Genomic DNA, 50125 nt, shown 5'->3' with positions numbered 1-50125 from the left:
CAAGCGACGAAACGACAGCTCACCACTCCCGCAGAATCACCGACCCCATGCCCGACCAGCGAAATCGACGGCCTCAAGATCGGTACGACAACAGCTACTAAGGCTCACGCAAGACACTGCTGCCCACCGGCGATTCACCGGTGGGCAGCAGTTGTTCAGCCTCGAAGCTCTGGATCCGGTACTCACGGAACGTCACAGATCACCGGATCTGACACAGCTTCTGAGCTTGTCCTACCTTTCAAGCGGGTCGGATCTGATCATTCGTAGGATCGGGGAAGCCCAGGGGTTCCGGGTATGGCTGTGAGCTTGTCGCCGCTTGATGGCTCAAAGAACTTGGCCGCCCGGAGCTCCGCGACGACTCGACCGCTAATTGGGATACGCGACTTGATCGCTTTGTAGGACAACGCCGGCGAGGTCGTCTGCTGGGACCCATGTGAGTCGACGAGCTGGCGGAGGTGGCCGTGCCCCAGATATGGGCCGGAGTGGACATCGGCAAGGAACATCACCACTGCGTGGTGATCGACGCCCAGGGCAAGCGTCTCCTGTCGCGCCGGGTCCTGAACGACGAGCCGGTTCTGCTGGAGCTCATCGGCGACGTACTCGCGCTCTCCGAGGACGTCCTGTGGGCGGTGGACATCAACCACGGCGGCGCGGCCCTGCTGATCGGGTTGCTCCTGGGCCGCGGTCAGCCGATGGCCTACCTCACCGGCCTGGCGGTGCACCAGGCATCCGCCGGCTACCGCGGCCAGGGCAAAACCGATGCGAAGGACGCCTTCGTCATCGCCGACCAGGCCCGGATGCGCAACGACCTCGGCCTGCTGCGGCCGGGCGATGAGATCGCCGTCGACCTGCGCACCCTGACCGGGCGCCGCACCGACCTCGTCTGCGACCGCACCCGGCAGATCAACCGGCTTCGCGCTCAACTCCTCGAATTCTTCCCGGCGTTGGAACGGATTCTTGCGCTGACGAACAGGGGCCCGGTCCTGCTGCTGACCGGTTATCAGACCCCGGCCGCGTTTCGCCGCAGCGGCGCCAAGCGCATCGAGACGTGGCTGAGGAACCGCAAGGTCAAGAACGCCGCGGCGATCGCCGCCGCAGCTTTTGAAGCTGCCGTTGGCCAGCAGACGTCCCTGCCGGGCGAGAAGCTGGCCGCCGTCATGGTGGCCCGTCTCGCGAAGGGGGTCATTGCCTTCGACGAGGAGATCGCCGAGCTCGACGCACTCATCGAGGCGCGGTTCCGCGAGCATCCCCATGCCGAGGTAATCCGCAGCCTGCCCGGGATGGGTGCCCTGCTTGGCGCCGAGTTCATCGCAGCGACCGGCGGCGCAATGGACGCGTTCGGCTCACCGGACCGCTTGGCCGGCTTCGCCGGCCTGGCTCCCGTGCCACGAGATTCCGGGCGCGTCAGCGGCAATATGCGCCGGCCTCGCCGCTACCACCGCGGCCTTCTACGGGCCTTCTACCTCTCCTCCATGGCCAGCCTCAGGACGTGCCCCGCGTCGCGGACGTACTACCAACGCAAGCGCGACGAGGGGAAGGGCCACAAGCAAGCAGTGCTCTCCCTCGCACGCCGCCGGGCCAACGTCCTGTGGGCCATGCTCCGCGACGGAGCGTGCTACCAGCCCGCACCATCAGTCACGCTGGCGGCTTGACATCCCCATTGGGAAGTTCTTTATGGTCTGAGCCGCCTGGAAGCGTGTGGCAAGGCCAATCCAGCCCCTGAGTAGGGTTGTGGCCATGGCCAAGGGAATGGGGCGGCGGCCCAAGGTGGATCTGGACAGCGGTGTCGAGGACGCGACGATGCTCATCCTGGAATGGCTCGGCGAGCAGGGTGTAGGTGCCATGATCCGGGTCGACGCTGAGCGCATGCGTGACGGTCAGCCAGCGTGGACATTCGCAGCCTCTGGTGGGCCCCTGGATGGTGGAATGAGGGCCGATGGGGCCTCGGCCGCCGAGTGCATGGGCAGGGCATTGCTTAGATTGCGAGAAGCCGGGCTGGTCGTTCCCTTCTGAGAGGGCGGTACGTGGGTTGATGTCCGTTTCGCGGTTGTGGGAGGGGTAAGCGTGCTGGCTGCAGTGTCGCCGGGCGGCTACGGCCGTGGCTGGGTGAACAAGCCCTGTTCGGTCTCGACGAGGATTCCGCGCTCGGTCAGCCGCTTGAGTTTTAGGCGGGTGTTGTTGATGTTGTTGGGCGCGATCTCCAGGTCCAGCGCCTCGCACACCTGCCGCGCCCGCAGCGGCGTGTCGGCCGCGGCGAACACCGCCATGATCTGCTGGTAGGCCGGATGGTCCGGCAGCTTCGGGGCCGGCGGCGCGGGCGGCTGCGGATCGGGGAGCTCCAGCAGTGTCTTGCGGGTGATCCGGACGTCCTCGGCGGCCCGGCCGAGCTCGTCCAGCCGGGACGTCAGCTGCGCGATCTGCTCCCTCGTCGCCTCGGCCTGTGCGGCGATCTCCCGTTCCCGATCCTCCAGCCGTACCAGCACCGCCCCGAGGGTCAGCTCCACGCCGGTCATGCGCTGCACCAGGCCACAGCGGTGGCCCCGGTCAGCCGGCGCAGTATCACCGCGGTCATCGCCCAGTACACCCGCGACTCCGAACTGCGCGGCAGGTGCTCGTAGTCGCGCACCAGCCTGCGGTGCAGCATCAAGATTCCGTAGGCGCGCTCCACGATCCACCGTTTGGGGATCGGCACGAACCCGGTCTGAGCCGGGTTGCGCTCGACGACCTCCACTGGCATTAACGGTCTGAACTGGCCCCACTTTTCCGGCTCCAGGTGGCCCCATGCCGTCGTGCTAGGAGTCTGCGTTCCGGCTTGACGCGGCCCCGGCTTCCGGTCACGCGTGGCTCCAGCCGGCAATGGTCGGCGATCTCCTTCACCCCTCGTCACGAGTCACGCCACGTCAGGTCGTTGACCCACCGTGGCGGTACTCCTCCGAAGGCATCGAGTCCCATTCGGTATTGGCGCCGTCGCGCGTCACCATGAACAACGGACGCGATCTCAGGACCTGCCCGACGTGTTGCCCGCGCATAACGACCCCGGGATCATCCGGTCCGGCGTATCCCTCGGGCATGTAGCGAAAGTGCCCGTCCACTGCCTCGGCATGCGCGATTTCGTCGCTCTCCAGTTCCAGTAGATCCCTTCCGACCAGCGAGATTCCGTCGTGCCCGACCTGAGGACCGTGGACGGCGTCGGCTGCGATGCAGAACAACCCCACAGCCTGGCTCACGTAGGCCGTGACGGCAGGCGGAGAAGGGGCCACCCCACGACGGACCTCGATCTTCCAAGTCGGCGAGAAGATCGCGTGGTCCCGTGGGCACTCGCTGACCTTTGTCTGGCCGAGAACCTGAGCCGCCTCGACCACTTCGTCGACGGTCATGCCGAACCGGAGCGGTCCGACGCCCACCGTGGGTGCATAGGACCACTCATCCCGATCGGCGACTCCGGAATCGGCTTCGGTCTTGAACGTCATAGTCGCCCCTTGGAGACACCTGAGATCTTGCCACCGCCCATCATGTCAATCGCTGACCAGCAGCCTGCCGGGTGCCGCCGGGCGTGAGCTCCGCCCAGCCTGCCAGGGACCGCAGTGAGCTCCAGGCGGCTAGCCTCGCTGCTGCTTGGCCCTGGTCTGGGCAAGTCGGTAGGACTCGGTGCCGGTCTCGATGATCGTGCCGTTGAAGGTCAGCCGATCGACGATCGCCGCGCACAGCCGAGGGTCGGTGAAGGTCTTGGTCCAGCCTCCGAACGACTCGTTCGAAGCGATCGCAACACTGTTCTTCTCCTCCCTCTCCGTCAGAACCTGGAACAGCATCTCGGCGCCGCGGCGGTCCAGTTCGAGATAGCCCAGCTCATCAATACAAAGGAGGTCGACGCGCCCGTAGCGGGCGATCGTCTTGGTCAGCTGTTTCTCGTCGGCAGCCTCGACGAGCTCGTTGACCAGGCGGGCGGCGAGCGCGTAGCGGACCCGGAAGCCGGCCATCGCCGCAGCGGATGCGAGTCCGATCAGCAGGTGGGTCTTGCCGGTGCCGGAGTCGCCGATGAGACAGAGCGGCTCGCCCTTCTTGACCCACTCGCAGGTGGCGAGGTTGTTGACCAGAGCCGGTGTGACGTTGGGGTTGGCCGTGTAGTCGAAATCGGACAGCCACTTCGAGCGAGGAAAGCCGGCCGCGCGGATGCGACGCTCGGAGCGTCGGCGGTCGCGGTCCTCGCACTCGGCCATCAGCAGTTCGGCGAGGAAGCCGCGGTAGGACAGGTGCTCGCGTTCGGCACGGGTCACGGTGTCAGCGAACTGGGCCCGCATGGTCGGCAACCTGAGGACGCGGCAGGCGGTGTCGATGGCGGCGTCGGAGGCGGGCTCGGTCAGGGTGTGGTGCGGGACGGTCATCGGGGGTCCCTTCCGGGTCGATGGTGCAGGAGCTGGTCCCAGCGCTCAAGCGCTGGCAGGGGACGCTGGTCGGGTGGCAGGCGGGCGGTGCGGCGTTCGGTCAGGCTCGGCAGCGGCAGCTCGGGCGGTGCGACGGGTTCGGGTAGCGGGACGGTGACGGTGACGGTCGGGGAACGGCCCTCGGTCTCGGCGGCCTTGCGCGCTTCGAGAGCGACGACATCCGCGGTGCAGGCCCCGACCGCGAGCGTGGCCCGGATGCCGGCGACAACGTCGCGGTGCTGCAGGTGCCGGTGCAGCAGCAGGACGTGGACCAGGGCTTTCGTGCCGTCGGTCTCGCCGAGGGTGTGCTTGGCAGCAGACCAGAACGCCTCGTGGGCGGGAGTGAAGGTGCCGGCGCGACGGGCCTGATCGAGAGCCTCGGAGCCCGCGAGGGCTCCTGGCTTGGCCAGCAGGACTTCCAGGAAGTGGTCCAGCACCACCCGTTCGGCACCCTTCGTGGTCAGGCGCGGGTGGCGGGCGATCTCGGTGCGGCCGTGGAAGACGACGACCTCATTCGAGCGGAGCAGGACGTGGACAGTGCGGCCGATGAAGCGGACCGGGACCGAGTAGCGGCAGACGCGGACGGCGACCATGCCGTAGCGGTCGACGCGCGGATTGAAGGCCAGCCCGGTCTCGAACGTCTCACCGGGGAGGGGCAGCAGGAGCGGGGCCTCGTGGGTGAAGTCCTGGCCGATGGTGCGGATCCGCATGCCGATCCGCCGTGATTCCTCGGCCTGTTCGAACGCGGCGAAGGCGTCGTTGAGCTCGTCGAGGGAGTCGACCCGCGGGACTGGGGTGAGGTAGTTGCGCCGCCAGTAGCCGACCTGGCCCTCGACGCCGCCCTTCTCGTGGGCGCCGCGAAGTCCTGGCTCGCAGTAGAAGGGGGTGATCGAGTAGTGCTGGCGGAAGTCGTGCCAGCGGGGATGCTCCTCTCGCGACCGGCTCTTGCGGATCACCCGGGACACTGCGGGCGAGAGGTTGTCGTAGCGTATCTGACCTGCGGGCATGCCGCCCAGGGTGCGGAACGCATGGACGTGGCCGTCGAGGAAGGCCTCCTGCCCGCACGAGGTCGTGATCCGGTGGACGGCCTTGCCGGAGTAGGCGAGACGGAACGCGAACAGGTAGCACTTGGTGCGCTCGCCGGCCAGGTCGACCCAGGCCTCGCCGAAGTCGACCTCCGCGTCCATCCCGGGCTGGTTGTGCCGGATCACGAACCCCGCGGCCGGTGTCGCCCCGGCGGCCTCGGCGATTTCCTGCCGGCGCCGGTGGACGTAGTCCCACACGGTCGAGTAGGCGATCTCCGCCCCAAGCTCCTGCTGAAGCCTGGCCAGGATGCGCTGCACGGTGTGCCGCTGCTTCGGCGGAGCCTCCAGGTCATCGAGCAGCCACTGGTCCATCGTCTTCTTGAACGGCTCCAGTCTCGGCGAATGCCTTTGCGGGGTCCGCCGTGGCGGCGGCACCGCCGAGCACAGGGCCTCGCGCACCAGCCGCCGGTGGACGCCGTACTTCCGCGCGAGCGCGCGGACCGACAACCCTTCCTGCCACGAGTCCCGGCGGATCAGCAGGAATAGCTCTTCCTTCGAGGACACCACCCGGCATCGCCCCCTCACGGAGACCTACGCCGAGCGTCCCAGCCCCAGGTAGGAGGTGGGGCCAACTCAAGCCGGAACAACCCCCGAACGCTCCCACGCGCCCCGCCGGTGGAGCCAACTCGGACCGGAAAAGTGGGGCCGATTCAAGCCGTTAATGCCAGGTGTCGGGGTGCTCGGCTCCCTGGATCCGCTCAGTGTCTGTGAGGACTTGCTCCTGAATGGTGATTGCCTCAGCTGTGCGTCCGGCCTGCCAGTAGGAGGCGGCGAGGTTGGCACGGGTGGTGAGGGTGTCGGGGTGCTCGGCTCCCTGGATCCGCTCAGTGTCTGTGAGGACTTGCTCCTGAATGGTGATTGCCTCAGCTGTGCGCCCGGCCTGCCCGTAAGAGGCGGCGAGGCTGGCACGGGCGGTGAGGGTGTCGGGGTGCTCGGGCTGGTGGGTCTGTGTTTCTGCCACCAGGCATTCCCATTGCTGTACCGCGTTGTTGACCAGTCCCATGTCTGCTGCCGCGGCGGCGTTCCAATACAGCAGAGGGTGGCGTCCGCTCTCCCAGAGCAGGTCTCGGGTGTGGCGGGCGAGGGTTTCCGTGTTGTCGCGAAGAGCGGTGCGCAGGCCGGGCTGGGTGTGGTCGGCGTTGGGCCAGAGGGCGGTGAGGGCGTCGGCGGCGGCCAGTTGGGTTGTACGCAGGTCGGTGTCGGGGGTGTCTTCCCGGGCGGCGCGTGCGGTGAGGGCGTGCAGCCGCACGGCGTGGGGTTCTTGATGGGCGTCGTCGGTGAGCAGTCCGTAGCGGTCCAGCAGGCGCAGGACGTCATCGACCAGGGCGGCGGCCTGGTCGGGTGGTGTGCCGGGTGGTGCGAGGTGGGTGAGGACGGCGGGTGTGTGCCACAGGGCATGGGGCTGGCCGGCCGGGTCCAGGCACGCGGCCAGGCGCAGCGCGGGCTGTGCCATGGCGAGGGGGTGCTGGTGCTGGGCGGCTTCCAGGGCGAGCAGCAGGCTGAGGGAGACTTCCCGGCCGTACTCCTCGGCGTCCGCCCATGCAGGCAGGACCGCGTCCAGGCGCAGTTGCCGGTAGCGGTCGAGGTAGGCGGTGGTGGTGATGTTCTGCTGGGTGATGTAGGCGGCGGCGAAGGCCAGGGCCAGGGGCATCCGGTCGAGTTCCGCGACGACTTGGTCCGTGCGGTCGTCGAGCAGGTGGGGTTTGGCGGAGGCGGCCAGGTGGTCGCGCAGGAAGGTGTTGGCCTCGGCGGGGGTGTAGCGGTCGATCTCCAGGACGGCCCGCTTGCCGCCGCGCAGCACCGCGTCGTTGCGGCGGGTGGTGGCCAGTACCCGCCCCCGGCGGCCGTCGGGCGGCCACCAGGACGTCATCGCTTCGGGGACGATGTCGTCCAGCACGATCAGCCAGGATCTGTCCGTGGTGCGCAACCAGGCCAGCAGGGCGCGGGCGTCCTGCTCGGTGTCCTGCTCGCCGGTGCCCAGGTTCAGGCGGCGTGCGACACGGGCGTACAGGTCGAGGGGGGTGCGGGTGTCGGCGGAGCTGGCCCAGATCACCAGGTCGGTGCCGTCGGCCTGGGCCTGGCGGGCGTAGGCGGCAGCGAGTTGGGTCTTGCCCATGCCGCCGCCGCCGCGCAGGACCTGGGTGAGCACGACCGTGCCGCTGCTGGCCCGCGCCCGGTCGATCGCCTCCCGCACTGCGGTCCGGGGCTGGAAGGCGGTCGGCTGGGCGGGGATGTCACCGATGACCTGCGGCCATCTCAAGGGCGTCGGCGCGGGTGCGTGGTAGTGCTGGTTGAGCTGTCCGATGCGGTGGGCGGCGATCGAGTGCTCCTGCGCCACGATGGCCGTGGCCGCGGTGACATGAGCAGTGGGCGTGGCGCCGGGCTCGGTCAGCTCTGATCCGACCCCGGCACCGGAGGGTTTGCGATGCTCACATCACCCATGCGCACGGCCGCCACGGAATGGTTCTCGGCCCTGATGTCAGCGTTGCCGCCGATGACGATGCCGTTGCCTGCCGCGGAAAGCCCGCCGGCCTGCTGTGCCTGAGCGACCAACTCGCGCAGCACATCAGCGGTGTGCGCGCGCTCGCTCCCCTCCAGGTCCTCCAGCAGATCCTGGAAACGTGTCTGCCACGAGGCCGCCGCCTGCCGGACCGGCTCAAGCATGTCCGAGCCGGCGGACTCCAGCTCTGCCTCCGTACGATCCAGCCGCTCCAGAGCGGTCGTCTGCGCGCTCGGCCGGGTACCGTCACGGCCGAAGATCCGCGCCACCCGCTCCCGAACACCCTGCCACGCATCGGTCCCCGCCGCCTGCGCCACCGCAGTCCCGGCCGCCGACGCCAAGACGATCAACGCCTGATCCAGCACAACGCCCCCATACCCGGGACGGATTGTCCTGTCCGCCACGGGCCAGCAGCGTAACGCCCCACCCCCGCCCCGCCCAGACGTTATGCCCCGAACAGTCACTATCTGACACAACCGTGCAGGACCGAGCCCGCACGCGGGGGTGGGGGAGAGGTGGGGGCACCCGGGCTGTGCGCCGCGTCAGCTGTCGGCGGCGGAGCAGGAGTTGCGTGATATGTCCAGGTCGGCGGCATCTGACGCAGCGTAGAGGAAGTCCAGGAGCTTGCCATGCGCCTCGCTGCTCGCTTCTTGCTGATCTGACCCGTGTTGCGGTGTTTCTGCTCCATGGTCAACCGCGTGCAGCCAGTCCAGGACTGCGCCGAAGTACGTCACCAAGGCGCCAGTCGCCGCTTGCGCAGCGTCCCCCATCTGGTGGGGACCTTCCACGTAGACGACGTGCTGAAGGCGGTCGAGGGAGCGGTTGAGAGCACGTGCTTCGTTCCAGAGGCGGCGGGCTGTTTGGCGCCGCTCTTCGCGTTCCTCGGGAGGGTCGCTTGCTTCGATGCCCCCGAGCTTGATGCTCGCTTCGCTCAGCGTGCCATATACGAGGTGCCAGCCTTCAGCAAAGGCCAAGTAGGCGCTCTTGCGTGATTCGCGAAGAGCACGAGCTCGTTCAGCATCAATCTGAAGGCGGGCTTGCCCGAGCTGAGCCTCAGACTGGATCTTGGCCTGTTGCTGGGCCTTCCTCCCCGTGATCCACGCGGATGCCGTAGCCCCGACCGCCCCGACCGCCCCGACCGCCGCGCCGATGACGCCACCGAGAAGTCCTGCGAGTCCTGCGTCCATGGTGAGATTCTGGTGGTCAAGCGTTGCGTGTTGCCAGTGCGGCGAGATGGCAACCACCACGAACACGGTGTGTTTTGCAGGGGAGTTGGGAGCGGCTGACGGGTGCTTCGAGCGCCCCTGGTTCCCAGGCGTTCGACTACGCCGCCGGAAACGGACGCGCGAAGGGCCTCGCCGCATCTCACCTGCGACGGGGCCCTTTTGACGCTTACGCCGCCACTAGCAGCGCAGGCAGCGCGGCGCCGAGGCAGACCAGCAGAGCGGCGTAGTGGCGTTCGTCCAGATGCTCAGCAGTTGCGAGTACAACCAGGACGATGACAATGATCACTCCGTAGTTCGTTGACCAACGCCTACGGGGAATCCGAGGTGTTTCACATCGGGACATGCCGACCAGCCTCCAAGTGCAGCGCACGTCAGTGGACTTCATGCAGCAGGTCGGCCAACCGTTTTGCTACTCAGGCCGTACGGCCTGTCGTCGGAACTACAACTACACCACGCACCCGCATTGGTCGTTCAAACCGATGGAATTGCCCTCTCAGGTTTTAAAGCGCAACAGAAGGTAGTGAAGTGGTCAATATCGAGCACCGCAAGAGCCCCGCTTACCTCGTGCGTCGTTTGCGCATCCCGAGTCCATAGGCGGAGGTGTTCTTTTTGCCCACCTCCATAACCAATGCCAATCGTCGCAAGGTCAGATCGCTGCACGCTGCTGGCCAGTCGCGGAATGCCATAGCCCGCGCCATCAAGCGCAGCCCGTCGACCGTGTCGAAGATCGCGACCGCCCTCGGCCCCAGCTTCGAGCGGGGCGCATGGCGGTGCCGGTCGCGGCGAGGGAAGCCCGATCGGGCGCAGCGACTACGCCGCCGTACACGACCTGTTCGACGCCCTCGACGAGACATGGACGAGTTGGATGCGAGACATCCGCCTCGCCCGCGCCCGCCTGATCGTTCCGGACGCGTACATACGCGACCGCGGCCCCGGCGCGGGCGGATCGTTCGACGATGACCGCGAAGTGTGGGAAGCGTTGAAGATCCCGCCCACCGAGGGCGCCGGTATCACCCTGTCGCAGTTCGACATCAGGGTCGAGGAGCACCGCGCCACGGCCGAGGCGATCGTCAGGCAGGCCGCGCAGACCGCCGGATACTCGCCGCAGTCATTCGGCCTCGACGGTGGCGGACAGCCCATCACCGCAACCGAGGTCGACAGCCGCGACCAGCGCAGCATGGTCACGCGGAAGAAGAAGGCCGGCTACTGGCGGCACGCTACCGCCGAGATGCTGCACGTCCTGTTGCAGGTTGACGCGGCGCAGTTCGGGCAGCCGATCACCCCGAACCGGCCGCGCGTCGAGTTCGGCGATGGCGTCGCCGAGAGCGAGCAGGCGACCGCGACAACCCTCGACCTGCTCAACCGCGCCGGAGCCGTATCGACCGCGACGAAGGTCAAGGCGTTGCACCCGGAGTGGGACGACACCGCCGTCAAGGCCGAGGTAGCGGCGATCCACGCGGAGACCGGAGCAGCCGCCCCGGACCCCGTGGGGACGTTCCCCATGTAGGCATCTACGGGGTCCCGTTGGATAGACAGCCCGGCGGCTATCACTTCACACAGGGAAGGGGGCAGACCGCGCTTCGAAGCGCGGTCTGCCCTTTGGTGACTTGGTTGCGGGCCGACAATCACCCGCCATTCCAGATCGTGCGGACCGCATGTCCGCAGCAAGGTGGCCGACTAGGGCTTCGGCATCGAATTCATCGGTCTCTAAAGACCTTTATTCCCTAGAGAGGTCCCGACAGGCCGTTTCAACCAGCTGCACCGTGTGTTGCTGAGAACAGCGTTGATCGATGTCAAACATGGTATCGATCAAGAAGTGTCCCGTCCCGAACAGGTAGTAGGCGACGGATACGGACACGACCAGCCGACGGATGCTGTCGGGGATGATGCTGGCCCCGCCGCGGCACCTTCGGAACGTGTCACCTACGAACCTCAGTAGCCGCCGGGCCCAGCGTTCACCCGACGGTGGAGATGAACTACTCATCCTGTCCTCCTCATAGTTGACGGCCCGTCACGCCAGCTCGGCGTGTACGGGAGGCCGATCAGTGTGGCGCGCAGTTTCTGATCACATCAAGAGGAATCGCCACATTGTGGCCAGGGGGTGACAGTGACGATTCATCCGGGCATGGTGGAAGATCTCGCCCTCGGCACCCGAGACCTGTACGCGCAGAACGAAGAGCGCTTGTTGGGCATCATCGCCCGGCAACTCGCCGAGGGCCTCGACGCGCCCGGATGGGTCGAGCGCAAGCTCGGCGCTGTGCAGGCCGTGCGCCGAGCGTCTCAGGGCGTAGTCGACGAGCTCGGCAAGGCCGTGTCCCTGGAAGTGTTCGACGTCGCTGCCGAGGCGTTCAACACCGGGCACCGCTCCGCCGTGGCCGAGCTCGGCGCACTGTCCGACGCCGGGCGCCGCCTGGTCGACGACGTCACGCCCAACGCGCAGGCCGTCGACCGCCTCGCCACCGAGACCGTCGACCTGCTCACCGAGCGGCACCGTTCAATTCTGCGCAACGTCAACGACCGGTACCGCGGGATCGTCGCCGAGGTGACCGCAACGCCCCTGCTCGCGTTGTCGGTTACCGTTCCGGCAGCTGTTGCGCTGGACACTCTGGAGGGTCCCCTCGGCGTGCGGCTGTCTGGCTTGTTGCACGACATTCCCAAGGACATCGACATGGCCGACGCCGAAGCGGACCTCGTGGCCGACAGATCGCCGGCGGCGCGGGCTTGGCAATTGCTCAAAGGCCAGTCCGATGTCGGGTGGGTGATTGCGGGGAAGCTCCTGGCCAGGAAGCGTCCCTGGCTGCTGCCGGTCTACGACAAGGTGGTGCGCTGCGCCCTGGGGCGCCCACACCCCTCGTTCTGGCTTGCCCTCCATGCCGCGCTGCGCGCGGATGACCGTGCCCTGCACCGTCAGTTGCTCGCGCTGCGCCAGGTCGCGGGGGTGCCGGAGACGGTGAGCGCGCTGCGGGTATGCGATGTGGCGGTGTGGATGGGGCACCGGTCCGATGGCCACGCCTGTCCTCGCTGACTGCGGCAGCGAAGCTGCCCTTCCGGCGTTCCGGCGTGTGAGGCCGGACAGCAGCCATGCCGAGGCAACCGGTGGCGGGCCTGGAGTGTCTTGAGGATGTGTGAGAGCACATCTGCCCCGGCGCCGGACCGATCGGCGCGGGCTGCCCCGACCTGCTCTGCGAGGAGCCAGCCGACTCCTGAACGGCGGATGTTGACCGTACCGCTTGATGCTCCGACGCAGGCCTCGCGGTACGTGTGCGCTCCGTCGGTCCTGTCTGGTGGGGAGCTTGTTGTTGGCTAGTCCGAGAACAGTTCCCACACCGAGTCGAACCAGGTCTGCATGCTGTCCACGAAGAAGGATGCGGGGGACTTCGTGTCGGCGTCCTTCACGGAGTACGTCAGGTCGGCTCCGATGCCCACTACGTCGAGCGCGTCGATCACCTCGCCGCTGTCCAGGATGATGGGACGTTCGGCCACTCTATACGTGCCGAACAGCGCCTCTGATCCGTTGAGCAGATAGAGCTTGAAGGTCGGAGGTACCAGGGCGTGGCGGATCTCCAGGGTGACCTCGGGCACCAGCCTTTCGACCTGAAGTGAGTCGAGGACGTACTTCAGCGAGTCCGCGGACCGGCGGGCGATGTTCCGCACACGCTCCGCGGGTCGCGGATCGGACGGATCGTTTTTGGCAACGGGATAGGGCAGCGCGATCCTCTCGGAGGGCACCAGCATGCGTACGGCGATGCGTTGCGGTGCGCTCTGCTTCGCTTCGCGGATCCGTTCCGCCTGCAGCCGGATGTGGGTGTCGAGGGATTCGGCGGTCAGTGTGTAGACGTCCAGGGTGACCTCGGGCCGGTCGAATGCCTCGGCGATGATCGGGCCGAAGGCCGTGCGGCTGAGCTTCGCACTCTGGGCGAAGGCGGGTTGCATGCGCTGGGTCATGAGAACGCGGGACCTGCTCCCCTGCCGGGACTCGATCCAGCCGTCGTCCTCCAGCGCCTTCAACACCCGCTGGACGGTGTCCCGGGAGACGCCGAACTCCTCGGCCAGGGCCCGCTGCGCCGGAAAGAACGTTCCCCAGGGGTAGACCCCGTTGACCATCCGTGTGCGCAGTTTCTTCAGGACGCGCTGGAACTCCCTGCCACGGCCATCACCGGTCTGTCCCTCGTCCACAGGCCGACCTCCCCCTTCAGCGGCCAACAAGCTGATTTCGCAGGCCTCATCCCCGTTCACGTTGAATGTGAAGCCTGTCTCCCGTCATGTCCCGTGTATGCCGGGCTGGTTGACGCCGAGGAGGTCCTGCTCGAACGGCGCCGGAAACCAGCGAGTTGTCGGGCTCTGGCGCCTGGGACGCAATCCGGTACAAGGACGACCCGAAGACGTCCCCGGCCGTCGACACGCTCACGCAGCTTGTCTACGCGGGCCGTCTCCGACTGATTCCTGTGGTGCAGTCGGATGTTGCCTGCCTCCGTATGACCCCACACGAGTCGCTGTGCCGGGCCTCTGCCCGGCGAGACCACGAGGGCATGGTTCTCCACAAGGCTGCCTTCGTCGTCGCGACTGGTCAGATCTCGCCCGCGCGAGCCTTGGTGTACCAGTCCGGGACGTGGTCGTCGGCGAGGGCCACGATGCGGAGAATCAGTGCAAGCATGTCCGGCACCGCGTTGGAGGCGACGGCACGGATCTCGTCCAGAATCCGGGCGAACTGGACGGAACCGACGGGCGCGTTCCAGGTGCGCGGCAGCTCGAAGGGGTAGTCCACCAGACTGTGGTGTCGGTGGACCACCCGTAGGTCGAAGGCGATCTCTGCCGCGTCCTCGTCGAGCCCGTCGACCAGGCGCACCACGAACGAGAACTTCACCGCAGCCTTGCCGGCCCGATCCGGCGAGGTGAACAGTGCGCCGCGTTGATGTGCCCACTGCCATCTATGTCTCGGCAGCAGACGCGTCGCGTCGCTCGGCTCGGTCTGCGCCTCGTAGTAGAGGAATCTGCCCCGGAGCATCCCGTCGACCGCACCCCAGAGGTCTGTGAAGAGAACGTCGAGCTCCCGGCTGATCCGCTCAAGGAAATTCCGGCGCTCCAGGGTCAGTTGTGCGGCCTCGTACGACGCAGCGGTCAGGACGGCGAGACGGTCCTGCATCTCGGCGATCGACGCGGTCTCGCGCAACTCGGGCGGCTCGGCCAGACAGGCGCGGACCTCCCTCGCGAACTCGGCCATCGTCGGCCGACCCGCCGGGTGGAGCACGGTGCAGCTCTGCATCAGCCGGTCCAGCTCGCCCGCCCACGCCAACGCGATGTGCCCCTGGAGGCTGTACTCGCCGCCGGACCGGTACTCTCCCGGCAGCGGCCAACGGGTCCGACGCAGCAGCACCCACATCGTCTTCGCCAGCGACCAGACGTCTGCCGGGCCGCCGTCGGCGTTATCGCTGGGCTCCAGCATCTCGGGGGCGTGGAAGTTCACCGGGCCGAGCTTCACTGAAGAGCTGGTGACGTCGCCCTTGCCCGGGAAGGTGACCAGTCCGAAGTCGCCGATCTCCCACCGGCCGTCACGCTCGAACAGGTTCGACGGTTTGATGTCGCGGTGGTGGACAGCCTGCTCCGCCAGGGCGGCCAGCGTTTCGGCGTAGGCGGCGACGGCCTCCAGCATCGTCTCCTCGGCAGGGGTGTCGCCGAGGGCGTCGTCCAGCGGGACGGCCAATGGCATGACGTACCAGCAGATCTCTCGCATGTCCTCGGGTACATGTGAGTCGACGAGCGGCACGACGCCCTCGCCGGTGTAGCCGCGCAGGAAAGTGATCTCGTCGGCGAACCTCAGGCGGCGATCCTCCAGGGACCTTCCGAGGCCGAACATCTTGATCGCGTACCGGCCGTCATCGCCCTCGTGGCGTGCTTCCCAGACCTCGCCGTTGCCGCCCCTGCCGAGGTAGCCGCGGCCGACCAGGGTCCACTCCCCGAGCATGGCGCCCTCCTGCGGCTTCCAGTTCCTGCCGTCGACCTTTCCCACGGTGCCTTCCGTTCTCACGCCGAACTCGTCCCGATGTATTGTCCGCAGCTTCGCGAGTGACCGCGAAGGCTTTCCCTCAACTCCCGGTGGGTGGCTATTTCGAACCTGCTGACAGCTGCCGACGCGACTGCTCAACTCGCCAAGTGACGCGCTCAGTCACAACCACCCGTTTCCGGCCCTGCTGAACACGGTCGGACGCGAGGCGATCCGACGGGCCGGTGGCTACCAGCGCCAGGAGACGGATGCCGCCGACATCCTCGAATGGCCGCGGGAGCTGACATGGCGGTGACGGAGCTCGAAGTCCTCGCGGCCCGGCTGCGATTGGACCTGGAGAGCGCCGGCTTCGCGACGGCGCCACCCGAACGGGCAGACGACCAGGAGGACGGCGCCCGAGTCTTCGTCTTCGAGGACCGGGTGCACGTCGCCTGGGGTATCCGGGACCGGCTGAGGGAAGCGGTCCCCGACATGCAGGAGGCCGGCCGCACGCACGAAAAGACGTCGTCTGCTGCTACGAGACCGTCCGCGCGACGATGCACCTCGCCCTCGGCAACATCAATCCGAACGCAACCGGACGGCTCGTGGTTGGTCATTCTGCTCAGAGACAGCTGACCCTGGAGGTCGTTTCCTGATCGAGCAAGGAGCTTGAGTCGCGAGGGCCCGTTTGTGCGAGATCGGGGGCAGGTGGCCACTGGTGGATCGCCACGTGAGCTCACATGTAGCCGTCTCGCCCACGTTTTTTCTTTTCCCGTCGCGCCTCCTTACGGGCCCGAGTGACGGATAGTAACGGGGCGCGGAATGCGAAGAGCGTGGTCACGGCCATCGCAACACCGCCTAATGTGATTAGTGTATTTTGCATCGAACTGACCTGGTGCGAGAGTGTGTTGCTCGCGACAAGGTGAACTGTGATCGGTGGCGTCAATGTGGCAAGGGCGCGATCGGAGTCTCCCTGGTAGGTGGTAAGGACTAGCACGAGGTCGTAGTCTCCCGACTCGCTGGGGGTCACGGTCCACTGCCAGTGGGCGGCGTCTCCTGGTGCAGCGATGACCTGCTCAGTCGCCGTATCGGCGAGCAGTCTGACCTTCACCTCGCTGCTGGTGGAAGTGAGAGACGCGCCTTCTACGCCGCCCACCTGAAATTTCCGAGTCTCAATGGCGGGTCGGGCCCCTCGTGGCCCGTTGACATCCTTCTCACCCAAAGCGACAAGAGTGACCCTGTAGATGATTGAGTCATCGACGGAGGTCGAAATGCTCGATCGGCAGATGAGTCTTCCTGCGAAGAGTCCTTTTCGGTCGTCCACGATGCGGGCCTGAAACCGTGCCTGATCGGCAGGAAGGTAGCTGGCCGATGGCGAGGGCGGCGGATGCCCATCCTTCGGTTCGCGGCGCGTGCCAGTTACCAGCATGGCGTAGATGACCCCGACGGAGAGGACTGCGGCGAGAGTGCACAACACCCACAACTGAATCTGTCGGCGGCGAAGATTCCTTCTCTCGCTCTCGCGGCGATAATCATCCCAGTTCGACCTGCCCTGCATATCCGCCCCCCCGATGCGCGGGCAACGTGCTTCAGGAAGTCAAGTCTTCCCTCTACGTGTGGCAGGCGGCAGTATTTCGACGTCATTGAGTCTTCCGTCAATCAGCCTGATCTTGGACGCTATGGGATGAGGTCCTGTCGCGCGGGTGCTCGGCTCAGCGCACACGCAGACCGAGCGGCGGTCGAACGGGTTCGTGATCGAGTAGCGGCATACCCGCACCGATCCGCATGAGCTAACTACGTCCGAACGCCGCCGATTGCCCAGCGAAGGTCGGCCATTTGGCCCTCAGTGTGCGAGGCAAGGAGTGGCCCATCAGCATGGATGTATGAGCGCGCGCCGGAACTCGTGTCGCACTGTCGTGGTGACTGCCCTTCTCGTCGCCCTGGCGTCCTGTTCGGGCGGCTCTGATGACGGTGGCCGTCCGAGCTCAGTGACCCCGACCCGCGATAGCGCTCTCGCGGATGTGCCTCCCGGGGCCGAGGTGCTCGGGACGGCGCGTCCCGGTCAGCCCTTCAGTGTCACGGTCCTGGCCTCGGACACTGCTGACGACCCTCACAGGTGGCAGTTCACCGTACGCAGCGTGGTCTGCGGCAAGCCCCTCGACCCGGCCGTCATGGCCCACGCAGCCGACTCGGTCGGCGCGCCCACCGCCAGCCCGACGCCCGAGGCCGGCAAGCAGTTCTGTGTGCTGACCATGGACGCGGTCAACGCAGGCAAGAGCATGGCGATCTGGAACGCCGACGACACGGTGAGCCTGAATGTCGCGGATACGCGCTACACCATGTCGCAGAAGGACTCCGACTACGCCTCGGACTACGCCCAGTACTGGAACAGCAGAGGCCAGACGGCGCCGACCTTCGGACTTAACCCGGGCAGCAAGGGGCCGGTGCATGGGGTCTTCCAGATCCCGACAGGGGAGAAGCCCACAAGTATCTGGGTCACCTCCGGCACGGCCATCACGACAATCGACGGCGTTCAACCGGGCTATCTCGTGCTCCTTACGTGAACCGAGCCTCCATGGGCATGGCCACTGTCCGATCAAAGTTCGGTGGCGTGTGCTCACAGTCACTGGTACAGGACACCCGCCCACGACGCCGGGCGGGGCGTGTCCGAAGTGACACGTAATTTAAACAAGCGATCTAATGCCGGTATGGACGTGACCGACTTCCCCGACGACCTCGACCAGGCGGCAACCCGGCAGGAAGAGAGGATCCAGAGCCTCCAGGAGCGCCGCTCCCACCGGCTGTCCGCATGAGGCCGGGGCGGGCCTGAGACGGGGCCGCAGTAGACCGGCCTCCGGGGAGGCTAGCGGTGACCTGGTTCGGGACGCGGCCGGAGGCGCGAAGCTCCTGCAGGTCCGGGATGTGGGCGAGTTCGGGCACTGGCAACCATGGTTGATCTGGTCAGCTCGACGCTCACCCCTGCGGCATCAGTCCCGTCGTGCGCAGCCGAGCCACCGTCTGCGCCGAGTTTGCGCGGGGCGGCTGGGCCGCCATCGCCGACAGCAGACCGTCCCAGGCGTCGGGGAGTCCCGCGTCCACGGCCGACCGGTACGCGGCGCATGCCTCGGGTGTCCGTCCCTGGTCCAGGTACAGGGCGCCGAGCGCGGTGTACGACTCTGTGTCACCGGCTTCACAGCCGCGGACGTAAGCGCGCTCGGCTGCGGCGGTGTCGCCGAGCTGCTCGCGCACACGGCCCAATGCCGTCCAGGCGTCGGAGGCGCCTAGGTCGGCGGCCCGCAGCACCGCGCGCCGGGATCCCTCCCGGTCCCCGACGCGTTCCCGCATCCGGGACAGCGCGGCCCAGGCATCGGGGGCACCTCGCTCAGCGGCCAGGTTGGCGGCGCGCTCTGCGCCGCTGCTGTCCCCGGCGTTCTCCCGGGCTCGCGCCAGCATGATCCAGGCGTCCAGGTCACCCGCGCGTGCCGCCTCCGCAGCGGCGTGATCGGCGCCGGCGTCGTCACCGATCTCCTCCCGCGCTTCGGCCAGTGCGGTCCACGCCTCCGGATCGCCGGTGCGAGCCGCCTGGGTGGCGGCCTCCTCGGCGGCCATGCTGTCGCCGTCCGACTCGGCGAGCAGCGCCAGGTCGCGCCAGGCGGCGCCGACGCCCAGGGCGGCCGCCTCGCGATGGGCCGCGGCTGCCCCCGAGCGGTCACCAGCCCTTTCACGCAGCCTTGCCAGGAGGGACCAGCCTTCGGGATGTCCCGCGTCCGCGCCGCTGGTGGCCGCGCCCAGGGCTGACGTATGGTCACCCAGAGCCCAGTGCAGGCGTACTAGAGTCGCCCAGGCCTCGCTGACCCCTTTACCCGCCGCCCGCGTGGCGTGTGTGACCGCTGTTACGAGGTCACCGGACCGTTCGGCGACCTGCGCGAGCCCCATGTGCCCCCAGCCATCACCGGCCTCTGCCGCCTTCTCGAACGCCTCGACTGCCGGCGCCCCTTGGGCCGCCCGCATCCGGCCGAGCGTCCGCCAGGCCAGCGGTTCACCCGCAGTGGCCGCCCGGGCCGCGACCGCGTCCGCCGCGGCCGGGTCCCCTTCCGCCTCACGGATCCGGGCCATGGCCGCCCAGGCCCACGCGTCGCCGGACTCTGCCGCGCGCCGATATGCGTCGTAGCTACCCGGCCCGTCGCCTGCCGCTTCCCTCGTCACGGCGAGGGCCGCCCAGGCGACAGGATCCGTCGCGGCCGTCTTGTCCGCGGCCTCCCGCCCATCGGTGGTCGCCCGCAGCACCGCCAGGGCCGCCCGGGCACGGACGTGCCCCAACTCGATCGCCCGCTCATACAAGGGCCCGGCGCCTGCATAGCGACGCCGCTGTTCGGCGGCCCTGCCGAGAGCGTAGACGTCGTCGGCGGTCCTGGCCCAGAGCGCCCAGGACCAGAACGCGGCGGGTGGCGCCCGGTGGGCACGGACCCGGCGAATGTGCTGTTCGAGATAGTCGTCAGGGCGATAGCTGTCCGGCTCGCCCACACCCGGCTCGTACCGCTCCGCGATCAGCGGCGCGGGGCCGCCTTCCGTTGTCGTCAGCGCCCCGATGGCGGCCGGGAACCATTCCTCGCCTGCGGTCGCACGCGCGGTGGAGTCCATGAATCCGGCCGCCGTCTCTCTCAGCAGAAGCTTGGGCACGGCACTGGCGTGACCCAGCCTCCGTGCTTCCGCGGCCGCCGTCAGCACGGCGTGCTCGGGCGCCGTGAACCATTGATCCGGGCCCATCTCCCAGCGCCGCACCAATTCCGGTCCTGCGGTGAGGTGTTGCAGTACGCGCTGACCGGTCCCGGCCGCCCGTACGGCTCCGGCGAAACGCGGATCGCGGGCGGCGGCTGCCGCGACGGCCGCGGGGTCACAGTCCAGCGTGTCCGGAACCGTGATCATCGTGTGGGGTCTGGTCAGCAGCGCGAGGGTGTGCGGAGCGGTCTCCAGACTGCTCCGGCGGTTCGTCAGGCGCCGCATGTGTTCTGGCCACATGGTGCCCACCACCGCGAGCGGCGCCACCTGGTCAAGCAGCCGCCCCAGCGCTCGGGCGGTCCGCTCGCCGGCAGCGCCGTTCAGATAGCGCTGCGTCTCGTTGAGCCACAGCACGGTCCGCGGGTCAATGCCGTCGTCCTCGATCCACGCGGTCAGTTCCTCCGCGTCGGCAGGGAACAGCACAGGCCAGTCGGGCAGCACCACGGCCACCGCCTCGTACAGCGCACGGGTCTTCCCGCTCGCGGAACGGCCCACCAACAGCACGAGCGCCGCCTGATTAGCCTCCGCGGTCCGCGCCAGCCGTCGGCGCAGGGTGGTGTCGTGCGGGCGGGTGAGGTACTCGGTCAGCGGTGGATCCACGGTCCCGTCCGGGTCCGGCGCGGGGTGGACGCCCAGGCGTACAGGGTCCCATTCCGCTGCGGTGCGCAGCCGTTCCCCCGGCGCCTTCCCCGCGGCCACCCAGAGCGCCTGCACCTCCGCAGTCACCCCGTCGGGGTCCTCGCCGGCCAGCCCCGCGAGCGCCGCGGCGACGGACACCGTGTCCCGGAGCGAGGCCGGCGGTGCACAGGCCAGGACCTGCGTCACGGTGTCCTGCGCGGGCCGCCCCCGGTGGCCATCAGCGTCTGCGACGAGAGACTCGGGTGCCGGGCCGCCCGCAGCCCGGGACAGCGTGTGTAGCCGTTGCTGGAGGGCATGCAGGGGCCCTGGCGGCAAGCGAGACGGGGCAACAGAGTGAGCGCCCTCCGACCCGCCGCCTGCGGTCCGCCTCTCGTCGTCAGCCATGGGCGCCAAGTTCCCGGCCGAGGAATTCAACAGCGCGATCCACCGTGTCGAAGATGGGAAATACTTTGCTCAGCCCAGTGATCCGGTAGATTTTCAGAATTCTTTCGTGAGGTACCACAAGTGCCATCATGCCGTCGTGGGCACGGACCCGCTTCAGGCCACCGACCACCACACCGTTTCCCGTCGAGTCCATGTAGTCGACTGCCGACATATCCAGTACCAGGAACCACCGTGCGTGGTTCAACAGGTCGACCAGCAGTTGGCGCAAGGCTGGAGCCTCGTACACGTCCAACTCACCCGCGAGCGTCACCACGGTGACGTACTCGGAAACGTGCTCGTACGACAACTTCAGGCGGTCCACCCGGCCTCGCTTCTTGCCGACTGCCTGGCGCGCCCGTGCGCTCACGGCTGGCGACACCTAGCGGAAACTCTGATGTTTCGGGCATTAGGGATCTTATCTGGCGACCATGCGTCATGCAGGGGTGAGAGCCGCGCGGGCCGCGCTCAGGAAGGCCGCCTGCGCGACGGCGTGCCGGGTTCCCGGAGCATTGACGGCCACTGTGTTGCGGAGGTTCTCCGCCGCCGCTGCCACAGCACCGGGGCCCTCAAGGCGTACGACGTTCAGTGTCTCGGCCAGTGCACTCACAGCGGCGTCGTACTCCCGCCGCCGCGGGGTCTCGTCCGCGGTGCCGATGGCGCCCTGCCAAGCCGCGAGCGCCTGATGGGCGCTGTCGGCGCGGCTCAGGTACGTGACGTAGGCGGCCCGCCGCACTGCCCGCTGGGTCGCGAGCGTCTGTTCGGTGAGGGTTCGGCGGGCGACGTCGAGTTGGGCCGTAGCCTGGAGTTGTCCGGAATCCCAGGCGGCGGCTGCCTGTTGCCGGCCAGCTGCCCAGGCGGCCTCAGCCTGGCGCTCGCCCGCCGCCCAGGCCGCTGCGGCCTGGCGTCTGGCGGCAGCGAGGGTGAACACCCCCGTCAGCGCTCCGCCGCTGACTGCGGCCCCGGCAGCAATCAGCGCCGTCGCCACGGTCTCGTCCACGTCAGGCGCCCAGCTCCGCGAGCACCACGGACCTGGCCTCCTCCTGGATCCGGCGCCTGAAAGACGATCTCATCATGCGGTACTGCTAACGGATCCAGGCCCTTGAGCCGACGCCGCCTCGCCGTGCTAACGCAAGATTCATTCCCACGGCCGCCTGCCGTCCCAGCCCGTCGTCGCACAGGCTTCCACGAGGCCGACCGCTGGCAGTAGGACCATCCGGCTGTGCTCGACGCCGTGTTCCTACTAAGGAAATAACAGCAACAACGCCCCGCTGAAACTGTCGGACCCAGCTCAACTCCAGCACGTGCTGTGCGACACGCAGGCTCACGAACCGCGGAAGCGAGTCCTCTTGGCGCTGCTGAACGCCAGCGACCCTCTTGGGCCTCCGAGAAGGTTCCTGTCCTCGCTGGCCTACGCGTCAAAGCAGTGGGCTGTGAGTCCCGAACTCGTCGACCGAGCCTGCTTCCTGTGGTCTGAGGCGCTCGATGCCCGCGGCAGCGCTGACGGGGGCCGGCGCCTTCGCGTACGCCACGGCCATCGACGGCGATACGTGGCTGGGGCTCATGGCCCGAACAGCCGACCAGACAAGCTCCCTGGACGCTGCCCATGCGAGCCAAGCGCGCCGCCGAGCACCTCGGCGAGCCTCGGGCCTACCGCATTGCGACTGCTCTCCTGCAAGTAAACGCTGGACGCCTACCGGACGGCCGAAGTCCAAGCGGGTGCCGACACCCTGTTCACCGCGAGCGCCCCCGACTCGTCCGCCGAGCGCGTCGCGCTGCAGCGGGCGCTCATCAACTGCGGGAAAGTTGAGGTGGCCTTCCCGACAGGTCCTAGCTAGTGCTGTGACCGGGAACGTCCGCCGGGGTCAGCTCGATCAGTCCGGTCGTGCTGCTTCCCACCTCCATGAGATCTGGCGAGGGAGGCCGTCGAGTTCTCCGCGGCCGGTGCACCAGAGGAGTACCTGAGTGGGGTCTCCAGGCGGGGCGTCGGGGAAGAGCCGGGTCAGTACTGCTGCGCTCAGCGGTGCTGGTGGCAGCCAGTCCACGCACAGTCCCTGCGTGATGTCGTAGGTGTGCAGCAGGGTTTCGGCGACGCCCATCGCGGCGAACCCTTCGGGGTCGCACGGGCCCCAGTGCCAGGCCCTCATGGTCGGGTTGGCTGTGGCCAGGGCACTGCTGAGCAGTCCGCTGCAGGCGGTGACGGCCTGGAGTACTTCGGCAGGCGAGGCAGTGGGGCGAACGTCCAGGTCGATGGGAAGGTAAGCGTCGGTGGGCTGTGCTGCCAGCTGCCCTGCGTAGGCCAGCAGGTCGTGGCCGATGTGGGCTGCTGTCTGCCAGCAAGTCCATTCGAGTGGCCCCGCCGGCACCGTCCAGTCCTCGACGGTATGGGGGCCGAGCACCCGCAGCATCTCTGCCACAGCGGCGTCGACGTCCTTATGGTCCACGCAGAGCTCCTCGCGATCCGTGTGATGGCACTGGGCTGGGCTGGTTGTCGATCCTTCACACCGCCGGGCATCTGGCGCGCCCGCCCCAGCGGATGCCCTTTGGGAGCGCATGCGAATCGCGGGGAAGCGCGCCCGCCTCACCCTGGACGCCGGCCTGTGCGCCCAGTTCTCGTCTACGGGGCTGGCAGTTGAGGGTCATCCGGTGCGGCCCGTGGCGTCTCATGCGCACGTTCTGATGAGGCGGAGTCGTCGGTTGGTGCGGGTGCGGGTGCGGGTTGCTGCCACTGGTCCGGTTTGATGCGGTGGGCGAGTGCGGGCCAGTCGGCGATGCTCTGCTTGGCCAGGGAACGCATTCTGGGATGCCTGTCGAGCTGCGCGGCCAGGGTCGTGTCTGAGGGCAAGCCGCCTCGATGAGGAGTCGGAGCGTGATGACGGCCTCGGTCAGGTACAGCGCGCCCGCGAGCGCTCCGGGATCTTCATGGACTCGGTGGGGAGCTGGGAAACCATGGCTCAGCGCGTTGCGGATCTGGGCCGCCACGAAGGCCCACGGTCTGACTGTGTCGTTGAAGAGCCACTCGCCTACCTTGGGCCCGAGTTCTTCGGCCAGGGCCAGGAGACGCTTCTCCAGCGTGATGTCCACGAACACCTTGACCGCGTCATACACGTCGCGGCGCTCGGCGGACTTGAACGCTCCTGAATCCTTGAGCGCGTAGCGCACGCGCTGGGCGAAAGGGTGTTCAGTCGGGTCGTCGTGCAGGGCGCGATGGAGTGTTTCGGCTGCGTTGACGACGTCCAGGAGCTGTAGTTGCAGGGACCCGGACCGCTGGCGGGGCTCTACCGCGTCGAGCGGCACGGAACAGCGCCGGGCCAGCTTCAGCCACACTGGGATGAAGGAGGGCATTGCGTCCAGGGACGGCGACAGCGGCATCGGGGCGCGCAGCGACGGCGAGGGCTCTTCGGGTGCCTCGCCGTCGTGAGGGTCGACAGTGAAGAAGAGCGGCAGTCTGTTTTCCGGGAGGCGGTCTTTCGGCACGACACGCAGGTTGAACACGCTGACCGGCTCGTCGACCCCGATGGCGACCAGGGCCCGAGGGGCCACGATCTCCTTCTCCACCTCGTCCAGGGTGAAGCCTGTAACCCGGTCGGCCCTGACCACCACGCGTTCACGCAGGGATCTCATCCGGCGGCCGTGGTGGCGGCTTTCGCGGACAGAGATGGCGATCGTTCCGTCGTCGAGGGCAATGGCTACATCGTCGGGCGCGGCGTAGGCACCGGAACCCGCCCGCGGGCCACGCAGCCCGCTCGGAGGCCACCAGGCTGGCAGACCGGTGATCTCGAACTCCGCTGCGCTGAAGCGAGTTGACTCGGTGATCTCACCCCCGTGCACCAACTGTCCGACGCGCCATCCCATGGTCCACTGATCGCTGGTCGTGTGGGTCGCACTGGGACTCGGTCCCTGCACCTCATCGTCCAGGTAGCAATCCAAGAGGGTGTACGAGACACCTTGACAAGATCCCCAGATCGTGTGCGGTGGCACAAGGTAGAGGCCGTCCCAGCCGCACGAGTTCACCATCAGGGTGCCAATGAGGTTCAGGCGCCATCCGTCCGCAGCGCGCGTCAAAGACCCCGGCACCCGCACGCCGGGTGTGTCCGGAGTCCACCACGCGCCATGGTGCTCTTCACTCACGTGCTCCCCTTAAAGATCCATTCGTGCACACGTCTACCTTCCCACCGACGCTTACACCGTCGCCTAGCTATCGCCGTGTGCTGAAATTGGCCACGCCGCTTTCCAGGGGGCAAGGCGCAGGCGGTGGGCAGGTCGGGCCGGCGCCCGCCACATGGCCCGCGCCCTGAGCGAAGGCGTCGGCAAGGTGGAGGTCCGCCGAGAGGACGCAGGCCCGGGGGAAGACCAGCACTCGGGGCGGGACGAGGGCCACCAGGGCAGGGGGCGGCCGTCGCGTAGGAAGCCGTGCGACCGGCTGCTGCTCCGTGGGAAGGGTGCAAGGGGCGTCTGCCGGCGGGGGAGCGGCCGGAACTGTGGTGCAGCATGCGCACGACCGGTGCAGCGTCGGCCGCTGCTTACCAGTCGTCGAGCGCGCTGCCCACCCACGCGATCGGCTGCCCCTCGCTGTTGCGCCCCCAGTGCGGTGCCTCCATCGAGGTCTCGTGACCCTCGTCCAGGACGCAGATCCGTCCCCAGCGGCCGTGCTTGCCCGGACAGCGCCCGGTGAGCCGCCACCGGCGAGAGCTGAAGGCCGGGCAGGGCACAGCGGAGCGCCGAGAACAGCAGTAGGCGAGCGGATGCAGTGCATGGGCGGCGCAGGGGGACGCGCCCTGCGCCGCCGGCGCCCCACCCGCTCCGCTACTCGGCAGACAATGTCCCCTTTTCTACTTCTTTTGCTCTCCGGCTTGACTACTGTTGGCCGTCCGTCACATGACGCCATTCGGGGGAGGCCAGGCCGTGACTGTTCGTTCCTTCTGGCAGCGACTCGTTATGCGCAGGCCCGACAACTCGAGCAACACGAAGGGTCCAAGGCTCCGTTTCCCGGAGATCACCGGGGATCAAGTCGACGTCGTGGCCGAGATCCTCGCAGAGGAAGAGAACAGCCGCGCGCTGCCTGCTGAATCGGATCCAAGGGCGCACTGGCGCAAGCGCGTGTTGCGTCACAGGGCCGGAGAAGCAGCAGAGGAACCGGAGCAACTGCCGAGGCATAGCGCCTTCAAGAGGCTCATGGAGGGCGACCTGGTCTCCGAGAATGAGCTTCGCGCCGCCGTGATGGCGGCGCAGGGGCTTGTCGGTCAGGATGCGGCCTCAGCCATTGGCTTGCGGGGAAGAGCCCGGAGGTTGGGCCACGTCGAGGACGGCGGAGACGAGGGGGACTCAGGTGCTCTGCTGGCCGAAGATGCGCAGCTTGTTGCGGATATAGCGGCGGACGCGATCAACCACACCTTGGCACGCCTCTTCATGCGACTCGGCCCCCCTCCTGAGGGCGCGAGCGGAGACTACATGCCGGTGTCCAGCGGGGGCGGAGGAGCACTGAGCCTCCGTCAACTTGAAGTCGCAGGTCAAAGAACTGGTGTGACCGGTTGTCGGGATACTCACGCTGGTCGTCGGCGGCTGTCTGCGGAGTAGATCACCTGGCGGAGTTGGCTCGGTGGCGGATCAAGTGTCAGGACAAGTTATTGAGCGTTGGAGGTAGCGATCGGGCAGGGTGGACGGATGCCTGAGTCGTTTTTGCCCGGAGGTTTTGTCAATGCCGTTGTTCGTGTCGGGGAGACGGTGCGCCGTCCAACGTCGGCTCGCACGAAGTTCGTGGGTGATCTGCTGAGGTTGCTTGAAGCCGGTGGCTGGAGTGGTGCACCGCGGTATCTCGGTGTCGACGACGAGGGCCGTGAAGTCCTCAGTTACCTCGATGGCCATGTGGCATGGGAGCCGCAACAACCTGCCGCCGTGTCATCGGACGAGAGTCTGGTGACGGTCGCCCGGCTAGTGCGTGAGTTCCACGACCTGACGGCCGGCACCCCGCTGGCCGGAGACCAAGAGGTCGTGTGTCACAACGACCTGTCGCCCAAGAACACCGTCTATCGCCTGTCCAGTGGCGAGCTTCGCCCGACGGCATTCATCGACTGGGACCTTGCTGCGCCTGGCGCCCGGATCCACGACATCGCTCATGTCTGCTGGCAGTACCTCGATCTCGGCCCTGCGGTCACCGACGTCGTAGAGACAGCCCGGCGCATGAGGCTGATCGTTGACAGCTACGAGCTGTTGGACCGGCAACATCTCGTATCCACGATCTTGTGGTGGCAGGACCGGTGCTGGCGGGGCATCAAGGCCCAGGCCGATGCGGGTGACGTCGCGATGGCCCGGCTCCGGGACGCAGGGGCGGTGAGCCAAATTCAGGCGGCCTATCAGTGGGTTTCCGATCATCGGGCTGCATTGGAACACTCAGTGCGGTGAGCGCGTAGGCAACGGCCGCAGCCGGTTCGCTGATTCCGGCCCGTGACGGTCGGACGGCTTCTACGATCCGACGCATGCTGGATCCCGAACTCCTGGAACGGATCACCGCGCGCCGCGCGGAACTGGACGAACTCGAAGAGCAGCTGGCCAAACAGCTGGCGGAGGTGCGGGCCGAGCGGGACGAACTCGCCGTCGCCGAACGTGTCCTTGACCGGGTGAGCGAGCAGCTCGCCGGCGAACGCGCCTTGGCCGCGCCGGCGCCCGGGCAGGTGGGCGGCCGGGCGGTGATGCTGGTCCCGCACCGCACGCCAGATGCGGAGGAGACCGTGCTCCCGCCGGACTATCAGCGCATCCTGGCTGCCGTGCGGCAGGCCGCCGGACCGATCATGGCCCGCCAGGTCGGCGAGATACTGGGAGTCGACATCACCGTGCGGGCCAGGCTGGAACCGCTGCGGGGAGGCTGGTCAGACTCGTTGATCGCGGCTGGCTGCGCAAACTGCCCGACGGCCGCTTCACCACCCGCCTGTGACCGGGGACGCCATCGCCCGGAGGGCTGCGCCACGGGCGTAACCACGGTGCCCCCGGCGGCCGTTGGATCTGTGTGACGAAAACCAAGGAACGCGCCGAGGGCACCTGCCCGCTTGTCTACCAATGCCGTCTGCCGCTGTCCACACGGACCGTCAACCACCTCGCGAGTCTGCTGCGGCGCCATCTGAAGGCAATACGGTCCAGGTGGCGGGTCCAGCCGCCCGGACGGATCGCGGTGATCGTCCTGGCCGTGCTGCGCCACGACCAGCGACTGGCCGACATGGCCGGCGGCAACAACGTCTCCGAGTCCACCGTCCGCCGATGGCGCGACGAGCTGATCGCCCTGCTCGCCGCGCAGGCCCCGCGCCTGGACCGCGTCCTGAAGAAGGTCGCCAAGCAGGGCGGGGAAGTGGTCCTGATCGACGGCACCCTCATCCCCACCCAGCGCCGCACCGGGAAGGCCGACCGGCGGAACTACTCCGGCAAACACCACCATCACGGCCTGCACTTCCTCGCCCTGACAGACGAGAAGGGCCGCCTGATCTGGATGTCCGCCGCCCGGCCCGGCCGCACCCACGACATCACCGCAGCCCGCCACGACCACATCCTGGCCCACCTGCGCGCTGCCGGCCTCGGCGCCCTCGCGGACCTCGGCTTCCGCGGCCTGGACAACGACGTACGCGACCCCGTGATCGTCACCGGCTTCCACGCCAGCCGCACCCACAAGCTCACACCCGGCCAGAAGGAAGCCAACCGCGTCCTCGCCGTCGGACGGGCACCGGTCGAGCACGGCTTCGCCCACCTCAAGAACTGGCGGACCCTCACCAAGCTCCGCACCGACCCCGCCCACGCGACCCGCCTCCTGCGCGCCTTGCTCGTTCTGACGAACCTCGAAGTCAACCGCTGACAGACGATCTACTCCGCAGACAGCCGCGGACGACCAGCGCGAGTATCCCGAGGACCGGTCACACCAGCCGTTTGACCTGCGACTTCAAGTTGGCGGAGGCTCACTGCAGTGAACAGGGAAGGCCAACTGCCTGCCAACTGGACACCGGACGAGGACCCGATCCTCTCCGCCGGTATGCAGATCGCTATGCAGTGGCGGGAACTGGGCGCGGAGCAGTTGAAAGCCGCGCTGGAGGCGCTGGAGCCGGAGCTCGGCCGTGACCACCGTGTACTGATGCAGCGCTTGAAGATGCAGGGTGATGCAGAGCAACGACTTCACGAGGAGCGCCGGGAGCAGCGGGCGCACCGGCGGCAGATGACCGAGGTAATCGTCGGGGCCGTGCTGGCCCTGGCCATGCTCGGCGCGGGTGTGTATGTCGCCCCTGATTCTCCATGGTTGGCCACTCTCCTGTGCGGTCCCAGCCTGCTCGCGCTTATCAAGGTGTTCGTGCTGCGGCGCAGCGATCCGGACGACATGAAGCACGTTGCCCGAGCAGCCCGGTCGTCGACGAATGCCGCCGGGCAGGCGCCACCGACCCAGCCTCCCACCGCTGTGTGAGCCGCCAGGCGGTGCGGGGCTGGAGGGCGCAGGCGGTGGGCACCGCCCGCGTCCCATGGGTGCTCCCGAAAACCCCTGCCGTGCCCGTGCGTGGGCTTCTACCGGGGTGGATTTCCGGCAACGGTGAGATGGCCCGGGACGTCCTGGCGGGCGCTGGGAGGCGCTGGAGGGAACGCGGCTGCTCCGAGTTGAAGACCGATAGACGGCGACGACCCCTGTGGTCTCGTTGGCAGAGGGGGCGGCCCGGGATTCCCAGTGCCTACGCGCACTCCAGTGCGATGCCGCAGGCTCGGGACAGCGAAAGACCCCGGGCCGTACAGAGCGCCCGGAGTCCGCCCGACAGCGTCAGGATGCCGCCCAGTCCAGCCCGAGGTCGGCCAGCGCGGAGAGCTTGTCCGCGGTCAGCTTCGCGCGCCTCGCCTTCGTGTTCGACAGAAATACCCCCAGCTTCACCGAGTGTTCCTGGCCGTCGACCACGATCATCTCTGTGTGCCCTCGTGGCACCGTCAAGGATCCGGTACGGGTCTTGTACTGCGCCAGGGCTGCGACGCCTCGTTCGAAGGCGCTCAGGGCGCTTTGGGGGACTGCGGGTGTCTCAGGCTCCGGGGCGGGCGGGACGACGCCGATCGCCTCCAGGCGCTCGCGCTGTCCCTCCGCCAGGGCCGCCCAGACCTCCGGTTTCTGCTGCCGGGCCAGCCACTTCCCGATATCCATCGCATGAACCGTGAACCCAGGCAGGACCTGCGCCGGACCCTCTTCGTCGCGCACCAGTTCGCGCAGCGCGGCGTAGTGGCGTTGCCAGTCGGCCGGCCACTCCGGGTTCCAATCCTCGTCCACGGCCTCCAGTGCCGTCTTCCATTGGGGGTGACCCTCCAGCGCGCTGGGGCGCCGCAAATTCGCGAGCCACATCCCCAACGGCTTGCCCAGCGCTGTCGCGGTGCGGGGGGCGCAGAGTGTCCAGTGCTGCTCGTAGTACGCCTTGGCGGCCTCCAGGTTCTCCTGGAACCGCTCATCCGCCAGGGACCAGACCATGCCCAGCTTCTCCAGCCGGCGGGCGCGCTGGCCGGTCATCTGCCCGGCTGCGTAGGCGCGTCGTTGCTCAGCGACCCACTGCCCGAGCGGTGTCGCGCCCTCGCGGTGTCCGTAGGGGACCCTTGCGTTCCCGACTCGCTCGACGTACGTCTTCAGCTTGGCCCAGCCGCGTGCCCAGTCCTGGCGTTCGGTGTCGATCACGTTGAAGGAGACCCAGTCCGCGACCATCACCGGATCACGCGGTGCCGCGAAACGGAGCAGGAGACGGGATTCGTCTTCGCCTTCCCCGGGTGGCGGACCGATGTTCACGGACGGTTGGGCGACGTCCTTCTGCGGCTCCTGGGGGATGGCCAGCAGTTCCACGGCTTCTTCGTCGTGGGCCCGCAGGCCCTCCAGGACTTTCACCAGGGGCCGGTAGGAGCCGGAGGTGAACATGTCTTCCGGCTTTTCTCCGGGCTGGAGGAAGACGGGCACGATCAGGGAGGCGAGCTTGCCCTGTCCAGGCTTCTGCCGGAGCGCCCGGCCGATGGCCTGGACGATATCGTGCGGCGCGCCCTTCGGGTCCAACAGGGCGACACTGTCCACGCTTCTGATGTCGATTATCTACAGGTGGGGGAAGTGTGAGTCACGTTTGTTCGGACGGTAGCGGCTGATGCCGCGTACCAGGTGGTTGTCTAGGCCGGTCACTGGTCGATGTCGTCGAAGAGGCTGCGATGCGAATCGGGAGGCTGGTATCCGCCCCGCCGCTCATCCCGGTCATCCCAGGCGTCAGGGCCCCAACTACCCTCGCTGCGTGCTCGTGATCTGCGTTCCTGGTGGTACACGTCGCGTGCACAGTCGAACTCTGCGGCGGCATTGTGATCTCGTCGCCGCTCGAATGCGTGGGTATACCAGAGCAAGGCACTGTCGACGGGGTCGTCCTCGTCTCCGGTAGCGTCCGAGAGCCAATCGTCCACCATGTCCTCAAGTCGTGGAACGAGCTCTTGGCGCACGTGCTCGAACAACTGCTCGCGCTCCTCGTCGGTGAGGAGGAGATGCCAGACCTTTTTCTGCCAGTCCTCGTCTTCGATCCAGGAGGCGTCCGGACTGGCAATGGCCAGCTCTTTCATACGGCCGATGGCACGTTGCCGGACCTCTTCCGACAGGAGGCTCGCCTGGTACAGCCGAGCGAGTACCGTCGTCCGGGTGTCGTAATGGGCGGGAGAACCGAACTCGACAAGCGTCTCGTAGACCTGTGGGTCTGCAGCCACGTAGGCACGCAGGAAGGCGTCACAACTGCTCCGCGCCAGGTAGGCCAGTACGGCCTGCTGTCGGTCGTAATGCTGTTGCCACGGCTCGAGGCGTCCGCGGGGCTGGTGGCGCAGGGCGGCCAAGCGTTGGGCTGTCTCCCGGTAGAGCGGGGGAGGGATGCGCAGCAGAGTGCCCAGACGCTGCTTGCTGCCGGGACCGAGGCAGTCAGTACGTGACAACAGGGCCTGGTCGGTCATGCCGGTGAGGACGACGGACAGCAGGTGTGGCTGGGTGGTCAGCCAGGCTGCGAAGCCCTCCCAGAGCGTTGGGTGGTGGAACGCCCAGTACGCCTGCCCGTCGAGCCCCGTCGTCAGCGTGAGAAAGGTACCGGTGAGCGCGGTCAGGGCCTTGTTGGTGCCGCCTGGTGTGGCGCCAGCCCGTTCGATGATGTCGCGCTGGGCTGCATCGAAGGCGGTGGGGCTGGGCAGACCCCTGTCGCGACCCGTGGCGTAGGTGAGGAGGAGGGCCGCGTGAGCATGCGCATCCAGCTGATCGTAGACGTCGGCCAGCAACTGCCGGGGTTTGGCCATGAACGCGGTGATGCCCTGACGGGTCAGTGACAGACCCGGTGTGAAGGCGCTTAGTCCAAGGCGACGTGCGGCTTCGGGGCGGAAGGGGGCGGCGTCGGCTGCTGCTTCCAGGTGCGGCTTCATCTGGGCGCGCACGTCTTGGGGCTGGTCGCCGGCGGCGAGGTGGTTGTAGAGGATCTGCTGCCGTTCTTCGCGGGTGAGGTCGGCGACGTCCACGGTAACGTGCTGCTCGTGCAGCCGGGGGTAGGCGTACGGCTTCAGCAGCGGGCGGGCTTCGTTGTAGATGTAGCTGCGGGAGGTCAGCACCACACGGGCGCCGTTCTTGACTGCGCTCATTACGTGCGGCAGGTCGCGCGCCCAGGCGTGGGTGAGGTGTTCCTCGTGGCGGACAGCGCCGAAAGCGTCGTCGAGCCAGAAGAACTGATCCTTCTCATGCGGATTCCAGCGTTGCACGAGTTCTTCGGAGGTTCGGGCTTTGATGGCCGTGCAGCCCCAGTTGTCGGCCGCGCTGATGGCCAGCATCAGGGCGATGACGGACTTGCCGACGGCCGGGTCGCCCAGCAGCAGCACGAAGCCGTGGTCACGCAGGGCGCGAGCGGCCTTGCGGTAGGCGCCGGTGACGACGAATGTGGTCACCTGTTCGGGCGCGGACGCCATGAGCACTGAGGCCTGGGCGTAGGCGCGCTCGTCCAGGATCTGCGATAGGTCGCCGAGGCCGTAGACGCGGGGGACGAACATCCGCAGTCCGCGATGTGCGGCGATCATGTCGCTCAGCCACTGCCCGTCCAAGACCAGCGGATGTGCCACCCCAGCCGCGCGCAGCCGACGGCGGATCTCCTCCTCGGAGGTGCCGGTGACCCGCGCGTTCGTCAGTAGAACGTACGTTCCGCACACGCCCCGCTTCACCAGGGCGCTGACCTTATCGAATTCGTCGTCCAGCTCGGACGGAGCGAGCGTGGCGTCGGCCTTCTTGGTGTGCTTGCACTGCAGCACGAACGGCCCTTGTGGAATGTCGTGCACGCTACCGGGGCGTGTAGGCGGCAGCCAGGTGCCGTAGAAGGCACCGTCCCGGCCTCCGTCGTTGGAGTCGGCGAATGCCTGCACCGACTGCCCCCATACCTCCCGCAGGACGGCCGCGCACAGGTCCTGGAAGGCACGCCAGCCCAGGGTGTGCAGTGCAAACCGGGGCGAGCCGACAGCCGCGACCTCGCCTGCGCTGTTCACGCGTCGTCCCCGCTGTCCTCGTCGGCGTCGTAGTCGGCGAGCGCGGCCATCGCCTCCCACATGGCTTCGTCGTCGTAGTCCGGTACCACCAGGTCAGGTGTCAGGTCGTCGCTGTCGGGATCCAGGTCCTCGGACTGGGCCAGCACCTCGACCAGGAACCGTCGCGCGGCCTTCAGCAGGCCGGGATCATCCAGCCACAGCCCGAACTCCAGGCTGCGGCGGGAGCTCCCCGTGCCGTTGGCGCTGCCCAGCCACAGCCGGTGTGGCGTGAAGCCGGTGACATCTGCCACGCCTCCCAGAGCGTCCTCGTCGTGCCACCACAGCTCACCCAGCAGCAGCATCTTGGTGTGGAGAATCGGGACGAGATGGTTTCCGGCCTTGCGGTAGCCCAGGGTGCGAAGTGCCGGCAGCCGGATGCGTTCCGGCGGCGAGCCAGGGCCCAGCACTGGCGCCTTGCCGTCCTGGTGGAAGCGCAGTTCCTCCAGCTCGGAGAGAGCCCAGGCTGGGAAACCGGCCGCATCTTTCACAGCTTCGGCGACCTTCCGCAACCGCTCTGCGTGGTACTTGCCTCGCGGCTGCTTGCTCACCACCACACACGCGGAGGGGAACTCGGCGATGCGCTGCAGCAGTTCAGCATCGTCCACCCACAAAAAGGCCCCGAGCATCGCAGGCCCCAGACTTCGCGACCGCCGCTGTTGTTCGAGACCCCGCCGGAACTCATCAATCCCCTCGATGAGACCGGCCAGCACGTTCGTCCCGAACTGGACGGGACGCTTCCCGCTCTCCAGGACTGCCTGTACGTCGAACTGCTTGGAAAACGACAGATCCATATGCCCCCCCCCTGTGCCGCCAGCATTATGACGCGACATCACGGATTGCCGGGCGCTGAGCAGCAGCGGGGAGCGTGGTGGCCGGTTGTCCCTGCATTGCACGCCGACCTGCCCTGCTGCGCCGACGCGTACCTGACCGGCGCCAGGGAGTCGGCTGCAGGCACTCTGCTTATCTGGGGTTGTCCAGGGTGTGGGGGACGTAGGGTACGCGTCCCGATCTGCAGGGGAGGGTGTTCGGGGAAGGCCAACGCCGGTGTTCGGGCTGGTAGTTACGTTCGGCACGTGTCTCATCTTCCTTGCAGAGCGGTCGGTCTCTCCGGCAACCGGTGCCGAGCAGTGGGTGGTCGTGAATGCGGTGACCTACGCTCTGCATCCGCAGGCCACCGCCTACCTGGCCTCACTGCGGTCCCGGGGCTGTTCGGCGAACACCGAGCGGGCCTATGCGGGCCGGGTGGCGCTGTATCTGTCCTACTGCCAGGACCAGCGCATCGACTGGGCTGCTCCGCGGTTTGTGGAGCTCGCGGGTCTGCAGCGGTGGCTGATCACCGAGCCTCTCCCGGCGCGGGGCCTGCGGCCATCGCTTGAACCGCGGTTCCGCTCACCCGGGACGGCGAACGCGGTGATGACGGTGGTGAGCGGTTTCCTCAGGTTCGGTGCCGTGCATGGCTGGGTCACACCGCAGACGGTGGCGGTGTTGTCGGAGCCGAAGCGGCTGTTCCATCTGCCGCCGGGCTACGACCCGGGCGAGACGGGACAGTTCCGTACCGTCGAGGCGGCCTCCTTCCGGTTCGCGTTCACCGATCCGGGCTACCAGGACCTCAGCTCCGGACAGATCGCGTCGATGATCGCTCTGGCGGGGCGGGCGAGGGACCGGTTCCTGATCGCGCTGCTGGCCTGTACGGGTCTGCGGATCGGGGAGGCTTTGGGGCTGCGCCGCGAGGATCTGCACCTGCTGGCCTCCTCCCGGGTGCTGGGCTGCGGCACCGCGGGGCCGCATCTCCACGTCCGCCGCCGCAGCGACAACCCCAATGGCGCGTTGGCCAAGTCCCGGCGTTCGCGCATCGTCCCGGTCACCGCCGATCTGGTCGCGCTCTACACCGACTACCAGTACGAACGCGACACCACGGGCCCGGCCGCTGACGGAGAGATGGTCTTCGTCAACCTGTTCCGCCCGCCGGTGGGCCGGCCGATGTCGTACCCCAATGCCAAGGACCTCTTCGACCGCCTGGCCCGGGCCGCCGACCATGCCTTCCGCCCGCACATGCTGCGCCACTCTGCGGCTACGGCCTGGCTGCGCGATGGTGTGGACCGGGACGTCGTGCAGCGTCTGCTCGGGCACCTCTCCCCGTTGTCGATGGAGCGCTACCGGCACGTCACCGATGCCGAGACCCGCCAGGCCGTCGAGCGAGTCCAGGCCCTGCGGGAGCACCGATGAGCCGCATCCTGCGCCTGCCCGACGCCGCTGTACCGGGCGAGGGCGACTGGGACAGCCGGGCCTGGCTAGCCTGGCTCCAGGACCGCTTCGACGGCAGCTGGCGGCCGGGGGAGTGGGAGGGCGGACGTTGGCTGTTCACTGGTGATCTGACCAACTCCCGTACTTCCTCCTCCACCTGCCGGACGAGGGCCTGCGAAACCATCGTCAACACCAAGAACATTTTCTGCTCTCCCTGCGCCGAGCAGCTGAGAGCCTCACACCAGGATCCCGACGCCTTCGCCGTGACCTACCGTCCGGCCCGCCGGCGCAGCTTTCCCGGCATGGTCACCGTCCGGTGCTCCATCACCTGCGAGGGCGTGCAATGTGTCCGCCCCCGCCACTGCAAGGGCATGTGCGTCACGCACTACGGCGCATGGAAATACCACGCGATCAAAGGCACAGAGGAAGCCTGGTTGCGGGACCGCGCCCAGCCCTTCACCGACGACCTTCCCTGTCAGGTTCCCGCGTGCCCCAGCCCGTCCTACAACTCCCGGGGTCTGTGCAATTACCACGCCCGGCAATGGAGCCAGGACAACCGCCGACGCCCCCTCGACGCCGAGCAATGGGCCGTGCAGCAGTCCCCTTATCTGGCCACGCACCAGTTCAGCCTCCTGCCGCTGTCCGACCTGCTGCGCCACGAGATGCTCTATGGCCTGCAGCAGACCGACTCTTGGATCCGGGCCCTGGAACCGCACCGCATCCGCAATCTCGTGCGCGATCTGGCCGGCGCCAGCACTCTCCTGGCGGAAGATGCCGGGCCGGACCGTCTGGCCAGTGCACATGCCGGCGCCGTCAGAACACTGCAGCGGCTGCGTACCGTCGTCCGCAGCGGGTTTGAGGAATTCTCCGGCAGGCCCCTCACCGAGCCGGACGTCCTGGACCTGCGCAGCATCGGCCTGCGCACCACCGCGGGGGGGGCGCCCCCCCCGCCGCATGCCCGGCACCGCAGACCTGCGCCCCATCCACCAGCCCTGGCTACGCGACCTGATACGCCACTGGGCCACCACCAGCACGCCACGCACCGAGGTCTTCTCCAACACCCTGCGGGCCGTCACCATCGCCTCCCGGACCCTGGCCCAGCGACCAGGACAGGGCCTCGACCCGGCGGCGCTGCACTTCACCGACGCCTCCGCGATCGTCGACGCCTTCCGCGTCGCCCTGCGGCGCGACGGAACCCTCTACCGCTCCTCACAGCGCCGCACGCTCGTCGGCTGCTTCTTCCAGCTGATCGACTACGGCCGCCGCTCCGGACAGCTGAACACACTCGCGGGAGCCTTCACCCGCCACCCGGTCGAGCACCGCATCCGCATCGAGGAAACCGACGAAGACGGCATCGGCAAGGCTGTTCCCGAAACGGTCATCCGCCAGCTCGACACCCACCTGGACACCCTCGGCCTGGGAGAGGTCCAAGGCCGCCGCGACCTGCCACCCGCCGACCGGCAACTGCTCTACCAGACCGTCTACATCCTGCTCCGCGACACCGGCCGCCGCCCCCTGGAGATCGCCGCCCTGCCCCACCACTGCCTGGAGACCACCCACGGCCAGATCTCACTGATCTGGAACAACCACAAACGCCACCGCCACCGCCGGCGCCTACCCATCACCGAATCGACCGCCCAGGCCATCCGCACCTGGCAAGCCCGCCGCCCCCACCTCCAACTGCCTGCCGACGACGACGCCTACCTCTTCCCCGCCCTCAGCGCCTACAGCAGCGCCGGCCACCTCAACGCCAACTACATCAGCGAGACCCTGCGAGCCTGGGTCGACTCCCTGCCCGCCCTGCACGCCGAAGGAGTCGACGCCCACGGCAACCCCCTGCCCTTCGACCGGACCCTGATCTACCCCTACGCCTTCCGCCACTCCTACGCACAACGCCACGCCGATGCCGGAACCCCCCTCGACGTCCTGCGCGAACTGATGGACCACAAATCCGTCAGCACCACCCAGCGCTACTACAACCCTCGGGAATTGCATCAGGCGGGCGAGAAGTTGCAGGTCGCCTGGTCACGGAGGGAAACGGAAGGTGTTCGTAGGCTCTACGAACTGGCCTCCTGAACAGGGGTGTTGCCGAGCTGATCCCTTCTGATGCATGATCTGCTCTCCAGAAGGGATGGTCTGGAGTGGCACATCAGCGCAAGGTGGCCCTGGCCGGGTCGGCCCATATGGAGCTTGTCTCCGGGGTCGTTCAGCTGCGTCCGGAGGACGCGATGTTCGACGCGATGCTGCGTGGTTGGCGTGCTCAGCAGAAGTCGCGAGGGCTGAAGGACGAGACGATTGACCCGAGGGAACGGCTGATCCGCCGGTTCTTGGAGTTCACGAACGAGTACCCGTGGCGATGGACGCCCGCCCATCTGGATGAGTGGTCGGCCTCGCTGACGAGCGAGAGTCACTTGGCGCCCTCCACGATCCGCAGCTACCAGGGCACGGTGGGGGTGTTCACCGAGCTCCTCATCGATGCCCGATACGGCTGGGTCCCGGCGTGTGAAGAAGCCTTCGGGACCTTCCCGGTAGCGATCTGCCACGAGTGGAACACCCTCCCTCACCTGCAGGATTACGAGGGTGCCCCGGAGGCACGGCCGTTCACAAGGGAAGAGCTGCAGCGCTTCCTCGACTACGCCGACGACCAGGTCGCACGCGCTGTGAAGGCCAAGCGCAAAGGGGCCCTCGCCGCCTACCGCGACGCCACGCTGTTCAAGGTCATCTACGGCTGGGGGCTTCGCCGGACTGAGACGTCCAAGCTCGACGTGATTGACTTCGGACGCAATCCGCAGGCCCGGCAGTTCGGCCGGTACGGCACACTCAACGTCCGCTACGGCAAGGCGAAGAAGGGCCAGCCGCCGCGGCGGCGGAACGTGCTGTCGGTAATGGACTGGGCCGTCGAGGCGGTCGCCGACTACGTCGAGAACGTCCGGCCGCGCTTCGGATTCCCCAATCACCCGGCTCTGTGGATCACCGAACGCGGGGGCCGCCTCCAGCCCGGCTCCATCAACGACCGGTTCGAGGCATACCGCGACGCCCTAAAGCTCCCAAAAGACCTAACTCCCCACTCAATCCGACATTCTTACGTCACGCATCTGACCGAGGACGGGGTGGACCGGCGGTTCATCCAGCAGCAGGTCGGCCACGAGTGCGACAGCTCCCTGGCCATCTACACGCACGTCAGCGACGACTTCATGAACACTTCCCTGCACAAGGCACTGGCCCCGGCGTTTGCCGGAGCCTGACGAGGAGGGATTCGGCGATGGCCGCCAAGCTCGACTACCACTGGCACCTGCGCAAAGTCATGGCTGATCGCGGGATGTTCTCCACCACCGACCTGATCCCTCCGCTCGCCGAACGCGGCATCAGCCTGTCCTCCAGCCAGGTCTACCGGCTCGTCGTCGAGCGACCGGAGCGACTGAGCCTGAAGATCCTCATGGCCCTGCTCGACATCCTCGACTGCACCATGGACGACCTCATCGAGCCCATCGCGGTGGCCGTCGCCGTGAAGAAGCCGAAGAAGGCAGCTGCCGGCGGCTCGGCACCCAATACGGAGGGACTCGGCGGGCTGCGGCCAAAGCGGGCCCGGATCAGAGGTGTTGACCGGTCATGACCACCGCGGACCAGCTCGACCGCGCCGTCACAGACCCGGTCGGCTTGATCACCGACCTCGTCGCCGACATCGAGAGGGAACTCGGCATCGAGATGATCCGGGCCGTGGTCACAGCGGTCGCGGGCGGCCGAGCGAAGTCACGACAGCTGGCCAAGGCCCTGGCCATACGGCCCGCCGTCCTGACCGACGGCCGGTCCCCGGCGCCCCGGGCCGTCGGCGATCTACTCATCGAGCTCCGCAAGGCCGGAGCATCGGCGATCGCACCGCCAGTCTGCGCCGAGTGCGGCAAGAAGCTGCGAACCCTCCAACGCAAGGGGCAGGACTGGTACTGCTCGGTCTGCGGGCAGGAAACTGCCGAGTGCACCGCCTGCGGTAACGTCCGTCGCGTCGGCTTCCGAGACCGCAAGGGCCTGCCGCGCTGCAAGATGTGTCCCGACCACGACCACCGCGATCCCGTCACAGTCGTCCACGATCTGATCACCGCGATCGCCCCGGGCGCCGACCGTGATGCGGTCGCCGAGGCTCTCCGCCGGACGGCGCCCGACCGGCCCCACTATCGCCAGCGAGTGGTCTGGGCCCTGGAGGAGAATCCCCGGCTGCTGACCGGGGAGGGCTACCTGGCGCCGCATCGCGCGATCCTGAAGTTCATCGACCTGCTGCACGAGGCCGGTATCGCCGGGGTCGTCCGGCCCGCCTGTCCTCGCTGCCGCCGGGTGGTCCGCATCGACAAGCCGCTGGACGGGCAGCGAGTCTGCCGCAACTGCATCGCCAAGTCCCGCGTCGAAGAATGCGTACGCTGCGGAGCCCGGCGCGAGCCGGCCACCCGCGACGAGCAGGGGCGACCGCTGTGTCCGAACTGCCTGATCACCGACCCCGCGAATACCGAGGTCTGCATCAGCTGCGGCGAACGACGCCGAGTACAAAACCGCACCGCCGACGGGCCCCTCTGCCCCAACTGCTGCCCCCTGCCCGTCCTGGTCTGCGCGATCTGCGGCCGCACCGCACCCGGCACACTCTCGAAGCTCACCGGCCTGCCCCGCTGCCGCGGCTGTTTCCAACGACAAGCTCACTGCACCGTCTGCGGAGGACTCCGCGGCATCCACTCCGGCACCGCCGACGCGCCCATCTGCGGTCCGTGCACGACACCGGACGTCGAGCTCTGGCGCCCATGTCCCACTTGCGGACAAGCCGAACGGCTTCACGCGCCGGGCCCGTGTCCTCGCTGCACTCTCAAGCAGCGGCTCCACGATCTCCTCGCCGACGACACCGGCTCCGTACCCTCGAAGCTGCAGCCCCTCTACGACGCCCTGGCCAGCACCGAACGGGCCCGCACCGCGATGAGCTGGCTTTCCAAAGGCATCGTGTCCACGGTCCTGTCCGATCTTGGCTCCGGCCGCCGCCCTCTCACCCACCAGGCCCTGGACGAGCTCCCGGAAGGCAAGGTCGTGGAGCACATCCGCAGCGTTCTCGCCGCCGCCGGAGTTCTGCCCAAACGGGACGAGCAGATGATCCGCCTCGAACGGCACGTGAAGGACCTCGCCACCTCCCATACGACGGTCGAGGGACGAAGAATCCTGCACCGGTACGCAACGTGGCACCTTCTACGTCGGCTTCGCCGACGCAGCCACGGCAAGGAGATCACCCACTACCAGCTCGCGACCGCGCGGCAGCACCTGCGGGCGGCCGTCTACCTCCTGGACTGGCTCGAGGAACAGAATCTGACCCTGCCCACCTGCCGACAGGCCGATCTTGAACGCTGGATGACCAGCGACGACGTCCTCCTTCGCACAGAGACAGGCCACTTCGTGCGCTGGTCCCTGGCCCAGAAGATCACCCGCGACCTCAGCTTCCCGGCCGTCAGATGGAACGGCCCCACCCAGCCGATGGACAACGAGGCCCGCTGGGACACCGCGCGACGCCTACTGCACGACGACACCCTCAAGCCCGAAGACCGCCTCGCCGGCCTGCTGTTGCTCCTCTATGCCCAATGGCCCGCCACGATCTCCCGGCTCACCGTCGACCACATCGAGGAAACGGACGGCGCCGTCCGCATCCACCTCGGCGCCGTCCCGGTCGAACTCCCGGCACCCGTCGCTGAACTCGCCCTCCGCCAAGTCGCGGTCCGCCGCAGCCATGCCGTCCTCGCACGGACGGAGTCACCCTGGCTGTTCCCCGGAGGCCAGCCCGGCCGCCCGATCAGTGCCTGGGCCATGGGCGAACGGCTCCGCAAGCTCGGCATCCGGCTCGCCGAGACTCGCTCAACCGCTCTGTTCCAGCTCGCCACCGAGCTGCCCGCCGCGGTCCTCGCCCGAACGCTCGGCATCGACATCACCGTCGCCGTCAAATGGCAGCGAGCCGCCGCCGGTGACTGGGCCACTTACGCCGCCGACGTCAGCAACCGCATTCGAAAGGCTCCAGCCCCGTGACCTTCCAGGACTACCTCCGAACCCTTGCCGATCGAGCGATCAGCTCGATCCCGGCTGGCGAGGCAGAGGACATCTACGTCATCTCGTTCTTTATCGACGACGAGAGGGACGACCCCCGACAGCCCACCCTGACCATCGGATACAACACCGAGGCCCAGTTCCGACGCAGCATCGCGGATGCATCCGACGAGGCGGAAGCCCGTTGGAACTACGCCTTCTGGCTCCAGAACGAGCTCACGGTCATCGGCGACCTCACCCGAGACGCTGACGGAGCCGCAGCACGCCGTCAGTGGATCACTGAACTCGGACTTTGGTACGACGACGAGTGCACGCAGCCCGAGGACTGGATGACAACCGTGGGGCCGACCGCCGCGCTGATCGAGGCCAACTTCAACCAGGCATGCGTCCAACTCGCTCGCGACCTCCACAACGATGGCGTCATCAAGAGCGCCATCGGCAAGCCGGTGCCCGTGATCCTCCACGAACTTGAGTACTACGAGGCAATCGCGCGCCGCACCGAGGCCGCCAACCCGCCCGGACTCGCCGACGACTTCGCGGCATGGGTCCGCACAGGGTGAGGCATTCCGAGAGTTCCAATACCCGACTCCACCATTAGGGGGTGTTTTGAAAGTCCTGTGCGGTGCCCGCGGTGTTCGGTGCGTGCCCTCGGCGTGCCGGACGAAGGCCCTCGTACTGGACGTACTTGGGGCTTCGGCCGGTGCGGCGAGGGTGCGTGCCGGGCGCCGTGGGTGCTGTGCGGGACTTTCAAAACACCCCCTAACCGTCTCCCTGAAACGAAAACGCGACGCCGTCACCAAGCTCGCCGCCCACGTCGTCGACAACCACGGCTGCCCCAGCCCGAGTTCAGAGACCGCCTACGAACTGCGCTCCGTCGCCGTCCCCTACGGCGGATGCACCGAACCCAGCAACGTCAAAGCCGCAGGCGGCTCCTGCCCCATCCGCTTCCAGTGCGCAGGCTGCGGCTTCTACCGCCCCGACCCTTCCTACCTCCCGGCGATCGAACAGCACATCAACGAACTGCGCGCCGACCGCGAGACAGCCCGGGCCATGGACGCCGCCGAATTCGTCATCACCGCCTTCACCGCCCAGATCAACGCCTACGAGCAAGTCACCGACCGCATGCAGCGCCGCCTCGCCGCCCTCCCTTCGGCGCAGCGCCAGGAGATCGAGGAAGCCAGCACCGTCCTGCGCAAAGCCCGCGCCGGCAATACCCACACCCTCCTGCCGCTCACCCCGGTGTCCAGGACCGAGCCGGCATGAACCCCCGCGGCAACCCCCACACTCTCGCCCAGGCGCGCCGCCGCGCCAGCCTCGACAAACGCCAGCGAGCCCTGACTGCGCTCACCACCCTGGAACAACAGGGCAAGAAGATCACCCACACCGCGGTCGCCCGCACCGCCGGCGTTTCCACATGGCTCACCTACACCGAAGGCATCCGCGAGTACATCGAAGCCGCACAACAACGCCAGCACCCCACCACCCCCTTGCCCACCCGCATCGGCAGCACCACCGCCACGCTGCGCACAGAACTCGAGCTCGCCAGGCAGGAGATCCGGACCCTGAGGGAAGACAGAGACCGGATGAGGCGGGCCATCCAGCACCAGCTCGGACAGCAACTCGACGCCCTCGACACCGGGCACCTGGCCGAACGAGTCGACGAACTCACACGGACCAACCAACGACTCGAAGACAGCCTCCAGCAGGCCACCGACGACAACCACGAGCTCCACGCCCGCGTGGGCACCCTGGAAACAGACCTGGCGGCAGCACGCACCAGCCTCCGACGGATGATCCGAGAGGAGAACACCAACCGTTGAGGGCGCAAGGCACCCCTCAGGACCCGCCACGCCACACTTCAGCAACCCGGCAGACCCAGCTACTAGGCCCAGTCGACTCCGAGTTCGGTAAGCGCGGTGCGCTGGTCGTGGGTGAGTTTGTCGCGGCGGTTCTTGGTGTTGGAGATCCATACGCCGAGCTTGTGCTGGTGTTCCTGGCCGTCGACGACGACGCGTTCGACGTGTCCTCTCGGTACTGCCTTGTGAGTGCCCTCGCGCTGGATCCACTGGGCGAGGGCGGCGAGGCCGCGTTGGAAGGCCGATGCCTTCCCAGGGGCCTTCGTGCTCTCTGTGGAGGCTGGTGCGAAGCGCTCGGCCGGTTTCACTCCCAGTCCTGAGAGTCTCCGCTGCTGTTCCTCGGTGAGCTGGGACCACTCGCGGGTCTGCCGCTGCAGCCATCGTCCGAGGTCGTCGCCGTCGAAGAGGACGCCGGGTGCGATGTAGGGCAGGCTGCCGTCGGCGTCGACCAGGTCGGCGAGGACGCGGCAGTGGCGCTGCCAGTCCAGTGGCCAGGGGCAGTTCCAGTCGGGGTCGATCGCGGTCAGCTGCGCTGCCCGTACCGCGGCGCGGGAGGGGTTCTTGCCGAGGCCGTCTTTGCGGCGGAGGTTGGCCATATGCTCCCCGACCGGCACCAGTTCACTGTCGGTGGTGCCCCAGACGGCGTCGCGTCGGGGGGCGAGGTGGCCGTGTGCCCGCCTGTACGAGCGCAGAACCGCGAGTTTGGTCTCCCAGGCTTCCTCGCCGGGTTCCCACACCATTCCGGCTTCGTCGAGGAGCTCCTTGCGGTGGTCGTCGAGTTCACCGGCCCGGTAGGTGCGCCGCTGCTGGTGGACCCACCGCCCCAGAGGGAACGCCTTGGTGGCTCCAGCTTCGGTCTCGGTGTCGTACGGGACGGCGTACAGGCCGGTGATGTGGTTGTCCTTCCGCCAGTGCAGCAGGGCCTGGTAGCCCTCCAGCCAGACCAGGGACTCGGGTCGGTAGACCCGCGTGCGCAGGAACGCGGCGATCGTGGCGGCGTCCCGGGGAGAGGAGAAGCGCAGCAGCGCGGACTCGGCAGCGGCGTAGGTGTCGTCCTGCTCCTGGCCCTCGCCCACTTCGCGGCCGGCCCCGACGATCCGCCCGTCCTCGTCCCGCTTCACGTGCACGTGCCGCTGCCCGCTGCTCAGCGCCCTGCTGGCGAGCTGTTCGACGAGGCGTTCCGAGTGCGAGCGCAGGCCTTGGAGGACGGCTACGAGGGGTGCGAACGAGGCGGAGGCGACCATGTCGGTCGGGTCCTCGCCGGGCTGGAGGAAGACGGGCACGATGATCCTTGCGGTCTTGGCCGTGCCGTCGGGGTTCGGCCGCAGTGCCCGGCCGATGTTCTGGACGATCTCGACCTGGGAGCCGCGGGTGTCGGCGAAGCAGATCGCCTCCACGCCGCGCTCGCCGACGATGTCGACGCCCTCGCCCAGGACTCGCACGCTGGCCAGGAAAGCCCGGTGCACGCGCTCGTTGCCGGCATCGATGCCGTCGGCGAACTGGCGCAGGACCTCCCGGCGTTCGGCGACGAGGTGGTCACCGCAGAGCCATGCCGACCAGACGCGGTCCGGGGGTACGTGGCGGCCGGCCTCAAGCGGGTAGAACTCCGCGTCGATGGACGACTTCGGCAGCAAGTCCGCGTCGGCCAGAACATCGTCGGAGACCTCGGCCGCGTACAGCTCGGCGGCCGTCTGCTGCATCTTCTCCGCGAACGCCATCGCCTCCTCCACCCGTTGGTGGAAGGTCATGACCGTGCGCAGGTTCCGCGCGGCGACGTGCTCCAGGAGCGCCGTCTGCAGCAGAGCGAGGCGCCGGCCCCGCTGCGCTTCCTCCGACTCCCCGAGGACGGGGGAAGGGTCATGGATCTCCAGCACGTCGATCTCGAACCCGGCGAGGATGCCCCGTTCGATCGCCTCGGACAGTCCGAGTTCGTAGATCCACTCGCCGTACGGGCCATCCGGGTCGGACGCCATGGTGGCGATCTCCAGCTCCCGCCCTTCCCGGCCGCGCTGCGGGCGGGGCGGGGCGAGGATACGGGGGGTGGCGGTGAGGTAGAGCCGGAAGTCCGCCGGGATGCGGGTGTTGTCGTGGATCGCTGCCCACGGCCGACCAAGATCACCGGCGGTTGAGTGGGCTTCGTCGACGACGGCGAGGTCGAAGCCGCCCATCGTCTGCCCGTACAGCCGCTCCCCGCCCGCCAGAGCGGCCTCCAGCGGTCCGCGTACCTTCGCCCGGCCGGTGACATCCTCGGGATCCTCACGGTCCACGAGCGAGGCGTACGTCGCGAACACGACCACCGGACCCCTGCCCGCCCACAGGGCCAGCTGGATGGGGTGGGTGGTCGTCCGCATGCCGAGCTGCTCCAGGACCTCGTCCTTCTCCAGCGAGCACACCGCGACCATCTGCCCGTTGTGGCCGACCCTCCGCCATGCCTGGGCGGTCTGCACGAGCAGGTCGAGGGTGGGGACCATGACGAGGATCCGTCCGCCGCGGAAGCACTCCAACGCGGCCCACGCTGCTGTGATCGTCTTTCCGGATCCGGTCGCGGAGACGACGGTCCCGCGCAGCCCTTGCGCCGGTACCGGTGACCTGGCGGGGAATCCCGCCCACGCGCGGATGCGGGAATTCGCTTCCACCTGGTGTTCTCGCAGGCTGATCATCAGTCAGCGTCCCTCGGCAGTCGGCTCTGAGGTGTCGTGCGGCTGAGGACCAGGCGCTGGCAAATGCTGGAGCGGCGGGGTCTGCTGTTTGCGGCGCCGGCGCAGTTCGCGCTGTGCCTGGGCACGGGCGCATTCGCGGGTGCAGTACTTGATGCCGCTGGTGCGGTTCTGCCCGTATTCGGCGCGGCCGCGCTGACGCACGAAGCTGCGGCGGCAGGTCTCGTTCGCGCACTCGCGGATCGTGGCGTCCTCGGCGAGGTGGTTGTAGAGCTGGAGGAACACCACGGAGAGGACGGTGGGGTAGCGGTCGCTCAGGCCGCCGATGCCGATGCTGAACGGCTTCAGCGCGGAGTTCAGTTCGCTCACAAGGTTGCTGACCCTGATTTCCAGGACGAGTTCGCGCAGGTGGTCCAGGTCCCGCGGCCACACCTCCTCACGGTCAGCGTTGCTCGCCTGCCACTGCGCCAGCTCTTCCTCGGACACCTCGGGCTCGACGAGTGCGTCGAGCCCGCCCTTACGCTGCAGAGCCAGCCAGGTGGTAACGGCCGCCCGCGCCTCCCTCATGAACAGCGTGGCCAGTTCGCCGTGCAGGGCGAACGGCGCGCGGGGATGGTCGCGCTCGGTGAGCTCCTTGAGATGCTCGTAGACGTCGACGTCCCAGCTCCCGGTATCGATGCTCCCGCCGAGGTGTCCGTAGGCGCGCATCAAGGCGGCCACGGCGTCGAGGTCCTCGGGGTCGACCTCCATGAACTCGCGCAGGTAGAAGTCCTCCGGCACCGGGACCGTGCGCGAGCGGGAACGGATCTGCGGGGTCCAAACGATCCACTCGCCGTCGGCCCGCGCCCCGTCCAGAGGCATCAACTCCGGTGTCGGCACGGGTGTTCCGGGCCAGAGCGTGGGACGAAAGCGTGGGTCAACGTATGCCGCCATGAAGAGCATCATAGCCACAGGGGGGGTAGTACGAACAGTGAATGCTTCGTATCACGCATGTGGGTCGCAGAACTTACCCAAGGGGGAACCAGGGTGACGCAGTGGCAGGACCGCCAGGCAATAGGCGAAGCGCACGAACGTCGGGTGGCAGCCGCTCTGCGCGCCCGCGGCTGGACCGTCCAGCCCTGCGGACAGGGCACCTACCCGCCCGCCGTACGGGAGGCCCTGCGCCGGACCCGCTCCGCCCTGCGGCAGTTCCCCGACCTGATCGCCGCCCGCGGCGCCGACCTCGTCACCATCGACGCCAAAGACCGCATGCCCAGCACCCGCACCGACCGCTACGCCATCAGCAGGGACACCGTCAACGCCGGCCTCCTCTTCACCGCGGCCCACGCACCCACCCCGCTGTACTACGTCTTCGGCGACCTCAAGGTCCTCACCCCAGCCGAAGTCGTCCACTACACCGCTCACGCCCTGCGCCACCGCAGCGGGGCCTTCCACCTCGTATGCACAGAGCAAGCGCACCGCTTCGACGACGTCTTTGGATCGGCCAGCGCAGCAGCTGCGGCATGACGGCCACCGCGCCGCAGAAGAAGAGCTCGTCGTCGGCGAAGTTCCAGTCCACGACCCGACGGTAGTGCCGGTCGTCGGCGCACCTGCGGAGGGCTGGGAGCCGGAGTCTGGCCTTTGCCATTTGCTGGGTGAGGAAGGCGTAGATCTGTACGGCCCGGTTGATGACGTCGGTCTTTGACAGGCCGGTGAGGTGCATGAGTGTCGGTCGAGAAGCTCGGCAAGCCCTACGACCTGCGCTGCACCCGGCGCCGAGGAACGCCACGTCGAGGTCAAGGGCACGACTGGCGCCGCCACCAGTGTCGAACTCACCGTCAACGAGGTCCTGCACGCCCGGGACAAGGACAACACCGTCGACCTCTACGTCGTCAGCGACATCAGGGTCGACACCGTCACTGACCCCTACACCGCCAGCGGCGGAACGGTCTCGCACTACCCCGACTAGGAGCCAGCCGAAGAAGACCTGCGGCCCCGCAAGTACGAGTACCGCCTCCCCGACCTCACAGCCTGAAGCATGCCTCCGGCCACAGAAAGCGAGTCGATGGGCTGATGCCCGGTCACATGTCCTACGGCTGGAGGACCTCATCGTGCCCTGCCCCGCGCTCCAGCCCGTCCGTGCTGTGAGTGGGTGCGCTGGTGACATTGGAAGGGCGTCAGCGCCTCGGAGTGAAAGACCGCTTGTTCAGGCGGTTCGGATGCTGACGGTCCTGCTGTCATGGAGTGACCAGGCTGCTGCTGGTTGACGATGAATCAAGTGCAGAGCGGTTGTCGTAGGGGTGGCTGCTCACACCCGGTCGCGGACACAATTGTGCCCCGAGCCCCCTGAGGGGGAACAGATGACCTTGCAGGGAATCTCACCCACTTACGGAACGCCGACTTCTGGTCTACCTGGTGTTCCCGGAGCTGAATACCCGGAATTCCTGATCCTCTCGTAGCTCGTTTTCTGACCGCTTCGGGGGAATTACCGGGACGGTGCGAAGGGCGGGACGGACACCGTCCCGCCCTCGCTCACCACGACCCGTTCGGCGAGCTGCGCCAGGACCTGAGCGGGCTGAAGGCCGCTCCGATCGGCCACCGCCCGGATCCGCCGGCCAGGTCCGGCGGACAGCCACAGCTCCGTCCGCAGCTCGTCCGCCTCCTCACGCCGCCGCGCCTCGAAGGCAGACTGTGCCGCGAGAGCATCCTCACGCCGCGCTTCGCGTTCCCGAACCCACTCCGAGCCCTGAGCGTCGTGCTCCGACTCGTACGCACCTCAACCGGCAGCGGCCATCAAGTCCCTGACGCGCTGCTACTCGGCATGCTTGGCTGCCCAGGGCGTCCGCCAGCCGCTCCGGGTCCCTTCCGAACTCGGAGAAGGAACCGTCGCGCCGCAACTGTTCCGCTGTCTCAAGCTCGCGAACAGCGGCCTCCGCGACCCTCTCCGCAACGGCAGTGATCCCCAGATCCTTTGCCTGGCGCCGGACCTGGTCCCGCGCCACATCCTGGACACTTCACATACGGCTTTCCCTTGACGTGAGTATGCCCCGCCCGGGCGGCTGGAAGGTGTGCAACGTTTTATCCAAAGCTACATGCTGCATCATCCTGATGCACGCTACCCTGAAACACCGACACGAGCGAGCGATGCCAGGACCCCGGCATACTGACCAGTCATGGACAGACGCAGCACACGGCGGTTGACACTGATGGTCGACGGGGAAACGTTCGATGTCACCGAGCGACCCGAAGAGTCGGGCACATACGACTTCACCTGGCTGTCAGGCCCTAACCCCGGGTACGGCTTCACCTCTGCCGTGCAGCCGGCCAGAGCATTGAGCGAGCCGGAACTGCAGGCGTCAGCACGGGACTTCTTGAAGCAGGTGGACCCAACCACCGGACACATCGAATAAACCGCCCACCCGCCCTCGTAGCCAGCCAGGCCCGCGATAGCGGGCCTCAAGGTTCTGGAGGCGCAGCCGGAAGGACCGTCAGGCGGGGGAGCGCAGCGGACCCGCTTCACCAGGCTGGAGCGAAGCGGAAGCCTGACTGCGGGACAAAGTCCCGCAGCTCCGGGAGCGCAGCGGACGGAGCATCAACCCGACTGCGCAGCAGTCGGGTTGAGCGGGACGCGCAGCATCCCGTCAGCGCTCCCGCGGAGCGGGAGCGCAACACCCGCGCGCAGCGCGGGTGTTCGCTTGCACATCGCGCAGCGATGTGGTACCCTCTCCGCGGG

44 protein-coding genes and 1 pseudogene are annotated in these 50125 nt (G+C 67.8%); 24 read left to right on the top strand and 21 right to left on the bottom strand.

The window, feature by feature from the left end; translation table 11 throughout:
* Positions 1-455 precede the first annotated feature (455 nt).
* Positions 456-1652, top strand: a complete 1197-nt coding sequence (locus ACN6LB_RS36485) for an IS110 family RNA-guided transposase (protein ID WP_445029604.1) — start codon at positions 456-458, stop codon at positions 1650-1652.
* Positions 1653-1737: 85 nt separating this feature from the next.
* On the top strand, positions 1738-2013 hold the full coding sequence (locus ACN6LB_RS36480; RefSeq protein ID WP_445029603.1) for a hypothetical protein: 276 nt from the start codon (positions 1738-1740) through the stop codon (positions 2011-2013).
* A gap of 77 nt (positions 2014-2090) precedes the next feature.
* Here ACN6LB_RS36480 and ACN6LB_RS36475 read toward each other — a convergent pair whose 3' ends face one another.
* The 8 genes from ACN6LB_RS36475 to ACN6LB_RS36440 all read right to left on the bottom strand — a co-directional run bounded on the left by ACN6LB_RS36475 (position 2091) and on the right by ACN6LB_RS36440 (position 9193).
* Positions 2091-2513 carry a hypothetical protein gene (locus tag ACN6LB_RS36475; RefSeq protein WP_445029602.1) on the bottom strand — a complete coding sequence of 141 codons (423 nt, stop codon included), beginning with the start codon at positions 2511-2513 and terminating at the stop codon, positions 2091-2093.
* Positions 2510-2737, bottom strand: a complete 228-nt coding sequence (locus tag ACN6LB_RS36470; protein ID WP_445029601.1) for a hypothetical protein — start codon at positions 2735-2737, stop codon at positions 2510-2512. The genes ACN6LB_RS36475 and ACN6LB_RS36470 overlap by 4 nt, the downstream gene beginning before the upstream one ends.
* Positions 2738-2900: 163 nt before the next feature.
* Positions 2901-3470, bottom strand: coding sequence for a hypothetical protein (locus tag ACN6LB_RS36465; RefSeq protein WP_445029600.1), 570 nt, complete (start codon positions 3468-3470; stop codon positions 2901-2903).
* 129 nt (positions 3471-3599) lie between these two features.
* Positions 3600-4382 (bottom strand): IS21-like element helper ATPase IstB, encoded by a 783-nt coding sequence (gene istB, locus ACN6LB_RS36460; RefSeq protein WP_445029599.1) that lies wholly within the window; start codon positions 4380-4382, stop codon positions 3600-3602.
* A complete protein-coding gene (gene istA / locus ACN6LB_RS36455) occupies positions 4379-6010 on the bottom strand; it encodes an IS21 family transposase (protein WP_445029598.1) in 1632 nt (543 codons plus the stop codon). Before istA ends, istB begins: the two co-directional genes overlap by 4 nt.
* Positions 6011-6164: 154 nt before the next feature.
* Complete coding sequence (locus ACN6LB_RS36450; protein WP_445029597.1) at positions 6165-7844, bottom strand: tetratricopeptide repeat protein; 1680 nt, start codon at positions 7842-7844, stop codon at positions 6165-6167.
* A gap of 50 nt (positions 7845-7894) precedes the next feature.
* Positions 7895-8371 carry a hypothetical protein gene (locus ACN6LB_RS36445; RefSeq protein WP_445029596.1) on the bottom strand — a complete coding sequence of 159 codons (477 nt, stop codon included), beginning with the start codon at positions 8369-8371 and terminating at the stop codon, positions 7895-7897.
* A 177-nt stretch (positions 8372-8548) separates the two neighbouring features.
* Positions 8549-9193, bottom strand: a complete 645-nt coding sequence (locus ACN6LB_RS36440; RefSeq protein WP_445029595.1) for a hypothetical protein — start codon at positions 9191-9193, stop codon at positions 8549-8551.
* A gap of 639 nt (positions 9194-9832) precedes the next feature.
* On the opposite strand from ACN6LB_RS36440, the pseudogene ACN6LB_RS36435 reads away from it, so the two are divergent.
* The 3 genes and pseudogenes from ACN6LB_RS36435 to ACN6LB_RS36425 form a co-directional block, all read left to right on the top strand.
* Positions 9833-9946: pseudogene (locus tag ACN6LB_RS36435) on the top strand (helix-turn-helix domain-containing protein); the annotation flags it as partial.
* Between the two features lie 82 nt (positions 9947-10028).
* Positions 10029-10739 (top strand): phage portal protein, encoded by a 711-nt coding sequence (locus tag ACN6LB_RS36430; protein WP_445029606.1) that lies wholly within the window; start codon positions 10029-10031, stop codon positions 10737-10739.
* A 600-nt stretch (positions 10740-11339) separates the two neighbouring features.
* Positions 11340-12257: a DUF6308 family protein gene (locus ACN6LB_RS36425; RefSeq protein ID WP_445029594.1), complete on the top strand. Its 918-nt coding sequence runs from the start codon at positions 11340-11342 to the stop codon at positions 12255-12257.
* A 278-nt stretch (positions 12258-12535) separates the two neighbouring features.
* Here the strand turns inward: ACN6LB_RS36425 and ACN6LB_RS36420 are convergent, their stop codons facing one another.
* Both ACN6LB_RS36420 and ACN6LB_RS36415 read right to left on the bottom strand, forming a co-directional pair.
* Complete coding sequence (locus ACN6LB_RS36420) at positions 12536-13408, bottom strand: GntR family transcriptional regulator (protein ID WP_445029593.1); 873 nt, start codon at positions 13406-13408, stop codon at positions 12536-12538.
* A 391-nt stretch (positions 13409-13799) separates the two neighbouring features.
* A complete protein-coding gene (locus ACN6LB_RS36415; protein WP_445029592.1) occupies positions 13800-15239 on the bottom strand; it encodes a serine/threonine protein kinase in 1440 nt (479 codons plus the stop codon).
* Positions 15240-15518: 279 nt separating this feature from the next.
* Between ACN6LB_RS36415 and ACN6LB_RS36410 the strand changes: the two genes are divergently transcribed.
* The gene (locus tag ACN6LB_RS36410; RefSeq protein ID WP_445029591.1) at positions 15519-15848 is read left to right on the top strand and encodes a hypothetical protein; all 330 of its coding nucleotides are present in this window, start codon (positions 15519-15521) and stop codon (positions 15846-15848) included.
* A gap of 100 nt (positions 15849-15948) precedes the next feature.
* Here the strand turns inward: ACN6LB_RS36410 and ACN6LB_RS36405 are convergent, their stop codons facing one another.
* Positions 15949-16770 carry a hypothetical protein gene (locus tag ACN6LB_RS36405; RefSeq protein ID WP_445029590.1) on the bottom strand — a complete coding sequence of 274 codons (822 nt, stop codon included), beginning with the start codon at positions 16768-16770 and terminating at the stop codon, positions 15949-15951.
* A gap of 580 nt (positions 16771-17350) precedes the next feature.
* Here ACN6LB_RS36405 and ACN6LB_RS36400 point away from each other — a divergent pair.
* A complete protein-coding gene (locus ACN6LB_RS36400; protein WP_445029589.1) occupies positions 17351-17776 on the top strand; it encodes a hypothetical protein in 426 nt (141 codons plus the stop codon).
* Positions 17777-18185: 409 nt separating this feature from the next.
* Here ACN6LB_RS36400 and ACN6LB_RS36395 read toward each other — a convergent pair whose 3' ends face one another.
* The 5 genes from ACN6LB_RS36395 to ACN6LB_RS36375 form a co-directional block, all read right to left on the bottom strand.
* Positions 18186-20816, bottom strand: a complete 2631-nt coding sequence (locus ACN6LB_RS36395; protein WP_445029588.1) for a hypothetical protein — start codon at positions 20814-20816, stop codon at positions 18186-18188.
* A 190-nt stretch (positions 20817-21006) separates the two neighbouring features.
* Complete coding sequence (locus tag ACN6LB_RS36390) at positions 21007-21375, bottom strand: anti-sigma factor antagonist (protein ID WP_445029605.1); 369 nt, start codon at positions 21373-21375, stop codon at positions 21007-21009.
* 111 nt (positions 21376-21486) lie between these two features.
* On the bottom strand, positions 21487-22050 hold the full coding sequence (locus ACN6LB_RS36385; RefSeq protein WP_445029587.1) for a hypothetical protein: 564 nt from the start codon (positions 22048-22050) through the stop codon (positions 21487-21489).
* An 874-nt stretch (positions 22051-22924) separates the two neighbouring features.
* Entirely contained in the window at positions 22925-23494 is a 570-nt protein-coding gene (locus ACN6LB_RS36380) for a maleylpyruvate isomerase N-terminal domain-containing protein (RefSeq protein ID WP_445029586.1), read from the bottom strand.
* 55 nt (positions 23495-23549) lie between these two features.
* Complete coding sequence (locus tag ACN6LB_RS36375) at positions 23550-25181, bottom strand: ApeA N-terminal domain 1-containing protein (RefSeq protein ID WP_445029585.1); 1632 nt, start codon at positions 25179-25181, stop codon at positions 23550-23552.
* 360 nt (positions 25182-25541) lie between these two features.
* Here ACN6LB_RS36375 and ACN6LB_RS36370 point away from each other — a divergent pair, with 360 nt between their 5' ends.
* From ACN6LB_RS36370 to ACN6LB_RS36345, 6 genes are all read left to right on the top strand, one after another.
* Positions 25542-25664 carry a hypothetical protein gene (locus ACN6LB_RS36370; RefSeq protein ID WP_445029584.1) on the top strand — a complete coding sequence of 41 codons (123 nt, stop codon included), beginning with the start codon at positions 25542-25544 and terminating at the stop codon, positions 25662-25664.
* A 291-nt stretch (positions 25665-25955) separates the two neighbouring features.
* Positions 25956-26627, top strand: coding sequence for a hypothetical protein (locus ACN6LB_RS36365; RefSeq protein ID WP_445029583.1), 672 nt, complete (start codon positions 25956-25958; stop codon positions 26625-26627).
* An 87-nt stretch (positions 26628-26714) separates the two neighbouring features.
* Positions 26715-27452, top strand: a complete 738-nt coding sequence (locus ACN6LB_RS36360) for a phosphotransferase (protein ID WP_445029582.1) — start codon at positions 26715-26717, stop codon at positions 27450-27452.
* 74 nt (positions 27453-27526) lie between these two features.
* The gene (locus ACN6LB_RS36355) at positions 27527-28057 is read left to right on the top strand and encodes a hypothetical protein (RefSeq protein ID WP_445029581.1); all 531 of its coding nucleotides are present in this window, start codon (positions 27527-27529) and stop codon (positions 28055-28057) included.
* Positions 28054-28887, top strand: coding sequence for a transposase family protein (locus tag ACN6LB_RS36350; RefSeq protein WP_445029580.1), 834 nt, complete (start codon positions 28054-28056; stop codon positions 28885-28887). Before ACN6LB_RS36355 ends, ACN6LB_RS36350 begins: the two co-directional genes overlap by 4 nt.
* 108 nt (positions 28888-28995) lie before the next feature.
* On the top strand, positions 28996-29484 hold the full coding sequence (locus ACN6LB_RS36345; RefSeq protein WP_445029579.1) for a hypothetical protein: 489 nt from the start codon (positions 28996-28998) through the stop codon (positions 29482-29484).
* A gap of 345 nt (positions 29485-29829) precedes the next feature.
* Here ACN6LB_RS36345 and ACN6LB_RS36340 read toward each other — a convergent pair whose 3' ends face one another.
* From ACN6LB_RS36340 to ACN6LB_RS36330, 3 genes are all read right to left on the bottom strand, one after another.
* Positions 29830-31101 (bottom strand): Helicase associated domain protein, encoded by a 1272-nt coding sequence (locus ACN6LB_RS36340; RefSeq protein ID WP_445029578.1) that lies wholly within the window; start codon positions 31099-31101, stop codon positions 29830-29832.
* 98 nt (positions 31102-31199) lie between these two features.
* Complete coding sequence (locus ACN6LB_RS36335; protein WP_445029577.1) at positions 31200-33560, bottom strand: nSTAND3 domain-containing NTPase; 2361 nt, start codon at positions 33558-33560, stop codon at positions 31200-31202.
* The gene (locus tag ACN6LB_RS36330) at positions 33557-34390 is read right to left on the bottom strand and encodes a hypothetical protein (protein WP_445029576.1); all 834 of its coding nucleotides are present in this window, start codon (positions 34388-34390) and stop codon (positions 33557-33559) included. Before ACN6LB_RS36330 ends, ACN6LB_RS36335 begins: the two co-directional genes overlap by 4 nt.
* Before the next feature lie 355 nt (positions 34391-34745).
* Between ACN6LB_RS36330 and ACN6LB_RS36325 the strand changes: the two genes are divergently transcribed.
* From ACN6LB_RS36325 to ACN6LB_RS36290, 8 genes are all read left to right on the top strand, one after another.
* On the top strand, positions 34746-35825 hold the full coding sequence (locus tag ACN6LB_RS36325; RefSeq protein WP_445029575.1) for a tyrosine-type recombinase/integrase: 1080 nt from the start codon (positions 34746-34748) through the stop codon (positions 35823-35825).
* 972 nt (positions 35826-36797) lie between these two features.
* Complete coding sequence (locus tag ACN6LB_RS36320; protein ID WP_445029574.1) at positions 36798-37919, top strand: tyrosine-type recombinase/integrase; 1122 nt, start codon at positions 36798-36800, stop codon at positions 37917-37919.
* 65 nt (positions 37920-37984) lie between these two features.
* Positions 37985-39088, top strand: a complete 1104-nt coding sequence (locus ACN6LB_RS36315) for a tyrosine-type recombinase/integrase (protein ID WP_445029573.1) — start codon at positions 37985-37987, stop codon at positions 39086-39088.
* Between the two features lie 17 nt (positions 39089-39105).
* On the top strand, positions 39106-39456 hold the full coding sequence (locus tag ACN6LB_RS36310; protein ID WP_445029572.1) for a helix-turn-helix domain-containing protein: 351 nt from the start codon (positions 39106-39108) through the stop codon (positions 39454-39456).
* Positions 39453-41882, top strand: coding sequence for a site-specific integrase (locus ACN6LB_RS36305; protein ID WP_445029571.1), 2430 nt, complete (start codon positions 39453-39455; stop codon positions 41880-41882). The genes ACN6LB_RS36310 and ACN6LB_RS36305 overlap by 4 nt, the downstream gene beginning before the upstream one ends.
* The gene (locus ACN6LB_RS36300; RefSeq protein ID WP_445029570.1) at positions 41879-42460 is read left to right on the top strand and encodes a hypothetical protein; all 582 of its coding nucleotides are present in this window, start codon (positions 41879-41881) and stop codon (positions 42458-42460) included. The genes ACN6LB_RS36305 and ACN6LB_RS36300 overlap by 4 nt, the downstream gene beginning before the upstream one ends.
* Before the next feature lie 82 nt (positions 42461-42542).
* Positions 42543-43163, top strand: coding sequence for a hypothetical protein (locus tag ACN6LB_RS36295; protein WP_445029569.1), 621 nt, complete (start codon positions 42543-42545; stop codon positions 43161-43163).
* Positions 43160-43720, top strand: coding sequence for a DUF6262 family protein (locus ACN6LB_RS36290; RefSeq protein WP_445029568.1), 561 nt, complete (start codon positions 43160-43162; stop codon positions 43718-43720). The genes ACN6LB_RS36295 and ACN6LB_RS36290 overlap by 4 nt, the downstream gene beginning before the upstream one ends.
* 62 nt (positions 43721-43782) lie before the next feature.
* On the opposite strand, the gene ACN6LB_RS36285 is transcribed toward ACN6LB_RS36290, so the two are convergent.
* Together ACN6LB_RS36285 and ACN6LB_RS36280 are read right to left on the bottom strand one after the other, a co-directional pair.
* Positions 43783-46416, bottom strand: a complete 2634-nt coding sequence (locus ACN6LB_RS36285) for a Helicase associated domain protein (protein WP_445029567.1) — start codon at positions 46414-46416, stop codon at positions 43783-43785.
* A 3-nt stretch (positions 46417-46419) separates the two neighbouring features.
* On the bottom strand, positions 46420-47346 hold the full coding sequence (locus ACN6LB_RS36280) for a hypothetical protein (RefSeq protein WP_445029566.1): 927 nt from the start codon (positions 47344-47346) through the stop codon (positions 46420-46422).
* 93 nt (positions 47347-47439) lie between these two features.
* Here ACN6LB_RS36280 and ACN6LB_RS36275 point away from each other — a divergent pair, with 93 nt between their 5' ends.
* From ACN6LB_RS36275 to ACN6LB_RS36265, 3 genes are all read left to right on the top strand, one after another.
* Positions 47440-47919 carry a hypothetical protein gene (locus tag ACN6LB_RS36275; RefSeq protein WP_445029565.1) on the top strand — a complete coding sequence of 160 codons (480 nt, stop codon included), beginning with the start codon at positions 47440-47442 and terminating at the stop codon, positions 47917-47919.
* A 190-nt stretch (positions 47920-48109) separates the two neighbouring features.
* Positions 48110-48361 (top strand): protein NO VEIN domain-containing protein, encoded by a 252-nt coding sequence (locus ACN6LB_RS36270; protein ID WP_445029564.1) that lies wholly within the window; start codon positions 48110-48112, stop codon positions 48359-48361.
* A 1204-nt stretch (positions 48362-49565) separates the two neighbouring features.
* Positions 49566-49802, top strand: a complete 237-nt coding sequence (locus ACN6LB_RS36265; RefSeq protein ID WP_445029563.1) for a hypothetical protein — start codon at positions 49566-49568, stop codon at positions 49800-49802.
* Positions 49803-50125 lie beyond the last annotated feature (323 nt).

The organism is Streptomyces sp. SAS_270 (assembly GCF_052543295.1).
This window is presented reverse-complemented; position numbering and strand designations above follow the sequence as displayed.

Bases quoted from the DNA above. Each gene is read 5' to 3' on its own strand.
- ACN6LB_RS36480 (WP_445029603.1), top strand. From the start codon at position 1,738: ATGGCCAAGGGAATGGGGCGGCGGCCCAAGGTGGATCTGGACAGCGGT.
- ACN6LB_RS36475 (WP_445029602.1), bottom strand. From the start codon at position 2,513: ATGACCGGCGTGGAGCTGACCCTCGGGGCGGTGCTGGTACGGCTGGAG.
- ACN6LB_RS36470 (WP_445029601.1), bottom strand. From the start codon at position 2,737: ATGCCAGTGGAGGTCGTCGAGCGCAACCCGGCTCAGACCGGGTTCGTG.
- ACN6LB_RS36465 (WP_445029600.1), bottom strand. From the start codon at position 3,470: ATGACGTTCAAGACCGAAGCCGATTCCGGAGTCGCCGATCGGGATGAG.
- istB (WP_445029599.1), bottom strand. From the start codon at position 4,382: ATGACCGTCCCGCACCACACCCTGACCGAGCCCGCCTCCGACGCCGCC.
- ACN6LB_RS36440 (WP_445029595.1), bottom strand. From the start codon at position 9,193: ATGGACGCAGGACTCGCAGGACTTCTCGGTGGCGTCATCGGCGCGGCG.
- ACN6LB_RS36410 (WP_445029591.1), top strand. From the start codon at position 15,519: ATGGCGGTGACGGAGCTCGAAGTCCTCGCGGCCCGGCTGCGATTGGAC.
- ACN6LB_RS36405 (WP_445029590.1), bottom strand. From the start codon at position 16,770: ATGCAGGGCAGGTCGAACTGGGATGATTATCGCCGCGAGAGCGAGAGA.
- ACN6LB_RS36370 (WP_445029584.1), top strand. From the start codon at position 25,542: ATGCGCACGACCGGTGCAGCGTCGGCCGCTGCTTACCAGTCGTCGAGC.
- ACN6LB_RS36360 (WP_445029582.1), top strand. From the start codon at position 26,715: ATGCCTGAGTCGTTTTTGCCCGGAGGTTTTGTCAATGCCGTTGTTCGT.
- ACN6LB_RS36355 (WP_445029581.1), top strand. From the start codon at position 27,527: ATGCTGGATCCCGAACTCCTGGAACGGATCACCGCGCGCCGCGCGGAA.
- ACN6LB_RS36330 (WP_445029576.1), bottom strand. From the start codon at position 34,390: ATGGATCTGTCGTTTTCCAAGCAGTTCGACGTACAGGCAGTCCTGGAG.
- ACN6LB_RS36320 (WP_445029574.1), top strand. From the start codon at position 36,798: ATGCCCGGCACCGCAGACCTGCGCCCCATCCACCAGCCCTGGCTACGC.
- ACN6LB_RS36310 (WP_445029572.1), top strand. From the start codon at position 39,106: ATGGCCGCCAAGCTCGACTACCACTGGCACCTGCGCAAAGTCATGGCT.
- ACN6LB_RS36305 (WP_445029571.1), top strand. From the start codon at position 39,453: ATGACCACCGCGGACCAGCTCGACCGCGCCGTCACAGACCCGGTCGGC.
- ACN6LB_RS36290 (WP_445029568.1), top strand. From the start codon at position 43,160: ATGAACCCCCGCGGCAACCCCCACACTCTCGCCCAGGCGCGCCGCCGC.
- ACN6LB_RS36285 (WP_445029567.1), bottom strand. From the start codon at position 46,416: ATGATCAGCCTGCGAGAACACCAGGTGGAAGCGAATTCCCGCATCCGC.
- ACN6LB_RS36280 (WP_445029566.1), bottom strand. From the start codon at position 47,346: ATGGCGGCATACGTTGACCCACGCTTTCGTCCCACGCTCTGGCCCGGA.
- ACN6LB_RS36265 (WP_445029563.1), top strand. From the start codon at position 49,566: ATGGACAGACGCAGCACACGGCGGTTGACACTGATGGTCGACGGGGAA.